This window comes from Bacteroidota bacterium, from assembly GCA_017303975.1.
Taxonomy (GTDB): Bacteria; Bacteroidota; Bacteroidia; order JAFLBG01; family JAFLBG01; genus JAFLBG01.
The window spans coordinates 1-54449 of record JAFLBG010000021.1 but is presented as its reverse complement, the minus strand read 5'-3'; the positions used below and the strand labels follow the sequence as shown (position 1 = coordinate 54449).

Sequence of the window (54449 nt, the reverse complement as noted above, 5' to 3'; positions counted from 1 at the left end):
ATTTGATGCGATATCAACATTGGCAGAGGAAAGTGAAAATCCGCAGCGTGATTTGCCCAAAGGAATGATTTACTCTTTACTAATTTGCACCGTTGTTTATATCATATTAGCACTGGTTCTAACCGGTATGGTGCCTTATGATATGCTTGGTGTGAGCGATCCATTGGCTGAAATATTTAAACTAAAAGGTGTTAAATGGATGTTGTTTATTGTCTCTATTGCTGCTGTGGTAGCCATGACAAGTGTTTTATTGGTTTTTCAAATGGGGCAGCCTCGTATTTGGATGACTATGAGCCGAGATGGATTAATGCCTAACCGCTTTTCATCTATTCATCCAAAATACAAAACGCCCGGCTTTGCAACAATTGTAACAGGATTTGTGGTTGGAGTTCCTATCTTTTTTACTGACGAAAATTTTGTACTCGATTTTACAAGTATTGGTACTTTATTTGCGTTTGTGCTAGTTTGCGGAGGAATTTTATTATTACCCAAAAGAGAAAAAGTAGCTGGAAAGTTTCATCTGCCATATATTAATGCAAAATATATTGTTCCTGCAATTTTTATTATTAGTACAGTACTTATGCTTAGCTATAATATGCAGTACATAAAATCATTGTTAGATGTAAAAGGAGAAAACTTTACATCTAACATTAGCATGATACTTTTCTTTGTACTTTTTATTGTAATGGCAATTTTGTCTTTTCTAAGAAATTTGTCGTTTATACCTGTTGCTGGACTTTTGTCTTGTTGCTATTTACTTACAGGAATGGCTGCTTCTAATTGGATTTGGTTTTTTATTTGGTTTGGAATTGGCCTTTTAGTTTACTTTTTATATGGTTATAAAAACAGTAAATTAAACAAACAATAATATGCGCATATTAATAAAAAATATTAAAACATTAGTTCAGGTTGAAGAAAAACCAAGAACAATGGTTATTGGGAAAGAGATGAAAACCTTACCCTGCATAAACGATGCGTGGTTAGCAATAGAAGATGGATTGATACTTGATTGTGGAAGTATGAATGACTTTCCAGGAATTACTGATTGGAACAATTTACATTTAATTGATGCCACAGATAAGCTTGTATTTCCAAGTTGGTGTGATTCTCATACACATATTGTTTACGCGGGCAGCAGAGAAGGTGAATTTGTAGATAGAATAAACGGACTTACCTACGAAGAAATTGCCCAAAGAGGAGGAGGTATTTTAAATTCTGCCACAAAGCTTAGAAATACATCGGAAGAGGAATTGTTAGTATCTGCCAAATCAAGAATTTCGGAAATAACATCTATGGGAACCGGAGCTGTTGAAATTAAAAGTGGCTACGGGCTTACCGTAAAAGATGAGCTTAAAATGCTCCGAGTAATTAAAAAACTAAAAGAATCATCTGAGTTAACAATTAAAGCTACATTTCTTGGGGCACACGCTGTTCCTATTGAATTTAAAAGCAATAAACGTAAATACATTGATTTGCTATTAAACGAAATGATTCCTGCTGTTGCACAAGAAAAGTTAGCCGATTTTTGCGATGTGTTTTGTGAAAATGGATATTTCTCGAAAGAGGAAACTATCGAAATTTTGGAATGTGCCGGGAAACATGGAATAAACGGAAAAGTTCATGCCGAGCAATTAAGCCACAGTGGGGGGATAGAAGCAGGTGTGCAATGCAATGCAATAAGTGTAGATCATTTAGAGTTTACAAACGAAAAGGATATAGAACTCTTGAAATTGTCAAAAACAATGCCAACGGTGCTTCCGGGAGCAGCTTTCTTTTTAGGATTACCATTGCCTCCAGCACGTAAAATGATTGATGCCGGTTTACCTATTGCAGTTGCTACCGACTACAATCCCGGAAGTAGCCCAAGTGGAAATATGAATTTTATGCTGTCTTTATTATGTATTCAATATAAACTTACTCCGGAAGAAGCAATTAATGCCGCAACTATAAATTCTGCTTATGCAATGAATGTAGAAAGAGAGTTAGGTAGTATTGCGATAGGAAAAAAGGCAAATATTTTTATTACAAAAGAAATTCCATCTTATTCTTTTATTCCATACTCGTTTGCCTCTAACCAAATTGAAACAATAATTTTAAATGGAAAAATTATAAACTAATTATATGGATACAATTATAGTTCTGTTTTCTTTAATCATTCTAGCCTCAGTAATACTAATTGGAGTATATTTTATACTTAAACAGTTTTTTGACCAAGAAGAAAAGAAACGCAATTTCGAAATAAAAAAAACTACTGCAGAGCAACTTGTTCCTCTCAAATTGCAAGCTTACGAACGAATGATTTTATTGTTGGAAAGAATTTCTCCAAACAGTTTGGTTATGCGTGTAAACAAATCTGGCGTGAGTGTTCGTTTTTTTCAGGGAGAATTAATTAAAAATATAAGAGGTGAATTTGAGCATAATCTGTCTCAACAAATTTATATTTCACCTGCGGCATGGGAAATGGTTAAAAGCGCTAAAGAAGAAATTATAAAACTGGTAAATCTAGCATCTACACAAGTAAAAGAAACTTCGGACCCACAAGAATTAGCACAGAAGATAATTGAACTATCAGCTCAATTAAAAAAGCTTCCAACCGCAGTTGCAATTGATTTTATAAAAAAAGAAGTATCTCAAAGCCTTTAATTTATGAGCGATATTAAAAATAGACAAGATAAATTTATAACAGATTCCGGAATTGAAATTAACCAAACATACCCACATAAAAATAGTGTAGTAGAAGCTCCGGGCGAATTTCCATATACTAGAGGCATTTCAGACTCTATGTATCGTAGTAAATTATGGACAATGCGACAGTATGCGGGTTTTTCAACTGCGGAAGAGTCTAATAAGCGATATAAATATTTATTAAAAAACGGCACAACTGGATTGTCTGTTGCGTTCGATCTTCCAACTCAAATTGGGTATGATTCTAACCATGCTCTTTCGGATGGAGAAGTTGGTAAATCTGGTGTTGCAATAGATTCACTTGCAGACATGGAAGTATTGTTTGATGGAATTAACTTGGAGGAGGTAAGCACATCCATGACTATAAATTCAACTGCATCGATATTATTAAGTTTTTACATAGCAGTTGCAAAAAAACAAGGAGCTGACATTAAAAAAATATCTGGTACTATACAAAATGATATTTTGAAAGAATATGCTGCACGAGGAACATATATTTATCCTCCTCAACCTTCCATGCGAATTATTACAGATATTTTTGAATATTGCAGTAAAGAAGTTCCACGTTGGAATACCATTTCAATTTCCGGTTATCATATAAGAGAAGCCGGTTCTACAGCTGTTCAGGAATTAGCATTTACCTTGGCAAATGGAAAAGCTTATGTAAAAGCTGCCTTGGAAAAAGGATTAGATATAAATGTTTTTGGAAAGAGATTGTCATTCTTTTTTAATGCACACAATAATTTCTTTGAAGAAACTGCAAAGTTTCGTGCGGCAAGAAGAATGTGGGCAAAAATAATGAAGGAGTTGGGTGCAACCGATCCTAAAGCTCAAATGCTTAGGTTTCATACCCAAACAGGAGGTTCTACATTAACAGCTCAACAACCTCATAATAATATTTCAAGAGTTACAATTCAAGCATTAGCTGCTGTAATGGGAGGAACTCAATCTTTACACACCAATGGATATGATGAAGCGTTGGCACTGCCAACAGAAGAAGCTGCAAGAATAGCTCTACGTACACAACAAATAATTGCCTTTGAAAGTGGTGTTGCCGATACAGTAGATCCTTTGGCAGGAAGTTATTTTGTAGAAAATCTTACAGACGATATTGAAAAAAGAGCATTTGAATACATGAAAAAAATTGATGCAATGGGTGGTGCTGTAAGTGCTATTGAACAAGGATATATTCAAAATGAAATTGCAAAATCGGCTTTTGAGTACCAACAAAAAATTGAATCGAAAGAAAAAATAATAGTTGGCGTGAATAAGTTTGATGTTGTAGAGAGCAATAAATTCGACCTGTTTAAAGTAGATGATTCTATTCAGAAAATACAGATAGAGAAAATTGAGAAGCTAAAACAAAAACGAGATAATAATGCTGTTAATACATCTTTACTGCAACTTGCCGGAGCGGCTAAAGATGGTTCAAACCTAATGCCATTTATCTTAACAGCAGCAGAAAACTACTGCACCCTTGGCGAAATAGCGGATACGCTTAGATCTGTATTTGGCGAGCATAAATAAGCTATCTTTTTTTGTGAATATTTGTTAAAATGTTTTTTGCTTGTTTAAACAAGTATTAACTTGTCTACATGCAAAAATATTTAGTTTTATTCGCTCAGCTACTTTTATTAAACCAACTTTTTTCTCAACCTAAATTTCAAGGGAAAGCTGCTTTGAGCGCCAAAGTATATGGCAAAATAATCGATTCTCAAACAAATCAACCTCTTGAGTTTGTAACAGTAGTTTTAAAAACAAACAAAGACAGTCTGCTAACGGGTTCTCTTTCTAAATCAAATGGCGATTTTATGTTAGATGGAATTACTTACATGGGGCCATGCAAATTATATGTTTCGTTTATTGGCTATAAAACCTTAATAAAGCCTATTTCCATTAATCCGCAGCTTGTAGAGCAAGATATTGGCAATTTAAAATTTGAACCCAATATTGAACTTTTAAAAGAAACCGAAGTAGTTTCTGAGAAAAGCACTGTTCAAATGAACATTGACAGACGAGTGTATAATGTAGATAAAGATTTATCTACCAAAGGCGGGAATGGCTTGGATGTTATGAAAAATGTTCCCGGGCTTGCCGTAGATGCAGATAATAATGTAACACTCAGAAATAGCAATGTGCAAATTTTTATTGATGGAAGACCAACTACCTTACAAATGAATCAATTGGCGGCTGACCAAATTGAGCAAGTAGAGGTTATTTCCAACCCATCTGTTAAGTTTGATGCTTCTTCTTCCGGTGGAATTGTAAATATTGTTATGAAAAAAAATGTAAAGCCAGGCTACAATGGTCTTGTAACACTTGGTGTCGGCACTAATGATAGATACAACGCCAATGTAAGCTTGAATTTCAAAAAAGACAAAATAAATTTAAGCGCGGGTTACAATTTTAATAAGGGCAGCAATCCTACCAAAGGATATGTTTATAGAACATCGTATAAAAATGAAACTCCTTTTTCTTATTATGATCAAGATGCTGATAATTTTAATACGGCTCAAATGCAGAATGTTCGTTTGGGTTTAGATTATTCAATGTCAAATAGAAGTTCGATTTCGTTTACAGGCTTTTTTATGCAAATGATACATTCTAGTGATGATGTGCAGGTTTTTAAATTTTCCGATTCAGATAAAGTTGTTACACTTTATGGCGACAGACTTTTTAAAATGGAGGGAAAGTCGAACACTTTTTCCGGACAAATATTTTTTAAACATAAATTTCCTAAACCCGGAAAGGAGCTTACTTCTGATTTAACATACAACAAAACGTTGGGAGTTCAGTTTAATGAAAACACAACAAGTAATTATATTTCAGGAAATTTATTGCTTCCAGAGAATCCTGTAATTGATAATTTAACTACGGACGACAATACGAATGTTGCCACCTATCAATTAGATTTTGTAAATCCCATTTCCGATTCTCTTAAAATTGAAATGGGATTTAGAAGTAATTATAAACTTAGTAGTTACGTAAACACTGCAAAAAAATATAATTACACAGATGATGCATATTATGTTGACACATTTCTAACCAATGTTTTCGATATTACAGAGATTATAAATGCCGGCTACTTCAATTATATCAGAAAACTAAAAAAGGGTTTTGGATTTCAAGCTGGATTGCGCTTTGAACAAACATATTTTGTTGGAAATATACCTAATAAGGAACAATCTTTTTCGTATAGCTATCCGTCTAAATTAGAAAATTTGCAAAACGCTTTTTTTCCGGCAATCTATTTTTCTAAGAAAATGAGTAACAACCAAGAGTTTCAACTAAATTTTTCTAGAAAAATAAGTAGAGGTAATTTTTTTCAAATGAATCCCAATGTTCATTTTATTGACAAGCAGAACATTCGAATTGGAAATCCTAACCTAAAACCCGAATTTATAAATATGGGGGAGGTTAATTACAACAAAATTTTTTCTACTGGCAACGTATTGGTTTCATTGTACTCTAAGTACGTTACTGACCCACACACACTTTATTTTTATCAATCACCTACCGATTCTAGTTTATTCATAAATACCTTTATAAACGCTGACAATAGATTTGTTTATGGAATTGAAAAAACAATAAAATGGAGCCCTTCTAAGAAAATGGATATTACCTTTAATGTGAATACATTTAATACTAATCTTACGGCTGGTAATCTTACTAACTCTGGTTTTACTTTTAGTGCAAAATCCATTATTGCTTACCGACTTCCATTCAACATATCTGCGCAGTTAAATGGAGATTACGAGCATCCAAGAATATTACCTCAAGGAAAAACGAAATACAGATATGGTATTGATTTTTCAGTTAATAAAATTATAAGTAAAGCTTGGAATGTAAGTTTTTTAGTTAGCGATATTTTTAATAGTAGACGATTTGGTATGGATTACGAAACACCGGAATTTACGCAGGTTACACAACGTAGAAGAGAAGCACGTTTTTTTCGCATAAGTGCTACCTATAATTTTGGCAAACAAGATTTAATGCAAAATCGAAATACTAAAAAGCGAGAACCTGGAATGAATTCCGGTGGTGGCGATGAGATGTGATTTTGCATCATACTGCTCTTAGTATGACCCAGCAATCGATTAACAAATATTAACTACAATTTCCAATTCTGCACACTACATTTTTGTAAATTACCCTAAAATATTTGTTTGATAACCCTAACTGAAATACACAAATCATATAAAATTGCGCAAACTTCAATGCATGTGCTTAAGGGCATAAATATGCATGTGGCGGAAGGCGAATTTGTATCGATTATGGGTTCTTCCGGATCCGGAAAATCTACTTTACTTAATATTCTTGGATTGCTTGATAATCATGATAGAGGAGAATATCTATTAAACAATACCAAAATTTCTAATTTGTCACAAACAAGAGCAGCCCAGTTGCGCAATCAATTTTTAGGGTTTGTTTTTCAATCGTTTAATTTGCTGGCGTTTAAAAATGCGCTTGAAAATGTAGCTCTACCATTGTATTATCAAGGAGTTTCTCGCAAACAGAGAAATATACTGGCAATGGAATTACTTGAAAAAGTTGGATTAAAAGAATGGGCGAATCACTTGCCTAGTGAATTATCCGGAGGACAAAAGCAGCGAGTTGCAATTGCAAGAGCAATTATTACAAATCCAAAAGTTATCCTCGCAGATGAACCAACCGGAGCTCTAGATTCATCAACATCACTAGAAGTAATGACTATTTTTAAAGAATTAAACAAACAAGGACATACAATTATAATTGTTACTCACGAAGACGACATTTCTAAAATGACCGACAGAGTAATTAGATTAAAAGACGGATTAATTATACCTACGTAATTTAAAAATAACTCGCTACTTAATAATTTTTGCACGTGTTTGATAAAGAAAAATGGTTAGAAATATACAGCACAATTAGCAAGAATAAGTTGCGCACCTTTCTTACTGCATTTAGTGTGGCATGGGGAATTTTTATTCTTATAATTCTGTTGGGCTCCGGTAAAGCTTTGCGCAATGGAGCTGAGTCGCAATTTAAAAGAGATGCCTCCAATAGTATTTGGATTAATGGAGGGCAAACAAGTATTCCCCACAAAGGTTTGAAGCCAGGTAGAGACATTAAACTAACCAACGAAGATTTCGATTTATTAAAATCAAAAGTCAAAAGTATTGATAAAATAACCGATACCTACGATTGGAGAGGCTCCCGTGTTTTATCGTACAAAAATCAACATGGGAATTTTTTGGCTCGTTCTTGCCAACCCGATCACATTTACCTAGAGAATGCAACTCTTGTTGAAGGTCGTTTCATAAATCAATTGGATATAAAACAATGTAGAAAAGTTTGTGCAATGGGACTTCCAGTGAAAAAATTTTTATTTAAAGACGAAAATCCAATTGGAAAGGATATTGATGTGGATGGAATTAAATATACAGTTGTGGGCTTGTTTAACGACCCCGGAAGAGGAGATAACGACAGAATATACATTCCGGTATCTACTGCACAAAAAGCGTATAACGGAAAAAATGATATTAGTGTAATATGGCTAACCACAGGAGATGCATCTATCGAAGAAAGTGAGCAAATAAGGCTTGATATAGTTAGTTTATTGGCACAAAAACATAATTTTTCGGCAGAAGACCCTAAAGCAATTGGTGCATATAACAATGTTGTGGAGTACTTGCGAATTATGAATATGCTTGACGGTATAAAAATATTTATTTGGATAATTGGTATTGGCACAATCATATCCGGTATTGTAGGAGTAAGTAATATTATGATGATAGTGGTAAAAGAAAGGACCAAAGAAATTGGAATTAGAAAAGCGATTGGCGCAACTCCAATTTCTATTGTTACACAAATAATTCAAGAGTCGGTTGTAGTTACTGGCATTGCAGGCTATGTTGGCTTGTTATTTGGAATACTACTAATAGAACTGTTTAACAAACTTGAATTAAATAGTGATTTTTTTAAAGACCCGGAAGTTGACTTAAGTATTGCACTAACTGCAACACTTGTGTTAGTATTTTGTGGCGCAATAGCAGGTTTTATACCTGCAATGCGTGCTGCAAAAATACAACCGGTAGAAGCACTTAAAGCTTAGTAAATAAAATGCTTGACAAAGATAACTGGCAAGAAATTTTTGCCACCATTCGTAAAAATAAACTCAGAACATTCCTTACCGCATTTGGAGTGTTCTGGGGGATATTTATGCTTGTTATTATGTTAGGTTCCGGGAATGGGTTGCAAAATGGAATTTTAAAAGAGTTTGAAGGTACAGCAACCAATAGTTTTTTTATGTGGACTCAAAAAACATCGAAAAATTATAAAGGAATGAAAGAGGGGAGAAGCTACAGTTTTAATTTGCAAGACATGCAAGCTCTTAAACAACTTCCGGAACTTGATGTTGTAACTGCCGAAAATCAACTTGGTGGATATGGATCAAACAATAATGTTGTTAGAGGTACTAAAACAGGTAATTTTACTGTGTTTGGCGAATTTCCGGAAAAGAAAAGCATTGAATTTGTAAAAGTAGTTAGTGGAAGGTATATCAACCACAACGATATTACAAATTGCCGTAAAGTTTGTGTTATTGGAAATAAAGTAAAGCAAGTACTATTTTCTAAAACAGAAGATGCCTTAGGAAAATATATTCAAGTAAATGGCATTTATTTTATGGTAATTGGCATTACACAATCTACAGCCTCAGGTGGGCAAGCAATAGAACAAGAACAAAAAGTGTTTATTCCATTTACTACATTTCAACGTGCGTTTAATTATGGCAATAAAGTAATGTGGTTTGCCATAAAAAGTAAAGACGGAATTCCCGCATCGATAGCCGAACAAAAAGCAATTGAAAAAATAAAAGAACGACACAAAATTTCTCCGGACGATTTAACCGCTGTCGGGCATTGGAACATGGAAGAAGAGTATAATAAACTTAGTGGATTATTTTCTGGAATTAGAATGTTGGTTTGGTTTGTAGGAACAGGAACTTTAATTGCAGGAGTAATTGGAGTAAGTAATATTATGCTGATAATTGTAAAAGAACGAACTAAGGAAATTGGCATTAAACGTGCCATTGGAGCTACTCCATTTGCTATTTCTTCACAATTAATTATTGAATCTGTATTTTTGACTTCTATTGCAGGGTATTTAGGTTTACTAGCCGGAATTGGTTTGTTGGAATTAATATCGTCCATTTTACCAAAAGAGGATGGAAGTATGTTTCAAAATCCGGAAGTAAATATTGGTGTTGCAATTTCTGCATTATTTATTTTAATACTATCGGGTGCATTAGCAGGAATAATACCGGCAAAGAAAGCTGTTAGCATTAATCCCGTAGACGCGTTAAGAGCTGAATAATTACTTAAAAAAAGAACAAAAATGATTAAGAAAATTGTAAAGTTTGCATTAGTTTTTTTACTGATTGGGACATTCATTTGGACTTTTTATTTTTTATATAAAAAGTCGGAAAAGCCCCCGGTGGTATATAATACAATATCTCCTGCAATAGCTACTATTATTAAAAAGACCGTGGCAACAGGTTCTATATTGCCCCGCAAAGAAATTTTAATAAAACCTCAGGTTTCGGGTATAATTGAAAAAATTTACGTGCAAGCAGGCGAACTCATAAAGCAAGGAGATGTGATTGCGAAGATTAAAATTATTCCCAATATGATTAATCTAAATAATGCCGAAAATAGGCTTAATCAAGCTAAAATCAACTTGGATAATGTGGTGGTTGAGTACGATAGAAATAAAAAATTGATGACACAACAAGTAATATCCAATGCAGATTTTTTACAAGTTGAATTGCGCTATAATACAGCAAAAGAAGAACTGGTTGCTGCAGAGAATAACTTACAATTAATAAAAGAAGGTGTAACTAAAAACTCTGGACAAGCAACCAATACGCTTATTAAATCTACTATATCCGGCATGCTATTGGATGTACCTGTAAAAGAAGGCAATTCAGTTATTGAAAGCAATACGTTTAACGAAGGCACAACAATCGCATCTATAGCTGATATGGGCGAAATGATTTTTGAAGGGAAAGTAGATGAATCGGAAGTTGGCAAACTACAAACTGGTATGGATTTGGTTTTAACTGTTGGTGCTATTGAAACAGAAAAATTTGATGCAAAACTAGAGTATATTTCGCCTAAAGGTGTGTTAGATAATGGAGCCATTCAATTTCAAATTAAAGCTGCTGTTAAAACTAAAACAAGTCAGTTTTTAAGAGCCGGATACAGCGCCAATGCAGATATTATTTTGGCGAAAAAAGAAAATGTACTCTCGGTACCGGAAAGCGTATTGCTATTTGAAAATGACAAAACATACATCGAGGTAGAAGAATCTAAAGACAAATACAGCAAAAAGGAAATCAAAACGGGATTGTCTGATGGTATAAATATTGAGGTGGTAGAAGGAGTAACTGCTACAGCCAAAATTAAATCAGGACAACAGCTTTAATTTTTTCTCAATTCTAGTTTTGACAAAATATACTGTTCTATTTCTTGCTGATTTTGTGGTTCGAACCATTTTATTTCAGCGTCTTTCCGGAACCATGTTAGTTGGCGTTTCGCAAAATTTCTAGAGTGTTGTTTAATAAGTTCAACCGCATTTTCCAGCGTTGTTAGTCCGTCTAAGTAATCAAAAAGTTCTTTATAACCAACGGTTTGCAAGGAATTTAAGTGCTTATAAGACAGTACACTTTTTACTTCGTCCAACAATCCTTCTTGCATCATGATATCCACACGACTGTTTATATTCTCATAGAGAGTTTTTCTATCCGTATTTAAGCCAATTTTAATTATAGCAAATGGCCTATCAATACTATTTCTATTATGAAAAGAGGAAAATGCAATTCCGGTAGATTTGCATACTTCTAGTGCTCTAATAACTCGTTGCGGATTGGCTTTATCTACTTTTCGGTAATAGATTGGGTCGAGTGTTTTAAGTTCTTCAAGCAAATGGTCTAAACCATTTTCTTTTAGTTGATTGTTTAGCTCTTCACGTATCAATAAATTTCCGGAGGGCATTTCATCCAAACCATTACAAATAGCATTCACAAAAAGTCCGGAACCTCCTACCAAGAAGAGAATATCGTGTTGCAAAAATAGTTTAGCAATCAAATCAATACATTGCTTCTCGTAGTCACCAACAGTATAATTGGTATTAATTGATAAATTATTTATAAAATGATGTGTTACCTCAGCAAGTTCTTCTTTACTTGGCTTTGCAGTACCAATCGAAATTTCTGAATAAAACTGTCTGGAATCTGCCGAAATAATTCCAGAATTAAACTTTTTTGCCAACTGTATAGAAAGCTTAGTTTTTCCAACAGCTGTTGGTCCAACCAATACAATTAGTGTTTTTTTACTCGCCACGTTATCTAATTTACTAAAAAAAGAGTGTTTATCTAAGATACTAACTATATAGATACATCTGCTAATGCGTTATTGTCAGCTAGTTTCGTAAAAGGTTACAAAAAAACGTGAGTTTATTTTTATAAAATCTACAAAAAAGCATATCTATTTCTAGATATACCCGTACAACCACCCAAACTCTGAAACATATGACAAATAATCTTTTTAGTAAAAAAGCCCTTTTAACTTTTGTTGGTTGTTCAATGGCATCTTTTTATTCTTTTGCAACCAATGGATTAGTAAAAAAAGAGGTTGCTGCAAACAAAGAAGTAGAGAGTACAAAAATAGTAGGAGAGTGGGTAATTGATAATACCAAATCGGTTGGTATTGACGGAGAAAAAATAAAAGATAAACATAGTTATGTGTTTTGTGAAGACAATACTTATTTCTATAGTTGTGATGGAGGTGTGTTAACAGGTGATTTTAAAATAAATGGAAACAGTATAGAAATGACATTGCCTTCAAAAACAGCCAAAGGAGAGCCTGCTAAATTTATAAAAATATACTCCAACGTTACCAATGATAAAATAGAATGGTACTATTTTACTTCAGGTAAAAAAGTAACAGAAACCTATAACAAAAAAGCTTCTAAGGTTTCTTCGAGCTTAAGTGTGAGATAAAAAACTATTTCTTGTCAAGAAAAGACGAATACATCCAAACAAGCTTCTCTTGCGCTCTAATATAATCACTCATTAGAGCGTTTGTGCCTTCATCATCCGCATCAGCAGACAATTTTAATAAACTACGCTGCAGCGTGATTGTTATTTTGAATGAGTTTAATATGTCTTTTACTGCTTTAATTCCATCGTTTACCTCGTTACTTTCCACAATTTTCGAAACTTTTTTATATCCTGAATAATTATGGAAAGGCGTATAACCCAACGTAAGAATACGTTCTGCTATTTCATCAATTTTAAGAAGTAAATCATTATAGAGCTCTTCAAATTTCAAGTGTAGTTCGAAAAATTTTTCGCCTTTGATATTCCAATGATAGCCTCTTGTATTTTGGTAAAATATAGAATAATTTGCCAAAAGCTCATTTAATGAGGAAGCCAACTTAGCTGATTTTCCGGTATCAAGTCCGATTGAATTAATTTTGCTCATAGTTTAGGTTTAGAAGTTAGTTGTTGAGGTAATTGTTATTTTTTACTAAAAATAGTTTAAATAGTAATAAAATAGGTATTTTTAGCACTGTTTATTTAAAAAATATGAGAGATTTATTTTATACAATATTGGTGGCTTGGATTGTTTGGAAAATATACGAAAGCTTTACTATGGGTAAAAATTCAGGGCGTCCTAAAGGTCCGTTTTTCAATACAAACTCTGGTAAACCGCAAGGTACATCTAGTTCCAAAGCAAGCGATGATGAATATGTAGATTACGAAGAAATAAAATAGTCAACAGTCGTTCAATTCTAAAGAAATTAACCTTCAATCAAATTCAAATCGAAGTAACATGCAAAACAACTTTCTAAAAAAGTTATTGCCTCATTTTATTGCGGTAGTATTTTTCTTACTTATTACAATTATTTATTTCAAGCCTATTTTTTTCAAAGGTAAATCGATTAAACAAGGTGATATTGTAAGTGTAATTGGCATGTCCAAAGAGCTGAAAGATTACAGAGAAGCAAATCACAAAGAAACTTTTTGGACAAACGCTATGTTTGGTGGTATGCCTACATACCAGATTACGCCTCAGTATCAATATAATTTTATAAAATATGTAGCTAGGGCATTTGGGGCATTTCTTCCGCAACCGGCATGGTTTTTCTTTATCTACTTACTTGGGTTTTATATTTTAATGTGTGTGCTTAAAATTGATACATGGCTTGGTGTATTGGGATCAGTAGCGTTTGCTTTTTCTTCCTATTTCTTGGTTATTCTCGAAGCCGGACATATTACCAAAGCGCATGCTATCGGCTATATGCCGCCTCTTGTTGCCAGTATCATTCTTTTGTTTAGAAAACAATATTGGATAGGAGGTTTTCTATTTGCTCTGTTTTTCGCACTTGAAATATCGTGTAATCACGTCCAAATTACTTACTATTTCGGAATATTCTTGATCCTGTTTTTTGTTGGTTATTTTATAGCAGAAGTTATTCCTCAAAAACTATACAAACATTTTGCAATTGTTGTTTCTATTTGTGTTGGTGGTGTACTCATTGCGTTAGGTAATAATGCTACCAATATGATTGCAACGTATTCCTACGCAAAACATTCTACCAGAGGTCAATCGGAGCTTACGTTTAACAACCAAAACAAATCTACCGGACTAAGCAAAGACTATATAACACAATGGAGTTATGGTATTGGCGAAATATTTACCTTTTTAGTTCCCGATTTTAAAGGCGGTGCAAGCGGTTATATAGGGCAAGATTCAAAAGATTTAAAAGGCGTTTCAAGCCAGTTTAAGGAATATGTAGCGCAATCTGATAGGTATTGGGGAGAACAACCTTTTACATCAGGCCCCGTTTATGTGGGCGCAGTAGTATTGGTACTATTTGTTCTTGGTATTTTTATTATTGACGGTTACTTTAAATGGGTATTGGTTGCGGGTACGCTGCTATCGATTTTGCTTGGTTGGGGAAAAAATTTCTTTCTTACCGAACTATTTATTGATTATTTCCCTGCTTACAATAAGTTTAGAAGTGTTACCATGATATTGGTAATTGCAGAGTTTTGTATTCCTCTATTAGCGGTTTTAGCACTGGATAAGCTTTTAGTAGAGCTAAAAAACAATGGTAAATTATTAGTATTCAAAAAAACGATTCCTTACAATAGGCTTTTCATATACGTATTTGGAGGTTTTTCGCTGCTGTGTGTGTTGTTTTACATGGCTCCCGAATCATTCAATGATTTTTTAAAACAAAGCGAAAAGCAAGAAATGTACATGCAGATTGCCAAGAGCAACTCTAAAGAAGTAGCTGACGAATTTTTGCAAAACATAGCACTTGCACGCATAAACATTTTCAAGGCAGATGTACTGCGTAGTCTAGGGTTGCTGATTATTGCCGGATTGGTAATATTCTTTTCTGTACGATTTAAAGTAGAACGAAAATATATTATTGCAACAATTCTATTTATTGTTTTTGTTGATTTGTGGAATGTAAATAAAAGATATTTAAACGATAAAAGCTTTGTGACAAAGACAGAAATGACCAATCCGTTTAAACTTACAAAAGCATCGGCAGAAATTCTTAAAGATACTGAGCTTGATTACAGAGTGCTAAACATTGCAGTAAGTACATTTAACGATGCCAGTACTTCTTATTATCACAAATCAATTGGAGGATATCATGCTGCAAAACTAAAAAAATACCAAGAGCTGATAGACTACCACATTGATAGAAATATTGAAAACATAAAAAATACACTACAAACAAATCCAACGGATTCGAGCATAAATAAAACTTTTTCGGAACAAGGCGTTTTAAATATGTTAAATATGAAATATTTGATATTTAATCCGGATGCTGAACCGCTTGTAAATCCCTACAGATTAGGTGCTGCATGGTTTGTAGATACTTACAAAATTGTTGCAAGCGCAGATTCTGAAATTTTTGCAATGACAGATTTCAATCCTAAGAAAGAAGCCATTGTTACGAAAGATTTTGAATCTCAATTACCCAAAGGTGTTATCAGTAGCTCGAATGCTTCAATTAAATTAGAATCGTATCAACCGAATAATTTAGTGTATTCTTCTACTAATACAAGCGATGGTGTTGCTATTTTTTCTGAGATATATTATCCTAGTGGTTGGAATGCCTTCATTGATGGCAAACCCGTTGAACACTTTAAAGCTAATTATGTTTTAAGAGGCCTATTTGTTCCAAAAGGAGCACATAAAATAGAGTTCAAATTTGAGTCGAAAGAAGTACAATTAGGAGAAACTGTTGCACTAACATCTTTCATACTTTTAATTGGATTTGGGGCTATTGCCGGTATAAAAGTGTTTAAAGCACAAGAAAATAACAGTTAGAGTTTGTCTTCAGAATATCTTTTAAAGGTAATTAGATAGTAGAAGCTTTTAAAAAAGCGCACTATCTGATTTTATAAGCGTAACCCCAATTTAGCATTAGTAAAGCTTCCGTACTTATTCATAACACTAAAAGCCTTACGAATCCTTAGTTGTAGCTAGTTGTATTTTCCAATTGCTTATTTATGGTTTATGCTATTAATTACTACGCTAACTAGTGCAATTTTGCAGTTTATTAATTGAACTACGAAAGAAAAACTTATCCTCTTTTATCAAAATAGGTTTTTATTTTGTAAGCAATTAACTGATTAGTGGCTTTACTTCCGCCACTGTAGGTACTCATATTCTTCTCAATAGTTTTTAGTTGATTATAAATCGTGGCAATTGTAATATTATCGTATCTAGATTGATTGTCCATAACCATAAGTAAATAATCAGTATATTCTACCTGCAAATTCTGAGCAAAGGTATTTGTATTACTAGCACTGAAAATACCGGAAGTTAAATCAGTAAAAACCTCTCCTAACTTATAGGTGTTCCCGTACAATTCACTGTCAGTAATTCTTTTTAACACTTTTGGACTAAAAAAATGTACCAAAGTATTTAACTGAACATTTAATACAATTTGATGCAACTTCGGATCTTCTGTAGTTCCAAAAAAGTCGAAGCTTCTGCGTTGTGTTTGCAGGTAGTTGTATAAATACTGGTGCGATTTAAATGTATTCCCATTAAAAATGCCATTTACCAATGCTTTCATTGCTCTTTTTTGATCTGCATATGATACCGGTGTATAAGGTTGTTTTGCACCAGTTTGACCAACAAAAGCTCTATCTATATAAACTCCGCCAACGTATCTAGATATAACTGCAGAAGAAGTTGAATATTCATTCATTACTAAACCATACGCATTTTTCAACTCTTGGTAAGATTTATCTGTTTGAGAATACTTAGCTTTTAGCTTTGGAATAAGGGAATTGCACAAGTCCATTCGTGAAGATGCATACGTAATTGCATCGCTACTCATATCTCCAACATTGATGCGAGGATCTATCCCCGAGCCGGAACTGCGCATATCATCTGCATCATTTCCAAATGCCAATTCAGGTTGGGTAGAACGAGAGGCTATATCATTCAATCGTTTTTTCTCCGCTTCTTCATCATCTAAACCAACAGAGTAGGCGTATTCTATTGCCCATTTATCATAGGGCCCAGGTTTAGTAGTGTAATAGTTACCTTGTTTCGTTCTATCTGGCGAAATATTTACGGCAGGATAATCCATTACCGACCCCGTCAATCCTATTGTTTCGGTAATTTCTTTTTTATTAATATTCTCAATCGAATTTAATTGGCTTGACATCATGTTATGATTCAATCCTAGCGTGTGCCCCATTTCGTGCAGCACTAAATAATAAATTGATTCTTTTATCAATTCCTTTTCATGTTCGGCAGTAGCGCCAGTAGCAGCTAAAACCTGCTGTCCAAACAAATTAGACTCGTGCATATAATCATTTAACATGCAAAAATTTTCATTGTGTGTATTGTTAAGCAATTCATCCATCATACCAATAGGAGCATCGTTAAATAGTTTATCTAACCGTACTCTATTGGTTATAAAAATGTACTCCAACATAATATCAGCACCAATAATTTGTCCGGTACGTGGATTGTCAAAACATGGACCATAACCGCCAAATGGGGGTTGTGGAGAAGATGTCCAACGCAATACATTGTATCTGATATCTCCAGCATCCCAATCTGCGGTATCTGGCTGAATACGTATTTCTATTGCATTTTTAAAGCCGGCTTTCTCAAATGCCTCGTTCCATCTTAATCCTGCCGTTTTTATGGTTTCTCTATATTCTATCGGAGTTGTGTTTTCTATCCACCATACAATAGGTTCTACCGGTTCTGAAATTAAAGCATCTTTATCTTTTTTCTCTAAATGCCATCTGCTAATTACATCGCGGTAGTTGGTAGCATTTCGGGTCGTCATGTCATTAACTCGTTCTGTAAAGTATCCAATTCTAGGGTCGTCTAACCTTGGTTTAAAGTTAGAGGATGGTACTTCAATTAAACTGTGCTGAACTTTAATTGAAACATATCGGTCGTCTGCAATATCAAGTCCACCACGAACAGTAGGAGAGGAATTGTCATATACATATTCAACAACTATATCTGTATTTGCCGGATACGACTTTATAGAAACATATTTTGATTTTTCTTTACTTAATGAACCTAAAGAGAAAAACCCTGTAGGTGCAGTATATTTTACCTGACGGAAGGCTTCGCTCAAAAACAAATCGTCTGATTTTATTAAATATTCACCTTTTTCTTTATCCTCGGCTACTATTGTTTGAGCAGCCAATGTAGCATTGCTTATATTGGCATTAGCAGCCTTACTAATTGGGTTTTTAGGGTCGAAGTAGTAGTTTGTATTTTGAATTTCAAATTCAATTTTATTGAAATATTTTTTGGGCTTAAATATTTTACTTTCAGAAAACGCTCCTCTAAAATGCCCTGCAGCCAATACACCATCTGTAGTGTGGCTAAAAAAGATATATTCTTTATCCAATTGATTTTTTTTAACCAACAAAAACGTATTTCCTGCAGCCGAATCTTGATACAGGGTAAACAAGCCTTCTATCTTTCTGCATTTTTTTATTGTTTCTGCAATAGTTTTTGTAGCAGTAGACGAAGTGCTTGCAGTACTTGTAACTACAGCTTTAGCATCCTTTGCCGGTTGTTTTTTCTTTTTTGAAAATAGTTGAGCGTAATTAGTGGTGTTTACTGCAACAGCAAAAATTAGAAGTAAAAAATGTTTTAACATGATGTTGTTTTTTCAAATGTACTTTAATGTAAAATAAAGAGTAGGTTATTTATCCTTAAAAAGTGTTAAAAAGTAGTCCCATAGGGCTTCTTTGGGTGGTTGGGCAACTATAATAAGCGGTTCGTTTTTTACGGGATGTATAAACTCCACTTTTCTTGCATGCAAATGAATAGAAGCATCTTTATTGGTTCTATCAAAGCCATATTTTATATCACCTTTTATAGGGCAGCCCATGTGTGCAAGCTGCACGCGTATTTGGTGATGTCGGCCTGTAGCAGGCTTTATCTCCAATAAATAATAATGCTCTGAGTTTGCTAGTGTCTTATAACTAAGTTCGGAGCGCAGTGCACCATTCACCTCTTTGTCAAAAGCTTTCGATTTGTTTTTTTTCTCGTCTTTAATAAGGTAATTAACTAATATGCCTTCCGATTGTTTGGGCTTATTTTTTACTACAGCCCAATACGTTTTTTGTATTTGTTTGTTTTTAAAAAGTTCGTTCATGCGACTAAGCGCTCTGCTTGTTTTGGTAAATAATACAATGCCACTTACGGGACGGTCTATTCTGTGGGTAGTTCCTAAATAAACATCTCCGGGTTTATTGTATTTTTCTTTAATGTATTTTTTTACAAAATCACTTAAGGGAGTATCGCCTGTTTTATCGCCTTGCACAATATCCGAAGGGCGCTTATTTACAGCAATAATATGATTGTCTTCGTAAAGTACTTCCGGTAGTTGATTTGCTGACATTGGGTGCGTATAAAGCTTTTGTAAATATAAGAAATATACGTGTTGAATGTTTTTGATAATCTAGCTTTGACTTGCTTTATATTTGTGGGCTTTTTTAGGGTTTTAGCTACAAAAAATGCCTTTTTGGCAGCTTTATTGTTCGTGTCAGTTCATAAAAAGGGTTGCAATCTGTCAAAATAGACTCGTATTTTCGTTGGCACAATCATTGACTAAAGAGTTTGTAATTAACAAATTGTAAATAATAAAAAATAAATAATATGGCAAAAATTATTGGTATCGACTTAGGAACAACAAACTCTTGCGTAGCCGTTATGGAAGGTAACGAGCCTGTTGTAATTCCGAACAGTGAGGGAAGAAGAACGACTCCTTCTATTGTAGCATTTATAGATAACGGAGAGCGCAAAGTAGGAGATCCTGCAAAACGCCAATCTATAACTAATCCTACTAAAACAGTTTATTCAATAAAACGTTTTATGGGTCAAAACTTTGCTGAAGTTGAAAAAGAACTTAAGCGTGTTCCGTATAAAGTAGTAAAAGGCGATAACAATACGCCTCGTGTAGAAATTGAAGATAGAAAATATACACCTCAAGAAATCTCTGCAATCATTCTTCAGAAAATGAAAAAAACTGCGGAAGATTATTTGGGACACGAAGTAACAGAAGCTGTTATTACAGTTCCTGCCTATTTCAATGATGCACAGCGTCAAGCAACAAAAGAAGCCGGAGAAATTGCCGGTTTAAAAGTTCGTAGAATTATAAACGAACCTACTGCTGCTGCATTGGCTTATGGATTAGATAAGAAAAACAAAGACATTAAAATAGTTGTTTTTGACTGTGGTGGTGGAACACATGATGTATCTGTGCTAGAATTAGGCGATGGAGTGTTTGAAGTAAAATCTACAGACGGAGATACACATTTAGGTGGTGATGATTTTGATCAAAAAATAATTGATTGGTTAGTGGCAGAATTCAAACAAGAAAATGGAGCATCATTTGATTTAACAAAAGATCCAATGGCATTGCAACGTTTAAAAGAAGCTGCTGAAAAAGCTAAAATTGAATTATCAAGCTCTGCGTCAACAGAAATTAACTTGCCTTACATTATGCCGGTTGATGGTATTCCAAAACACTTAGTGAAGACATTAACCAAAGCTAAATTTGAGCAATTGGTAGATGATTTGATTAAACGTACTATTAAACCTTGTGAGTCGGCATTAAAAAATGCAGGCTTAACAATAAATGATATTGACGAAGTTATTCTTGTAGGTGGTTCTACTCGTATCCCTGCGGTACAAGAAGCAGTACAAAAATTCTTTGGTAAAGCTCCTTCTAAAGGTGTTAATCCGGATGAAGTTGTTGCTGTAGGTGCTGCTATTCAAGGTGGTGTATTAACAGGCGAAGTGAAAGATGTATTGTTATTGGATGTTACTCCTCTTTCATTAGGTATCGAAACAATGGGTGGTGTGATGACACGATTAATAGAATCGAATACAACAATTCCTTCTAAAAAATCGGAAGTGTTCTCAACTGCAAGCGATAATCAACCTTCTGTAGAGATTCATATTTTACAAGGCGAGCGTCCAATGGCAAAAGACAATAGAACAATTGGTCGTTTCCATTTAGATAGCATTCCGCCTGCACCAAGAGGAACACCGAAAATTGAAGTAACTTTTGATATTGATGCGAATGGTATATTGCATGTAACTGCAAAAGACCAAGCTACCGGAAAATCTCAAAACATTAGAATTGAGGCTAGTTCAGGATTAAGCAAAGAGGAGATTGAAAAAATGAGAAAAGAAGCCGAAGCAAATGCAGATGCAGATAAAAAAGTAAAAGAAGAAACAGAAAAGGTAAACATGGCAGATTCGTTGATATTCCAAACTGAAAAACAGTTGAAAGAATATGGCGATAAGTTACCTGCTGATAAAAAAGGTGCAATCGAAACAGCTTACAATCAGCTTAAAACAGCGCATGCTGCAAGGGATTTGGCTGCTATTGATTCTTCTATGGAAGCGTTAAATGCTGCATGGCAAGCTGCTTCTGAAGATATGTACAAAGCTTCTCAAGGCGGTGCTGCAGATCCTAATGCAAATGCAGGTGTTGGAGCAGATGCTTCCGGAAAAAAGGAAGGTTCTGAAGTAACTGATGTAGATTACGAAGAAATAAAATAAATTTATTTAAACAAAAAAAAGCGGGGTGGCTAATTAGCCACCCCGCTTTTTTTATGTTTCTTATTTTAGTTTTTCTTGTAATTTTTTCAGCTCATCTCTTAGTTTAGCCGCTTCAATAAAGTCAAATCCTTTGGCTGCAATTTCCATTTTCTTCTTTGTATCAGCAATTTTTTTCTGAAGCTGTTCGGTAGATAAGTATTCTATATCAGGTTCTGCCGCTAATCGCGCTGTTTCGGATAGTTTGTATGCTTCTTCATTTTGTAGTGCTTGTGTATTTTTCGAAGCTAAAATATTTGTGTTAATTGATTTCTTTAAAGCTGTAGGTTTTAAGTTGTGTTGAAAATTGTATTCAATTTGCTTTTTCCTTCTTCGTTCAGTCTCATCAATCGTTTGCTTCATCGAGTCGGTAATTTTATCGGCATACATTATTACTTTCCCATTTATATTTCTCGCAGCACGCCCTACTGTTTGCGTCAATGCCCTTGAAGATCGTAAAAAACCTTCTTTGTCTGCATCTAAAATAGCTACGAGCGATACTTCGGGTAAATCCAGTCCTTCGCGCAATAAATTAATTCCTATCAATACATCAAACAAGCCAGTTCGCAAATCACGCATTATTTCTACACGTTCCAAGGTGTCAATGTCGGAATGTATGTAGCGGCATCTTACATCCAGTCGTGTAAGGTATTTTGCTAATTCTTCCGCCATGCGTTTGGTTAGCGTGGTAACTAAAATACGTTCGTCTCTTTTTGCAACAGCATGTATTTCTCCCAACAAATCATCTATTTGATTTAAGCTTGGTCTAATTTCTATGATTGGGTCTAAAACGCCTGTAGGTCGTATCAACTGCTCTGCGATGATTCCTTCCGATTTTTCCAATTCATAATCTGCAGGTGTTGCACTTACGTATATTGTTTGGTTTATCAAGCCTTCAAACTCTTCAAATTGCAGTGGTCTGTTATCCATGGCAGCTGGAAGCCGAAAGCCGTATTCAACTAAATTCTGCTTGCGAGATCTGTCGCCTCCGTACATAGCACGAATTTGAGGAAGTGTAACATGACTTTCATCAATGACCAACAAATAATCTTTAGGAAAATAGTCGAGTAGGCAGTAGGGTCTAGAACCCGGAGAGCGTCCGTCAAAATAACGAGAGTAATTTTCTATTCCGGAGCAATAACCCAATTCACGCATCATTTCTAAATCGTAAGTTACTCTATCTTCTAGTCTTTTGGCCTCTAAATGCTTTCCTACACTTTTAAAGTATTCAACTTGTTTTACCAAATCATCTTGAATATGTACAATTGAATTTTTAAGTGATTCTTGTGATGTAACAAAAATATTTGCAGGATAAATATTGATACTTTCAAAACTTTCTATTTTATGAGTTGTTTTGGGGTCAATAGATTCAATGCTTTCAATCTCATCACCAAAGAAATATATTCGTAAAGCATAATCAGCATACGCTAAAAAAACATCTACGGTGTCACCTTTAACTCTAAAATTTCCTCTATCAAAATCGGCTTCTGTTCTCGAGTATAGAGCATTTACAAGTTGATGCAGAAATTTATTTCTGCTGATTACCTGGCCTTGCTTAACTTGAACAATATTGTCGTTAAACGAATCCGGATTTCCGATACCATAAATGCACGAAACAGAAGAAACCACAACAATGTCTCGTCTGCCGGATAATAGGGAAGAGGTGGTGCTTAATCTAAGTTTTTCTATTTCATCGTTTATCGCTAAGTCCTTTTCAATATAGGTATTTGTGGTAGGAATGTATGCTTCCGGTTGGTAGTAATCGTAATAGGATACAAAATATTCTACTGCATTATGCGGAAAAAAATGTTTGAATTCAGAATACAGCTGCGCTGCCAGTGTTTTATTATGACTCAATATGAGTGTTGGTCGTTCAATATTTTTAATAACATTGGCTACCGAAAAAGTTTTTCCTGAGCCGGTAACTCCCAATAATGTTTGGTATCTAATGTTATTCTTAACACCCTCCGAAAGCTGCTTAATAGCTTCCGGTTGATCTCCGGTTGGTTCAAAATCAGCAACAAGCTTAAATTCCATAATTTGTATATGCAGTTAAAAGATCGTAACCAATCGTTAGAGAATAATTTTGTTTGAAATTTGAAGTAAGCTTTGGTGCAGTAACACCCTCTTTAAAATCAATAGTTCCTTTAAATACTTTTGCTTCGTCCCACAGGTTAGAAGCAATAAAACTATTCAACGTAAATGCACCACCTTCTACCAACACCGAAGTAATATTTCGTTTGTATAATTCCTCCATTACTTGAGGGATAATGTTTTTTTCAAAATCTATAGTGCAATATTCCACTTTATTGTAGGAAGCTTGCTTATAGTTTGTAAAAACAAGTATTTGTGCTGTTTGTTCAAAAATACGGTGCGATAAAGGAGTTCTAAGATTCTTATCAATTAGTATTCTAATTGGGTTGTTGCCTTTGTAATTACGAACCGTAAGTTGTGGATTATCGATTATTGCAGTATTGGTGCCGATTAAGATTGCTTGCTCCTGACTACGCCATTGATGAACAAGGTTTCGAGAGTCTTCGCCAGTTATCCAACTTATTTCTTTGTTATTTATGGGTGCAACAAATCCATCGTTGCTTTCGGCCCATTTAAGTATTATGTAGGGACGTTTTTTTTCTTGAAATGTGAAAAAGCGTTTATTTAGATTTCTACATTCCTTATCTAATACTCCAATTTTAACATCAATTCCGTTTTGTATAAGTTTCGCTACTCCTTTACTATTTACAAGCGGATTACTATCTAAACAACCCACAACTACATACGGAATTTTGTGGGCAATTATCAAATCGACACAAGGAGGTGTTTTGCCCTGATGTGCGCAGGGTTCAAGATTTACATATAATGTACAGTGTTTTAAATGTTCTTTGTTTATCACCGAATTTATTGCATTTACTTCTGCATGCGCTTCCCCGTATTTCTCATGAAACCCTTCGCCAATAATTTTTCCATCTTTTACGAGCACGCATCCTACCAATGGATTGGGTGCCACACAACCTAGCCCTTTTGTTGCCAATTCCAGGCAATGTTTCATGTATGAATCGTGGGTGTTCATTTACTAATTATTCTAAATTTTACGTTCTAAATTCTTAATTTCCGTATATGTTAAATATAAAACAGTTACGTCAATTATTTGTAGAAAAACTTGAATCTGTTTACGATGCTAACGAGATAAATGAATTGTTTGCCATTACAGCTGAGCATGTACTTTCTATGTCAAAGAAAGATTTGCAGCTAAATTCAACACAATCTGTGAGTGATGAGAACGAAACTAGGTTTTTACAAATAAGTGATAGATTAGCCAATTCAGAGCCAATTCAATACATACTAGGCGAAGCCGATTTTTATGGAATGAAGTTTTATGTAAATTCAAGTGTGTTAATTCCACGACCCGAAACCGAAGAGTTGGTAGAGTTGTGTAAAAAAACAGTAAATACGAAAGATAGAACCATTATCGATATTGGCACCGGAAGCGGATGTATTGCAATTAGTTTAGCTAAAAACACACAAGGGAGAGTAGTGGCAGTGGATATATCTTCGGATGCCTTGGAGGTAGCTCAGAAGAATGCGGTGAAAAATAATCAGAAGATTGAATTTATTTGCGCAGACATTTTAGATAGGCAGCAATGGGGAAAACTACCAAGTATGGATATTATAGTAAGTAATCCTCCATATATTGCTGAATCCGAGATAAGTAAGATGCATTCTAACGTGTTGCAATACGAGCCCTCTATAGCACTATTTGTAAAGGATAGCGACCCTCTTTTGTTTTATGAAAATATTTTATTGCTCGGAAAAGAAAAACTTAAGGCAAATGGTTCTGTGTTTTTTGAGATTAATCCAATATATTCCAAAGAATTAGTAGAATTAGCAAGCAATTTAGGCTATATGAATGTGCAAATAGTTAAAGATTTAAGCGGCAAAAACCGTTTTTTAAAATGTGATATTTGCTAGAAATATTTTTGTAATGATAGCTTGTAGGCTTTTACTTTATATGTTTTGTTTTTGTGGATACACTTCCTATTCCCAGCATTTAGACTATGTTTTCTCTAAAATCATAGGTGGCAAAACCGAATTGAAAAATTTGCTAAAGCAAGAAATGATGTATCCTTCCGAGTCCTTAAAGAATAATATTGGAGGTGTTGTTACAATAAATTATGTTATTAACGAAGTAGGCGAAATAAAGTCGTACAGCATAAAAAAATCGATAAACAAAGAATTAGATGCCGAAGCCATTCGATTATTTAGATTACTTGAATGGACACCTGCAATTGATGGAAATACTCCGATAGCTACTTCTGACAACATAGATATTGAATTTGATGTAAAAAAATTTAAAAAATATGTGAGACAAAGAGGCTACAATACCATTTCATATCAAGAAAATATTTTACCTGATACTTCACTGAAAATTTATAATAAAGTCCACCAAATGCCATATCCTTTAGTAAAGGAGACAACTCTTTCTGATTTTTTTGCTAAGTATATTGATTATCCAAGCAGAGCGAGGATAGAAAATATTCAAGGAGATGTGATTATAAGCTTTATTGTAGAAAAGAGTGGATATATATCCAATGTGCAAACAATAAAGAGTTTGGGTTATGGATGCGATGAAGAAGCAATTCGTATAGCTAAATTAATTCGATGGAGTTGCGGAATCAATTATAATAAGGCGGTACGAGTACGAATGCAACTTCCAATTACCTTTAAATTAAGTAATGACTTTAAAGACAATAGTTATGGAGAGCAGAGGTGATGGAAGTTTACAAGTAAATAATCTCAAAATATTATATTTAGTAGCTTTCAGTCCGATAAGAACGAACCATTTATAGTAAAAAACAAAATAAGCTCCGTAGGAGCGAACTATTATATGCCAAATACCTATACCCAAATATATATTCAAATTGTATTTGCAGTAAATGGAAGAGCAAATCTGATTCCTAGAAATAATAGAGAGGAGTTGCACAAATATATTTCCGGAATAGTTCAAAAAAGAGGACAGAAAGTACTTTCTGTTTTTTGCATGCCGGATCATACGCACTTACTTATTGCAATAAAACCTTCTGTTTCTATTTCTGATTTAGTTCGTGATATAAAATCTGGTTCTTCCAATTTTATAAACGATAAAAAGTGGGTTATTGGTAAGTTCACTTGGCAAGAAGGATTTGGTGCATTTTCATATTCTAAAAGCCAAATAGATACAGTTATAAAATATATTTTAAATCAGGAAGAGCATCATAAGAAGAAAACATTTAAAGAAGAGTATATTTCTTTTCTTGGACATTTTGGAATTGAATACGATGAAAAATATCTATTTGAGTGGGTTAAATAGAACAGGTCGCTCCTAAGGAGCTAAGAAATGCAGGAGGATATAGTTTCTACAAACAGTCTGCTCCTACGGAGCAGGAATGCCTTTATTTTATAACGTTTTTTTAATAATTAAAATTGATGAATATAAAAGAGTGATAATCCAAATTATTTAAAACATTTTATAGATTAAAAACAATAACAAATCATTAATTTACTTTTGTTATTAGTCCCGTAGGGACGAACTGTTTGTAGTAAAAAACAAAACCAACAAAATAAGCTCCATAGGAGCGAACTATTATAGTATGAATATTAAAGAGAAAATAGAAGAATTATCAAAGCTTATAGAACAACACAATTACAATTATTATGTGTTGTCAAATCCTACTATAAGCGATTACGATTTTGATATGCTTTTAGAAGAGCTTATTAAGTTGGAAAAGAAGTATCCCGAATTTTTGGCTCCAAATTCACCATCACAGCGGGTAGGAGGTCAAATTACAAAAGAATTTAAAACCGTTACGCACAAATATCCTATGATGTCTTTGAGCAACAGCTACTCTAGAGAAGATATCGTTGATTTCGATTCGCGTATAAAAAAGCTGATTACTGGCAATGTAGAGTATATATGTGAATTGAAATACGATGGTGTTGCCATTGGATTAACTTATAAAAATGGAATATTAGTACAAGCCGTAACCCGCGGAGATGGAGTGAAGGGTGATGACATTACAGCCAATGTAAAAACAATTAGAAGTATTCCGCTTTCGCTTTCTGGTACAGATTATCCTGACGAATTTGAAATTAGAGGTGAGATTTTTTTGCCTCGCAAAGTATTTGATGAAATAAATAAAGAGCGCGAAGACATTGGCGAACAACCATTAGCAAACCCCAGAAATGCAGCTTCGGGCACACTTAAAATGCAAGATTCTTCGATGGTAGCCAAACGCAAACTAGATTGTTACTTATATTTTGTGTATGGAGAAAATTTGCCTTTTACCAATCATATAGATAGTATTTATAAGGCAAAAGAGTGGGGATTCAAAATTCCACCTACCATTAAAAAGTGCACCACTATTGATGAAGTATTTGATTTTATAAATTATTGGGATAAAGAGCGCTATAATCTTCCGTTTGATACGGATGGCGTGGTTTTAAAAGTGAACTCGCACGAACAGCAGCAACAGCTTGGCTTTACAGCCAAATCGCCTAGATGGGCAATTGCGTATAAGTTTAAGGCAGAACAGGTTTCTACTATTTTAGAATCAATTTCATATCAAGTAGGCAGAACGGGTGCTATAACTCCGGTTGCTAATCTAAAGCCTGTATTGTTGGCCGGAACAGTTGTTAAAAGAGCATCGTTGCACAATGCTGATATTATCAAAAAATTGGATGTAAGAATAGGTGATACCGTTTTTGTAGAAAAGGGTGGAGAGATTATTCCCAAAATTATTGGTGTTAATTCTGCACTGCGCAGTCCGAACGCTGTTGAAGTAAATTATATTTCTCAATGTCCGGAATGTGGCTCTTTACTTACAAGAAGTGAAGGAGAGGCTAATCATTACTGCCCAAACGAAAATGGTTGTCCTCCACAGATAAAAGGTAAGATGAGTCATTTTACTAGCCGTAAAGCAATGTCAATTGAAAGCTTGGGCGAGGAAACAATCGAACTGCTTTTTAATTCGGGGTTAATAAAAAACATTGCGGATATATATGATTTGAAAAAGGAGCAACTATTACCTTTGGAACGAATGGCAGAAAAATCGGTAATGAATCTATTGCAAGGAATAGAAGACTCTAAAAAAGTTCCGTTCGAAAGGGTTTTATTTGCCATCGGAATAAGACACGTAGGCGAAACAACAGCAAAAAAAATTGCATTTTATTTTAAAACCTGTTCGGCCATTGAAAATGCTTCGGTCGAAAATTTGCTAGAAGTGCCCGAAGTAGGTGATAAGATTGCGCAAAGCGTAGCAGACTATTTTAAGGACGAAAATAACAAAGAAGTCATCAAGCGTCTTCAGCAACATGGATTGCAATTTGAGCTAAGCGAGCAACAACTCAGCAATACATCCGACAAACTAAAGGGTCTTACATTCGTTATTTCCGGTGTATTTTCTAAATTCTCTAGAGATGACATAAAGGACTTGATAGAAAGAAACGGAGGAAAAAACACAGCATCTATTTCTGCAAAAACTAATTACCTTGTAGCTGGAGAAAACATGGGCCCTGCAAAACTCGAAAAAGCTGAAAAGCTTGGAATTAAAATTATTAACGAAAATGAATTTTTAACGCTAATTAATTCATAATTTTAACACCATCTTATTGTTTGATAGCTAGAAGTGTGTATAGAAAATAAGTGTAGGAACTTAGAATAACCTAATAAAAATAAATAGTGTTTTTAAAAAAAAGCAGAGAATATATTGGTAAATTTTTGTTGCAATCAGAAGCAAAGAAAAACAGCAGAAATAGAAGAGCGTTCAATTTAGAAGATGCTAAAACCATTGGCATTTTGTTCGATTCAAGCAATAAAGAAGATTTCGATCTGTTAAAAAAATATATAACCTATTTAAAAGAGATGAAAAAAAAGGTAAAAGCTATTGGCTACTACAGCAGTGGTTTTGTCCCTCAATTCACTTATTCAAAGCTAGAGTATGATTTTTTTACACCAAAAGAATTGAACTTGTATTGTAAGCCAACCGAGGCGTTTGTTAAAAATTTTATAGAAGAGGAATACGATATCTTAATCGATTTAAATATGAGAGCAGAGTTGCCGCTTCAATTTATTGGCGCAGCAAGTAAGGCACAGTTTAAAGTGGGCATACACAACGATTTTAACGAGAAAAATTACGATTTTTTAATAAAAGTAGATACAGATAAAAGTGTAAAATTTTTTCTTCGACAAATAGATACGTATTTATTTATGATTAACAATCGCACTAATCAACCATTGTAATGAAAGTAGATATTCTTTTTTTTGGTGCTCACCCAGATGATGTTGAATTATCTTGTGGTGGAACTATATTAAAACACAAAAAACAAGGAAAAAAAATTGGCATTGTTGATTTAACTCGTGGAGAGCTCGGAACCAGAGGAAGTATAAAAGATAGAGATCAAGAAGCCGAAACAGCAGCAAACATACTTGGAGTAGATGTAAGAGACAATTTAAGCTTGCCTGATGGGTTTTTCACCAACGAAAAAAAACACCAGCTAGAAGTAATAAAAGCGATACGAAAGTACCAACCTGATATTATCGTTACACCTGCTAGTAAGGACCGCCACCCCGATCATGGTAAAGCATGTGAGCTAATTACACAAGCTTCGTTTCTTTCTGGATTAAGGATGATAGAAACTGATTTAAATGGTAAAAAACAAGAGCCATGGCGAGCAAATTCCCTATACCATTACATTCAGTACTGGCATATTAATCCTGATTTTGTAATAGATATTACAGATTTTATTGAAACCAAAATGTTGGCTGTAAAGGCTTATAAATCGCAATTTTTTGATCCAAATTCCAAAGAACCGGAAACGTTAATTTCTAAACCTGAATTTTTGAACCATTTGTACAGTAGGGCAGAGGAGTATGGTAAGCATATTGGTGTAAAATATGCCGAAGGCTTCACCTTGCAGCGTATTCCGGGTGTTGAGTCTTTTTTTGATTTAAAATAAACGATTGCCCATTAAATACGCCATAATTTAAATATCTGTTTTGCTGGCAATATGGATCAATTAACCACATTAATACCCAATAATATTTCATATAATTTTTTTGGTAAAAAAAATCTTTTATATTTGTTTCAAAGCATTGAAAAATAGAGCTTAAGATTTCATGAAGTTTGATATCTACGATTTTTATGATAAAATGGAGCGTAATAATATTATGCTCTCATTCAAGGGAGATATCACTTCAGAACTTCTTACATCCATATTGCAAATAATGGAGTCTAAGCTTGATAATATGCAAGAGGAGCCTCGCATTAAAAAGAAGGTTTATAATGTGTTAGTAGAGTGTTTGCAAAACCTTTATCATCACATGGACGAACTTCAAGCTCCAGAAATAGTAAATAACGAACCTGCTCGTTCAGCTATTTTCATGGTTGGTAAGGTTGATAACGAATATACTATTATAACAGGCAATTATATAAAAAACCAAAATGTAGATGGCTTAAAAGCAAGAATTGATAAGGTAAATAGCCTTACCAAAGAAGAGCTAAAAGATTACTACAAAGAAGTATTAGACAATGGCCAAATGTCAGACAAAGGAGGGGGAGGTCTTGGAATGATAGATATAGCAAGAAAAACAGGACAAAAATTAAAATATACATTTTTACCGGTTGACGAAAATTATTCATTTTTCAGTTTGAACATTAAAATATCTCAATAAACGGAGGACCCAATTATGGAACAATTATCAATTGAAGGAACACCCAAAACACCAACCATTAGCTTCGATTCAGCAAATGGAAGATTATTAATCAAAGGAAGATCAATTCCTGAAAACTCAATTGAGTTTTACAAACCATTGGTTGATTGGTTAGAAAAATATGCCATGAAACCTAACACAGCTACAGCTGTTGATATTCAATTGGAATATTTTAATACAAGTTCATCTAAATGTATTTTGGATGTGTTTAAAAAATTAGAATCAATAAACAAGTCTGGCAGCCAAGTGGTAATTAACTGGCACTACGAATCTGATGATGAAGATATGTTAGAAGCCGGAGAAGATTACCAAGCTATTATTAATGTGCCATTTAAAATGGTTGAGATAGCAGAATAACACAATTTTACCTAATTTATTAAAAAACGAGGTGTAGTATATAACTACATCTCGTTTTTTTTTAATTTATTTTAAATTCAACTAATTGAATTTCAGGTTGTTAATAAAAGGTTTCGTTTTTTTAAAACTTTTAATAATTAAATGTAGTGGTTACCTATAACCTTTAACGATTGTAGTACGTTAAAGAACCAAAAACCAAATGCAACCATCAATACTAAATAAAACATCTTAGTTAAAATGGTTGGATTTTTAAAAGCAAAAAATAAATAGTTAACCCTTTAAAACCTACTAAAATGAAACAGCTAACAATTACCCAACAAATTACAAACAGAGAAAGTTACTCGTTTGATAAATACTTACAAGAAGTAGGTAAGATTGATATGCTAACTGCAGATGAGGAGGTAAAGTTAGCACAAGAAATTAAAAATGGTAGCATGGAAGCCTTGGATAGGTTAGTAAAATGCAATTTGCGATTTGTTATATCAGTTGCAAAGCAATACCAAAATCAAGGAGTTCCATTGACTGATTTAATAAATGAAGGAAACGTAGGTTTAATCAAAGCAGCAGAGAAATTTGATGCTACAAAAGGGTTTAAATTTATATCTTATGCCGTATGGTGGATTAGACAAACAATACTAAAATCTATTGAAGAACACGCGAAAATAGTGCGTTTACCATCTAATAAGGTAACCGTTTTGAACAAAGTAAAAAAGGCCTTGGCCAAGTTGGAGCAGGAATATGAAAGAGAGCCATCAAGCGATGAGCTTGGTCAAGTGCTAGGGATGCATGCAGATGAAGTAACAGAATTTATCAGTTACAATACCAAAGCAGTATCTATTGATAAACCAATAGACGATGATGAAGATAGAACACTAGTAAATGTGTTGGAAAGTACAGATGGAGAAGGAGCGGACAATAACTTAATGGATGAGTCTTTAAAGCAGGAATTGCAAAGAATGTTGTGTAGATTATCAAAACGTGAAGAAAGAATAATATGTATGTATTATGGCCTAGATGGTAGTAAATACCAGTCTTTGGAGGAAATAGGGAATCATTTAGAATTGAGTAAAGAGCGTGTAAGACAAATAAAAGATAAAGCATTGCGCAAAATGAGAATGTCTGCAAGAAAGACAGCTCTTAAAAGTTACTTGTAAGCTAAGTAGGGTTTGTTGTTTAATTGGGTTAAACAAAGGGTAGGTTTGGGTTTCCTACCCTTTGTTTTTTTAGTTTATTGTATTATCTTTGCAAACGAATAAGTAAAAATTACGGAAATGAAAAAAGGTATACACCCAGAAAATTACAGATTAGTGGTATTTAAAGATATGTCTATTGACTATGCTTTTTTAACAAAATCTACAGCAGAAACAAAAGATACAATTAAGTGGGAAGATGGTAATGAATACCCTCTTGTAAAACTAGATATATCTTATATGTCTCATCCATTCTATACAGGTAAAATGAAATTAGTTGATACTGCAGGTAGAGTAGATAAATTTAGAACTAAGTATAAAAAGAAAGATTAATTTTTTTAGCTAATACTCTTTTAATAAATAAGCCCCATACAAAATTGTATGGGGCTTATTTATTAACTATATAATACAAAAATATTATTCAACATACAATACCAATCCCTTTAAATATTCCCCTTCAGGATGATAAATATTTACAGGATGATCTGCAGGCTGACTTAAATGATGTAGTACTCGTATGTTTCGCCCAGTTTCAATAGCAGCAGATGCTACAGTACCATAAAAAATCTTACGGTCTATAACTTGTGAGCAGGAAAATGTAAATAGAATTCCTCCTGACTTTATTTTAGAAATAGCTTCAACATTCAATCTTTTGTAGCCATTTATAGCATTGTGTTTTGCATTTTGATGTTTTGCAAATGCCGGAGGATCGAGTATTATAACATCGTACAGATTTGATTTATCTTTTAAATAGTCAAATGTATCTTGTACAAAAGCTGTATGTTTTTCGGAAAAGTTGTTTTCTTTGGTCGAGTTTAGTAAAATGTTTTTTTCTGTCAACTCTATTGCTTTCTTTGAGCTATCAACAGAATGAACCTCTTTTGCTCCACCTTGTAAGGCAAAAACAGAAAATCCGCCTGTATAGCAAAATGTATTTAATACCGTCTTATTTTGCGAGTAGCTTTGGAGTAATTTTCGATTTTCTCTTTGATCTACAAAGAATCCTGTTTTTTGACCACCCACCCAATCTACATGAAATTTGCAGTTGTTTTCAATTACGATGTTGTTATCAGGAATATTCCCAACTATATAATCGTTTTTGATTGTGTTGGAATAGTTAGCAGGTAATGTTTCTTTACTTTTATCAAATACTGCTTTTAGCTTTCCTTCAAATAATTCAATAAGCAATGGAGCTATTGTATTTTTAAGCAAATGCATACCAATAGAGTGTGCCTGAAAAATAGCTACTTCATTGTAAATATCAATGATTAATCCAGGAAAACCATCGCCTTCTCCATGTATTAATCGATATGCATTTGTAGATTTGTTATTGGCTAAACCAACTATGCTTCGAAGTTGAAAGGCGCTAACTAATTTTTGTTTCCAAAAAAGAGAATTTATCTCTACATTTTCAAACGAGAAAAGACGAACACTTATAGATCCATTGTGGTAGTGCCCACTTCCAATGTATTTATTACTTACAGAAAAAACATCAACTATTTCCCCATCTTGTATAGCATCATCTTTACTTTTTATAGCTCCCGAAAAAACCCAAGGATGCTTACGCAGCAAAGATTGTTCTTTACCGTTTTGAAGAATTACTTTTTTATTCATATCAACTCATTTTTCAATGAGTCAAAGGTAGTTTATTTAGAGACAATCAGGCGGTTTATTTTTCCTTTAAGGTCATTATCTTCTATGCGATACAAATAAATGCCGTTTGCAAAATGACTAGTGTTAATTTTAATCCTACCGCTTGTTGAAGAAATATTTACTCGTTGAATTTCTTTTCCAAGCATGGAGTAAAAGACAAGGTTTGAGTTTTTACCAACTAATTTATTGTTTACAGAAATAACGAGTTCATCGCTAGTAGCAGGATTAGGATATAATCTTATTGCATTTGAAAGCGATTCTTCTGAAATGGAGTTAAATGCTCCTACTGTAAAATTTAGAACAGCAGATGTATCGAGCATAAAACTAGACACACAACCAACTTGACCTGTTTGTCTTAATACAACTTGATAGGTATAACTTCCTGGGGCTTGCATACCAATATTTACAGTATCTGTAGTATTACAAATAACCGGGAGCCCTAATCCAAGTGGGTCTATATAGATACAATCCGTAATATCAAAATGGTTATTTGTTTTTATAAAAGAATTCGTCCATCCGGTACAAGGGGCTGATGACTTTGTAATGTATAGTACAAATTTTACATCATCATTATTCGTTGGGTTTGCCGGTATCATGGCAATACTATCCAAATCTGTTTGTGAAAACAAGAATTGTAAACTAAAACAAAAGAAAAGTAGTGTGTAAAGTTTTTTCATTGTATTAATTATTTAAATTTTAACGTATTAATATACAAAATATAATATCTTTTGTCCAGTCTTTATCTGTATTTTCTGCGGGAAGATGGTGCTCTTTTAATAGACTACTTCTTAAATCGGCTGGCAACAATTAAATCCTTAGTACCGTGCGTATAAGAATAAAATCCTTGTCCTGATTTAACACCTAAATTACCTGCTGTAACCATATTTACTAATAATGGGCATGGGCTATATTTAGGATTGCCAAAGCCGTCTTGTAATACTTGTAAAATCGACAAGCAAACATCTAATCCAATAAAATCGGCTAATTGCAAAGGCCCCATTGGGTGTGCCATTCCTAATTTCATAACGGTGTCAATTTCATTAACGCCTGCAACGCCTTCGTAAAGGCTGTATATGGCTTCGTTAATCATGGGCATTAAAATTCTGTTTGCAATAAATCCCGGGTAATCATTTACTTCAACAGGTGTTTTATTTAAACTTTTTGACAGATTCATTATTTGTTCGGTTACTTCATTTGAAGTAGAGTAGCCTCGAATAACTTCCACTAGTTTCATAATGGGAACGGGATTCATAAAGTGCATTCCAATTACTTTGTCGGCACGTTTGGTTACCGAAGCAATTTTTGTAATGGAAATAGATGAGGTATTTGTAGCAAGTATTGTATGTGCAGGGCACAAGCTGTCCAACTCTTTGAAAATAGAAAGTTTTAACGAACTGTTTTCTGTCGCAGCTTCAACAACTAAATCTGTATTTTGTATAGCATCCTTTAGTTGGGTAAATGTTTTAATATTCCCCAAAGTACTTTTTTTAGTTTCTTCTGTTGCCAAACCCTTTGCTATCATTCTGTCTATATTTTTTGCTATAGTTGCTAACGCTTTATTTAAAGCATCTTGAGATACATCTACTAAAGAAACATTATTACCAAATTGGGCAAATGTTTGCGCTATACCATTTCCCATAGTTCCACTTCCTATTACAATTATATTCTTCATAAATACATATTTTTAGATTATTACTATTTTATTAAATACGAATTCCCATTAATGTTACATCATCTACTTGTTCGTTTAAACCCTTCCATTTTTCAAAAATAAGATCAAGTTCACTTCCTTGGCTACTCATCGCAATATTATTCATATTAATCAATGTTTCTGCAAGATGTTTGTACTTAAATTTTTTTCCTTTTTCTCCTCCAAATTGATCTGCATATCCATCTGAAAATAAGTAAATACAATCCTTGTCTTGAAGTGGCAACGTGTGATTCGTAAATTTTTTAGTTTCAACAAAATTACTGATTGGTTGCTTGTTTGGAGTAAGTTCTATTATTTTCTTATCTCGAATTATCCATAAAGGATTGTTGGCACCAGCCCATTCTAAAATTCTTGTTTGCTTATTTAGAGCGCACAAAGAAATATCCATACCATCGCTTATTGTTGTAGCGCTTTTTTCAAAATAAATTTTTATGAGTTCCGTAAGTTTATCTAGTATTTCGGCAGGATTTTTAATTCCAAATTCAATTACGCTGCTCGACAACAAATTAGTTCCAATCATACTAACTAATGCGCCCGGAATACCATGTCCGGTGCAATCGGCAACAGCAAAATAAACGACATCAGCTGTATCAGCCAACCAATAAAAATCGCCACTTACAATAGATTTAGGTTTGTATAGTACAAAACTATCTGCAAATACCTTTCTTATGTCTTCAACTTTAGGAAGTGTAGCTATTTGTAGTTTTTGAGAGTAGTTGATAGAAGAAATAAGTTCGTTATTTATTTCTTCTATTTCCCTTTTTTGTAATTCTACTATTTTCTTATTTTTCTCTGCACGTGTTATTTGAAATTCAATAATACTATTCTTTCTGCGCGTGTTAATCAGAGAAACTACAATCACTAAAATTAAAACAAAAACAACCGAAGTTAGTATAGTGAAGTATTTAGTTTTTAATTGTTCGCTCTCTAGCTTGGCCTTGTTTTCTTTTTCAAGACGTTCCCTTTCAATAATAGCTTTTTGTTGTTCTTTGTCAAACTCGTACTCCATTGATTTTCGCATCATTTCTTGCGTTTTTTCGGAGTAAGATAAGCTGTCTTTTAATACAGAAGCTTTCTTGTAAGATGCTAAAGAAGCTTTGTGGTTATTAAGCTTTTCATATGCTACACTCAGTATCTCATATCCATTTTTTACATTTTCAGTATACGATTTTAATTCAGCAATTTCTATGCCTTCATTTATTAATTTTATCCCATCTGCCACTTTCCCATTTTTGATAAAAACATCTCCTAGATTAATATGTGTGGTAGAAATTAATTTTTTATCGCCAATAGATTCGGCAATTTCCATAGCCTTTGAGTAATAATAAAAAGCAGAATCTTCATTCGAAATATCTTTATAAACATTTCCAATATTGTTGTACGTTAAACCAATGCCTTTCTCGTCATTTATTTGAATCTTAATTGAGAGTGCCTCTTTTCTGTATTTCAATGATTCTAAGTACTCTTTCTTGTAATATAAGATTGATGCAATATGATTATAACAATCAGAAATACTTCTTTTGTTATCTATCTCATTGGCACTTTTCAAAGCTTTTTCAAAATAGTTTAGAGCTAACTCATAGTTTTTTTGCTTAGTTTGAATTAGTCCGATATTAAGCAAAAGACTAACAATAAGTTCACTCTCTTTTGTTTCTTCTGCTATGGATAGTGCTTGTAAATAACAGTCTAACGCTTTTGGAAAGCTGCCAACTGTATTATTTATAATTCCAATTCCCATCAGAGTTTTTGCTTGACCTACTTTGTCATTTACCCGTTTACTTATATCTAGTGCTTTATAATAGGCGTCTAACGATTTAAAAAATTGGTTTTGTTTTTCGTAAACAATTCCCATGTTTGTTAGTGCTATCGATTGTGCATTGTAATCTTTGTTTTTTTCAGCGATCGCAAACGATTTGTTATAATACTCCAACGCAATAGGGTACTGACTTTGTCTTTCGTAAATAATCCCAATTGAATTTAGTGTTTTAGTGGTGCCTCCAGAAGTAAATAAAATTTGAAATAATTTTAAAGCTTTGTTATATTCAGTTAATGAAGATGTATAGTTGTTTTGTTTAAAGCTAATTTTGCCAATTAGATAAAAAGCCTCTGCTTCAAGGCTATCTAAACCCAACTTAATAGCTCTTCTAAGTCCTTCGTTGGCAAAACTAGATGCTCCTTTTAGATTTCCATTTTTAAATAAAAAATTTGCGCTATCTAATAGTATGCTTATTTGGCATGTGTCGGAGGTGCATTTTTTTTCAAAAGAAGCTTTTGCGGCAGTATTAAGTGAAAACGCTACCAAGAGTAGTACTAAAAATAGTAGGGATTTATTTTTAATAGTTGCATTCATTTAATACACTACAAGTTTTTATTCATGCGTTTGTAATATACAATAAAAACCGCTAAAAGTATAAGCGATAATGATAACCCTGCTATACCAATTTCATCTTTAAAAATTAACTCAACGCATACTTTTAATAGTGTATTAGCTAAAAAAAGTTCGACTCCCCAACGTTTCATGTGCCAAATACCTACAAATGCAATAAATGTTAAAGCTGTTACTAATCCATATAAAGCAGGTATCCAACTTCCCATTCGTTTTATGGCAGGCGAGAATATAGACGGAAACATAAAAACTACCCATATATAGCCAATTATGCATGCAATAGAAATTAGTAATGGTCGTTTGGTAGTATGCATACTAAATTTGTTTGTTTTTATTTCTAGGATGGTACTTTAGAATCATATCCTTAAGATACGTTCTGTCAATATGCGTATAAATTTCGGTTGTTGTAATGGATTGATGTCCGAGCATTTCTTGTACTGCTCGTAAATCGGCACCATGGTTTATTAAATGGGTTGCAAAAGAGTGTCGAAAGGTATGTGGTCCAATATCCTTTTTTATTCCTGTTTGCAAAGCTAATCGCTTTATTATTGTAAATACCATTACTCTGGTTAAGGAGGTGCCTCGGTTATTTATAAAAACAAAGTTTTCAAATTTTTGTGCTACTTTTTGATGCACCCTGTTTTCTTCTAAGTAAATTTTTATGTGTTTAATAGCGGAGCTGCCAATAGGCACAATTCTTTCTTTATCGCCTTTGCCAATTACTCGAATGAACTCATCTTCTAAATGAAGATTAGAAATTTTTAGATTTACCAGTTCGGATACTCGCAACCCGCAACTGTAAAGAGTTTCCAGTATAGCTTTATTTCGATGTCCTTCTTTTGTGGATAAATCAATTGCATCAATCATTTTATTGATTTCATCTTCGCTCAACACATCAGGCAAGCGTCTAATAGTTTTAGGGCTTTCCATTAATTCGGTAGGGTCGGAAGTAAGTTCGCCCTCTAACAGCAAATACTTGTAAAATGCTTTAATTCCGGAAAGTGCTCTAGCTTGAGTAGTAGCTGCTTTTTTAAGTTCGTAAAAACTACCTAGATATTCCTGAAGATCTTGATAGAGTATAGTATTGGGCTGCTTGGTACATTCCGGTTTTGTGAAAAAAATTTGTAGTTTTCGAATGTCGTTTTCGTAAGCTTCAATAGTGTTATCTGAAAGTGATAATTCCAGTTTTAAGTAAGATACAAAACCATTTATAGCAGAGTTCCAATCCATTTAGTAAATTTGATTTACTTTAAAATGAAGTTATAAATTAAATTTCATTTTTAATTGTAAATAGAACATATGAACTTTATAATCATTAACGGTCCTAACCTTAATTTAGTTGGTGTTCGAGAGCCATCCATATACGGAGATAAATCTTTCGAGTTTTTTTTAGACGAGTTAAAACAAAAATATTCTGCCCATACAATTGATTATTTTCAAAGTAACATAGAAGGAGAGCTTGTTTCAAAACTTCAAGAAGTTGGCTTTACTTACGATGGAATTATCTTGAATGCGGGAGCATACACACATACTTCAATTGCATTGCGAGATGCTATAGCGTCTATAAAAACAAGTGTTGTGGAGGTTCATATGTCTAATACAGCATCTAGAGAATCGTTTAGGCATAATTCCTTTATTACGCCTGTTTGTAAAGGTTTGATTTTGGGTTTTGGACTTAATTCGTATTCCTTGGCAATAGAGAGTTTCTTAGTAAAATAAGTCCTGCTTTAATTCGGAAAATTTACGTACACCTCTAAAAAAGTATGCTTTAATCAAACTTTCTCTGTAAATAGCAGATGTGGAGTATGTTTTAATCTGTTTTTTAAGTTCGTTTCTCTTTCTTAATACACTTGAAAAATTAGCATAAAAACTCATGTGCGCTCTAAATACAGCCCAAAAGTGGTCGAATTCCAAAGAACCTAAAAATTTTATGGCTGCAATACCATCTAAAATAAACCGAAGAAAAAGTTTTATTCTAAAATATTCCGAGGAATGATTTTTGCACAATAGGTATAAATTGTTTCTAAAATTTAAATAAGTTTTATGGTGGTTAATTTTAGATAGAGTTCCACCTCCTAAATGATATACAGTGGAGTAGGGGCAATACATAATTTTCCAACCTAAATTTTTTATTCGCCAACATAAATCTATCTCTTCCATGTGCGCAAAAAAATCTTCATCTAAACCACCTACTTTTTTATAAATATCGGCACGAATAAATAAGCAGGCTCCTGTAGCCCACATAATCTCTTTTACATCATTGTATTGTCCCTCATCTTTTTCAAACGAATTAAATATTCGTCCCCTACAAAAAGGATAACCGTACTTATCTATAAATCCACCTGCTGCTCCGGCATATTCAAAATAATCTTTGTTGTTGTAAGATTTAATTTTAGGCTGGCAAGCAGCTATTTGATTGTCACTTTCCATTAAAGCAATTACGCTTTCTATCCAATTGGCAGTAACTTCTACATCTGAGTTAAGCAAAACATAATAATCCGCATCAATTTTACGTAAAGCATCGTTATAGCCTTTTGCAAATCCACCATTTACGGCATTCGAAATAATTTCAATTTGGGGGAAATTGGTTTTAAGAAAGGATATAGAATCATCTGTAGAGGCATTATCTGCAACATAAATAGTTGCATAACTGCAATTATTGGTAATTACAGAGGGCAGGAATTTTTCTAGCAATGCCTTGCCATTCCAATTTAATATAACTATCGCAACTTTCAATATACGTTTGTTGAGTTGCTAAAGTTAAACAAAAAATTATCTAGGATTTTTAAAAAGAACATCGGAATTGCCACCATAGTTATTGCTGCCATTCTGCGTATCTAAATTAAATGGCATATTATTTCGTTTTTTTAGTAGTACTTGCCAATTCTCGTTTCGCACCTCACCTCTAGTATCCGAGTGAATCAATTGGTAGTTGTTTGAGGCTAAATCAGGATTATAAAAAACAAATTTCTTATTTGTTTGGCCATTAATTCGGTAGTATTGCCATATTTCATAAGGATAAGTGTCCGATTCGCTATTCACAACCGAGCGTTGATTAGGTTCGCCATATTGTAAATATACCCTTCCTCTGTCTGTGTCATAACCTCTTCGTGTTTGGGTACCAAATTCATGGTTTACCTTTAAAACTTGTTTGTGGTAGGCAAACCATTCTTTTTCTGGTTCAGTGTGATTTCTTGTATCCCAAAAATTAAAGAAATATTGCTTTAGAATAGAAATATCGTACCCATCCAATTTTTTTTCTGCAATTGATTTCTCCGCACCTGTAGCAATAGGTTTAAGTGATTTAATGTAAGCAATTAACGTGTCTTTGCTATTGAGGTTTTCGAAATAAGAGCCTTTGGTAATCAATGTACTGGCAGCAATATCTTCTATTTTAGGAACAACATTAGGATTATGTCTTTGAAAAAACTGCTTTTTGGCAAGTATAATTTCGTTGTTTTTGTTTTTTACCTCTACTACAAGATTATAGTTACCAGATGGAAGTTTATCTATTTTAAATTCGGCTAATACTGGATTTACAACATTTGCAACTTGCTTACTAAATGAGGAGTAATCGGGAAGTATTCTCTGAGCTTCATACGATTCGATATAATAATAAACTAAAAATTTTTCATCTACCCCAAGTGCTTTTTGCGTATTGTATAATTCTGTGTAAAATTTAATAGTACTCATGTTGTCCGGAAAATAGTCGGAAACATATGGTATCATGTCTAGTCCGTTCTTAGTAAGTTCTCCTTGCTGTTCACTTTTTTTATATGATTCTAAAAATTGAATGCCTGATATAGAGACGGAATCCAAAGGAAAATAGATTTTAACAGGTATTTTATTTACATATACTTTTGAGTTGGGCTTATTATAATCTTTTCTTGAAATTTCTAATTCGTAAGCTCCAGGCTCCAATAAAAATCGCTGTTGGTCTAATATGATAGGTTTATTAGTGGTGTCATCCAGCTCACTACTGTTTAAAATATATTTTTTGGAGGCTTTAATCTGTTCATTTTGCAAAAACAGAATGCCAACTTCCATTTTGCCTTGAAATTTATTGTTGGTATTCTTTTTAAATAATAAACTTTTTCCAACAACAGACATATAGGTTTCTATGTATGGCCCTTTCGTTGGTGAGTTAAATGTGGCATAATTAAAGTAAACCTCCGGCTGGCCAATTAGTTTTAGCGATGCACAAAGTAATAAAAACATTATTTTTTTCATTTGAAGGTATCTATTGCTTGTTGTAGTTAAAAATAGCCATTATTCTTTAATTGCTTTTAAGAACTTCATAAACGGTTGATTATGGGAATGAATAGCCCTTTCTTTTACTTGATAAGTAGGGTTTGTTTGATATATTTGTAGTGCGTGTGTGGAATACTAACATATTTTAAACCATCTGGTTTAACTAAAGAGGATATTAATACTTCTTTAGTATCTCTTAAATCTATTAAGCACCGTGGTCCGGATGGAGAGGGGGTTGTTTTAATCAACTCTAAAACAGGTACATTTCAAATTTTGAAAACAGACGAAACACCTGCTGAGATAAATAGCAATACAACTTTAGATTCATATGTAGATAAATCAGCAGATTTGCTTTTTGGGCACAGGCGATTAAGTATTATTGATTTATCCGCCAATGGTCATCAACCCATGTTTGATTCGGAGTCGGGTAATTGGATTATTTTTAATGGAGAAGTGTATAATTATGTGGAGATTAAGCAAGAGTTAGAGGGCTTGGGTTATTCATTCAGAACAAAAACAGATACCGAAGTTGTTTTAAAAGCATATCACAAGTGGGGCAAAGATTGTTTATCGCGGTTTAATGGAATGTTTTCTATCGTTATTTATGATAAAAATACGCGTCAACTATTTATTGCGAATGATAGATTTTCTGTAAAACCATTGTATTATTATTCAACAACACAAGAACACATAATTTCTTCGGAAATAAAGCAAATAGTGCATTACCAAAATGTTGACTTAACATTATCTGGTTCTGTGATAAATAAATTTACAGATCTAGGCATATTGGATTACGATTACAAAACATTTTATACAAATATTTTTAGGTTTAAATGGGCTCACTACACCTTTGTTTCGTTAACAGAGCAACAGGTTATTTCAGCGGAAACACAAAAGTGTTACTACACTATTCAACCCAATCATTCAAATTACGGGAAGTCAGATGCTGAAATTTTCGAACAATTTAAATGGCTGCTTACGGATGCTATTCGACTACGTTTACGGTCTGATGTGCCGGTTGGATTTGCACTCTCCGGAGGTTTAGATTCTACAGCTGTTACTGCAATAGCAAAAAAGACATTGCTGCCTAATAACGAAAAATTTCATGCTTTTTCGGTAGTATTTCCTGGTTCATCGGAAGATGAATCTAGTTTTATTAAAATAGCAGCTGACGATTTAAAAATAAAGTACCACTCCGTAAATCCCTTAGAATTTTTTACGATAGATGATTTTATTTTACAAACACATTTTCAAGATAGCCCAATACAAACCTTTTCGTTTTATGCACAATATAGGTTGTATAAATTAGTACACGAACAAGGGATTAAAGTATTAATAAACGGCCAAGGAGCAGATGAGTATTTAGGAGGCTATCATCATCATTTTTATGCCTACTTAAAATTTTTAGTAAAGAAAGGTAAAGTTGGGAGCTATTTAAATGAAGCAAACTCCTATTCTGTAATGAAAGAAAAACCTGCTTCTTTTTATCATAAACTCGTTTATAATAGCATTAAATATGATATAAAGTTGGCCAGTAAGTCAAATAATAAGTTAAATAGAGTAGAGTTGGCAGAGAAAGCCGACAAAACATTAAATCATAAATTAATTAGAGATTTAACAGAGCATACTATTCCTGTGTATGTTAAATGTGATGACAGAGATGCAATGGCGTTTAGCGTAGAATCCAGGCATCCATTTTTAGATTACAGGTTGGTTGATTATTGTTTTACAATTCCGGATTCGATTAAAATTCGAGATGGCTGGCAAAAATGTATTTTGCGCGAATCGGTAAAAGAGTTGCCTTTGGAGATAAAGTACAGAAAAGACAAAAAAGGATTTCCTACTCCACAAAGTAAATTGATGCAAATGTTTCCGGATGAAATAGCTGATTTTAGTAAAATAAGTAATCAGCATGGTTATTTTTCATCGGATAAGTTTAGAGAATTTTCTTTAGGAGTTTGGTTGAATATGAATAAAAAATAGCATGCAGGTTTGTACTAAATGTATAATGGATAGTAACAACGACCCAAACTTGGTTTTAAACGAGTTGGGTGTTTGTAATCATTGTATTTCTTACGATGAAGCGTATAAGCTTTTACCGAATGACGACTTAAAATTGCGGTCTTTACATAGAATTGTGAAAGAGATTAAAGATTCTAACACAAATGAAAAATATGATGCTGTATTAGGGGTAAGTGGTGGGGTAGATAGTACCTATTTAGCATTCATTGCAAAGAAGCTTGGTTTGCGCTTATTGTTAGTTCATTGCGACAATGGTTGGAACTCGGAACTTTCTGTCAAAAATATTGAAGGTATTATTAAAAATACGGGATTTGATTTACATACCCATGTATTGGATTGGGAAGAATTTAGAGACATTCAATTGTCTTTCTTTAAAGCAGGTGTTGTTGATATCGAGCTTCCATATGATTATGCGTTAATTGTGTTGATGTATCAAATTGCAGAAAAGTACAAAATTAAGAATGTTTTAAGTGGGCATAATTTGGTAACGGAAGGTACCTATTTGCCGAAAAGTTGGGTGCACTCAAAAGTTGATATTATAAATATTAAAGCTATTCATAAACAGTTTGGGCGAGTACCCATGAAAACTTTTCCACACATGTCTGTACTAAAGTGGATATACGCTACACGAAATAGATCGAAATCATATAGACTGTTAGATTATGTAGATTACAACAAAGCAGAAGCTAAAGCTACTATTATAAAGGAATTTGGTTGGCGAGATTATGGAGGCAAGCATTACGAATCTATTTTTACGCGATTTTACCAAGGATATATTTTACCAGAAAAATTCAAAATTGATAAAAGGCAATACCATTTATCTACCTTAATTTGTTCAGGACAAATTACCCGAGAGGAAGCTCTAGCAGAATTTGCAAAACCCAAGTATGATGAAGCCCAGCTTAAAATGGATAAAGAATATGTGATTAAAAAACTAGGCTTTACAGAGCAATCCTTCGATGAATACATGAAAGCTCCTATTCACAAGCATTCCGACTACCCAAACATTCAACAATTTTGGGATCGCTATTTTAAAGTAATTAAAGTTTTCAAGCCATTTATTAAACCCATTAAGACTTTGCTGGGCAAATAATTTCTTTTTTTGTGTTACTTTTTTACCCCAATTGCATTATATTGTAGTATAACATTACTTCATGAAAAGATTCTATTTTTTCTTTTTTATACTTTTTAGCATTTCCGGTTTCTCTCAAGATCTTAAAATTTCCGGTACGGTGCTAGATACAGTAGAAAAAACACCTCTCCAAAATGCAGTTGCAATGACCATCAGGATTAAAGATTCTACGTTAGTTGCATTTGCCAGAACATCCAACGAAGGTGTTTTTTTAATGAATAAATTACCAATAGATACGTATCAAGTAATTATTTCGCACCCTAAATTTTCGGAACAATCGTATTTTATTGTAGGAAGCGAAAAAAACAAGGAATTTGATTTTGGTAAAATAATATTGTCTCCTAAAAACATGCAATTGAATGAAGTAGTAATATTTGCATTTAAAGATCCTGTGTATTATCGTGGCGATACGCTTGTATATACTGCAGATTCATTTAAAGTAAAGCCAAATGCTACCGTGGAAGATTTGCTCAAAAAGTTGCCGGGTATCTCGGTAGACAAAGAAGGCAAAATTAAAGCACAAGGAAAAGATGTAGATCAAGTGTTGGTAGATGGCGATGAGTTTTTTGGTGCCGACCCTACAATTGCAACCAAAAATTTAAATGCCACAGCTGTAGAATCGGTGCAGGTGTACGAAAAGAAAAATGAAAATCAAACAGGAGAAGATGATAAAGAAACGTTGAAAATACTTGATTTGAAGCTAAAGGAGGAAGCCAAGAAAGGTTATTTTGGAAAAGCATCAGCCGCATCCGATTTTTCTAAATTTTACGAAGGAGAGTTTTTGGCTAATAAATTTAAAAAGAAGCAAAAAATTTCGGTTTATAGTATGACAAACAATACACCCCGCTCCGGATTTGATTGGAACGATGCATACAAGTACGGCTTAAACGAAGAGATGGGGAGGTACGATGAAGAAGAAGGCATGTATTATGGCAGCCAAAACAGCACATCCGGAATTCCAAGAACCATAAAATCCGGCATTTACTATAACGATAAGTTTAATGACAAAACAACCATAAATTCTAATTACGCCTATAACAACGCTCAACTTACCGAAAACAATGAAACTAAAACACAAACGTTTTTAACAGATACTAATTTTACTACCCAAAATACAAGTGCTAACCAACGATTATCTCAATCGCACAGAATAAATTTTTCTATTAGTCAAAAGTTGGACTCGTTTACACGGATAGAAATTACGCCTAAAGCTACCTACGGTTCCAGTAAAAGCGAAAGTTACGAAACCAATCAATTTATTTCGGTAGAAAATATTCTTGGTCGTACAACAGCAATTAGTAATTCAAATAAAGGAGAAAATTATGATATAAATACAAGCATAGGTATTGCTAGAAAATTCAGGAAAGAAGACCGAAAAATAAATTTCGATTACACGTTTGGGTACTCTCAAGCAAAGTCCGAAGCGTTGCTAAAAACAATAGAAACAGTCTATTCAGGAACTACTTTGCCTACCGGAAATTTCGACCAAGTAAAAAACAGTGTAGCTCTTTCCAGATTGCACGAAGCTACTCTTGAGTACATTGAACCACTAACAAAAAAAGTAAAATTAGAGTTTACGTATGATTTTGGCTTCAATTTAAATACACAAGATAAAAAGACATTTGATGAGTTCAACGGAGAATATACGCTTCTAAACACGCAGTTTTCGAATGATTTTGAAAATGTGCGCTACACAAATAGATTTGGAACTAAGTTTGTGTATGATGTTAAGAAACAACGATTAGTTTTAGGTACACGCCTAAGAAATATTTCTGTGGCAAACGAAAATTTTATTACATCTCAAATCATACATCAATCGGTAAATAACGTTTTACCTTTTGTGCGTTACCGATACAAAATTAATGACAACACTTCTTTCGGATTTGAGTATACTACAAAGTCAAGAGTACCTACAATTAATCAGCTTCAACCAATTCCGGATAATAGCAATCCTAATAGAATTGTGTTAGGAAATCCGAATCTTTTACCCACGTTCGAACAGAAGTTCAGTGTAAGCTATCATACATTTAAAATGCTTACTGGAAGGTATTATTATGCTAGTTTAGATTTTAATACACTAAATAATAGTATTAATAATGCTACTTCATTCGACTCTTTAGGAAGAACAGTTACTACTCCTATAAACATTGATGGTAATTATTCAATTAATTTTTATGGGGGAGGACAATTTCCATTTTTTTCAAAAGTGTTATCAATTAATCCAGAGTTATATGGCTACTATTCAAAGCAAATTAATTACTTGAATAATGTTTTAAATACTACACTAACACAGAACTATAATACAAACATTGATATCGCATTAAATTTTGAGAAAGTTACGTTTGATGTTGGCGCTAATTATTCCTACAATATACCACAATCAGACGTGAGTACATTAAGCAACAAACCTTATTCAACTTATTCTTACGAAGGAGCTTTTTCTATTGATTTTCCTAAAAAAATAAAACTTTCATCAGATGCATCTTATACGTTCAATACACAACGTGCACAAGGTTTTAATGTAAATGTGTTATTGTTAAATGCATCTATCGGAAAAACATTTTTCAAGAATGAGAATTTTATTGTTTCGGTTAATGTGTATGACATATTAAATCAGAACATAAATGTATCCAGATATGTTTCGGGCAATGTTATTACAGATAGTAAAACAAACATTATTGCTCGTTATTTTTTAGTGAAGGCTATTTATAAGTTTAACAGTAGTAAAACAAAGGAGGAAGAGGATGAGTTTTAACATAAAAATGCTGCTATTGATTTTTGCTATAAGCTCTAGTAGCCTGTTTGCTCAATTGAGCAAAGGGAAAATTGTTTACGAACGAAAAACCAATTTATTAAAAAAGTACAAAGATGAAGAATGGAAAGAATGGTTAAAAGAGCAAGAACGAAAAATTAAAATTGATGTTTTTGAATTGTATTTTAACGATACTGCATCAGCCTTCAAACCTCAAGAATCGGAGCTTAGAGAGAAAATGGATTGGGCTACAGATAAAAACATAGTATATCAAAATTTTAAAAACAATACACGATTAACTATTAAAGATATTTGGGGCGAAAAAGCCTACATGAAAGATACTATTGCCAAACGTGTTTGGAAGATTACCGATGGTAAACGTAAAATTGCCGGGTACGAGTGTCGAAAAGCACTTTGGAAAGCCAATGATAGTACTACAATTTATGCATGGTACACCGACAATATTATTACTTCTACCGGTCCGGAAAGTTTTAATGGATTGCCAGGAGCAATATTAGGACTCGCAACAGAAGATGGTGGTGTTATTTACTTTGCAAAGTCAGTTGAAATAACAGCTCCTACTGAAGTAAACATTAATCCTCCTAAAACCAAAAGTAAAATTTATACTCCAAAAGAGTTACGAACCAAAATGGAAAAAGATTTAGGGAAAAACAAGTGGGGCAAAGAACTAATTAAGGCAACGTTTGATATTTGGTAGGAACTTTTTTCTAGATAAATTATTTTCTTTTACATAATTTTTTCAATTTCTATTCGTTTAAATATTGTTATATGTTGCTCTATTTATTACTCTGCTTATTGGTTGGTTCCAATAATACCTTAACTGATAAAGAAATTAGCTTGGCTACATCAATTAATGAGTATCGTATTTCTAAAGGATTGCAACCGTTAAAAATTTCAAAATCGCTTACTTCGGTAGCTAGAATACATGCAGCAGATTTGCAATTAAATGGTAGTAAAATAAAGAAAAACTGTAACCTACACAGTTGGTCGAAAAGTAGTAAATGGAAACAGGTTGACTATTACGAAGACCATCGAAATGCGCAAGGAATGTGGGATAAGCCTGCTGAGCTTACAAATTACAAATCGAATGGATATGAAATTGCGTATTTTAATTCAGATAGCACTTTTACTATAAAACACGTTTTAGATACCTGGAAAAACAGCCCTGGTCACAACTCTGTGCTAATAAATAGTGGACCATGGAAGAACTTTTCGTTTGATTGTATGGGTATTGTATGTAGTGCAAATTATGCATTGGTGTGGTTTGGAACAGAAATCGATTTGGATGGTTATATAGAAATTAAGAATTAAGAATGAGAGAGCTATCCACTTTAAATTATAAAAAATGCGTATATCAAATAGACTTACTGCTTCAAAAACATATTTAGCAACTAGTTTGTGCTTAGCTATTTTACTAAATACAGCTTGTTCTCAAACAAAACCGACTAATGAACCAACAACTATGCAAACTGATTTGAAAATAGAAAAAATTGTAAAGACAGACGAGGAGTGGAAAAAAATATTAACACCAGAGCAATTTCAAGTAACTCGTAAAGGTGGAACAGAATGCTCTTTTACCGGCACTTATTGGAACAATCATGAAACGGGAATATATTACTGTGTTTGTTGCAATTTAGGTTTGTTTGCATCCGATTCTAAGTTTGAATCGGGTACCGGATGGCCAAGTTTTTTTCAGCCAATTAGTAAAAACTATATAATTGAAAACCGAGATACATCTTACGGAATGGTAAGAACTGAAGTGTTATGCGCCCGCTGTGATGCACATTTAGGACACGTTTTTGATGATGGTCCAAAGCCAACTAATCTTCGGTTTTGTATAAACTCCGCTGCACTTCGTTTCGAGAAGAATAAGTAAAGACTACGGTTTGGGCTTTAAGTAATTCGTAATCATCGTTTCTGCCTGCTCTGCATTTATTTTTTTTGCGATGATTTCTTTTTTATCATTTAGTATGTATATCTGCGGAGTACTTGTTATATCATAGGTAGCTTTAAAGTTGGTTTGATGGTATGGATCCCAAACATTTATCCAATTTAACTTATGCTCTCGAATAAATTTTTTCCATTTTTCGGCATCGTATTCTGTACTAACAGAGTAAACTTCAACACCTTTATCCTTTACTTTATTATAAAATTCGGCTAGCTTAGGAACCTCCTTTTGACAGTGTCCACAATCATAATCCCAAAAAATTAATACGGTGTATTTAGCTTTTACATCCGATAGATTTATCAATTTCATGTTAGTATCTGCCAAAATAAGATTTGGGGTTCTTTTACCTATTAATAATGGTTTTAATGTAATGGCTCTTGTTACCATTTTTGCTCTAGAAGTAGAGTCAACCCAATAAGCTAATCCAGGTTGGTAAACCTTTTCTACCATGTGCACAAAAACTGCGTCCATTCCCATTATTTTGGAAATTTCGTAGGTATATGTAATGTAGTGGGCAGTATATTTGAATAACTCTTTGGAGTTTTTGGTTTTCTCTAATAAAAAATCAGCTTCTTTATTTATTGAATCCGGATGCTGAAGCACCATAGTTTCAAAATATTGCTTTAGTTTGCCATGATAAACAGGACTTCTAACAAGTCTGTCGTCCGTAAAATCTATATTGTCGAAAAAGTGGGCTTTGTAATAACGATATGCAAAAGTAGAATCTTTTCTTCCGTTAGACAAAATAGGTGTTTCCGGAATTTTAGGATCTGTCATTGCTTTTAACAATTTACCGGCAAAAGTATTTGGATTTTTTTCGTTAAAATTCTTTTTGTAATCAGAAACCTGTTTGTCAATTTCATTTATTTGGGCTTGAAGTGCTGTTGCAGAATCTTTATTGGCTTTGTGCTTATCTAATTCCTTTTTTAGAGGTTCAACTTCTTTTTGCTTTTGATTAATAAAATTCAAGTAATCATAAAATAGCATGTTTTCATTCGAGCCCTTTATTACCATCTTTCCCACTAAATCTGCCGTATCTGTTTCTATTGTAAAATTTTGAGTTTCGTCCATTATAAACTCAAAATATTTCTTATTAGGAACAACAACTAAATAGATTCCACCATCGTATTTGCCATCCTTTTTAGTAATACTCATTTTGCCCGATGCATCTACTTTTAAGGTATCTTGTATGTATTGCTTGTCGCCAAAATGATTGGCTAATAAACAAAAAGTGTCTTTTACTCCTTTTATTTTAATCTTAATATTGGTACCTGGTGCAGCAGCAAAGCTTAATTGAGTTAGAGCAACAAGTATAAATAGAGATATTGTCTTTTTGTATGAGTAAAACATAGTTGAAAATTTTATAGTTAAAAGTAACATTTTTAGGCTGTACAATCAATATAGCCGAATCATGCTAATTGAGCATTAACAAAATTTAACAATGAATTTTATTACTCGTTTTTAGGAAGATTAGTATTGTTTAGGTTCTCAAATACAATAGTAACTACCCACTGCACAATTCCAAATAAAAATGCCCATCCAAATCCATCTATTTCAAATCCATCCACAATTCTGTCGGCAATTAGTATTACAAATGCATTTATAAAAAGTAAAAATATGCCAAACGAAAAAATTGTAACTGGTATAGTTAAAAGTATCATAAATGGCTTAACAACCGAGTTTAAGAAAGCCAAAACCGCAGCAACAATTATTGCAGTAAGAATAGTGTCAACATGAACTCCGGGTAATAGCAAGGATGTTACAAATATGGCTAATGTAGAAATTGTAAGTTGAAAAATAAATCGCATAAAATACTTTTTAAACAGATATTTGCGTTAGTATCATATAATTAAGGTCGATAAAAACACCTTATTGCCTAAAGTTAATTACTTTTGAAATAGCATTGCAAGTAATGACTAAAAAACTATTAATATCCATATTTGTTTTCACTACTATTTTTCTTTCTAAGCCTTTAGCTGCTCAATTTGGCAAGGCGGAGTTTGATAATAGTCGCGGACGCTTTGGTGTTGGAGGAGGAGGAGCATTGGCGTTCAAAACTTTGGGAGGGATAAATGGACGTGCATATTTGCAATTTTCTCCGTATTGGAAAATTGTTTTTAGCGGTACTAATCTATTTAAGTTTGATAGTACCAGTCAGAAAACCGTTAACGAATTGTATTTGGATTTAAGTGTGTTGCACGCTTTAATGGAATATGGAGAAACGGATGTGTTATATATATTTGAAGGTTTCTCAGCTAGTCAATGGAACAGACCTAAAAATCCGAAAGGCGATTTTAGGCGTTACGATTATATAAACAATTCCAAAAACGATACCTTAATTTTTTTGGGAGGATTGCATGTTGGCATTGGATTTGAAAAAGCTATTGGTCCAATTGCCTTTTTTACGGAGCTTAAAATTACTTTCGGAGCTCCCAATTGGATGATGGCAACTATTGGGTTGAAAACTAATTTTGGTAGAATATTTAAAGACCCTAATAAACGATACGACCTTAATACAGTAGATGAGTTTGCTGAATAAAAAGGATTTACTTAATTTGACAATAACAATACGATTATGATATATAAAAGAATAAATATTGCATTTTTTGTTGCTGCTACTGTATTTTTAATTTCTTGTACCGGCAATAAAAAGGTAGATGAGAGTACCGCTTTAGTTTCTGATTCATTGCTCTCTGTTGGGAATGATTCCACAAAAAATTTATCTCAAAAATCGATGGATGAAATTATAACATCTATTCCTTCTCCCGTTGAAATAACATCTTTGATTAAACAATCAGGTAGTGATTACAATAATTTATTACTTAACCCATCAAGTAACGCTAGCTTATACAACACAAATGGCAAAAAAGCGTTGGCTATTGGGTTATATGGTGCCGATTTAGGATATATTAATATTTACGAAAAAACCTACTCGGCTTTAGACTATCTAAATGTAGTGAGAGATTTAGCAGATGAAATAAAAGTAGGGCAGTTTTTCGATTTTAACACATTAAAAAGATTGGCTCAAAGCAAAAAAAATACTGATTCATTATTACTTATTTCAACGAATTGCTTTAACAATATGGATTCCTATTTGCGCGAACAAAAACGGTCAAACATGAGTGTTTTAATGGCTTGTGGCGCATGGCTGGAAGGTACATATTTAATTACTCAAGTAGCTGGAGAGAGGGTGGATGAAAACTTAAATCAAAGAATTGGAGAGCAGAAAGCTATACTGTATGACTTATTAATTGTGCTTGATGCCTGTAAAGAAGACCCTGCCTGCATAAGTGTGAAGAATGATTTTGAGAAAATTAAAAAAGAATTTACAGGAGTAGCAATTAGCTATGAGTTTAAAGAACCTGAAACAAAAGAAGTAAATGGAGAGTTAGTTGTAGTAGATAACAGCAAAACAAAC

At 33.4% G+C, this 54449-nt stretch carries 48 protein-coding genes; 32 read left to right on the top strand and 16 right to left on the bottom strand.

Annotated features, from left to right (window positions below; translation table 11 throughout):
• The 9 genes from J0M08_08640 to J0M08_08600 form a co-directional block, all read left to right on the top strand.
• Positions 1–868, top strand: an 868-nt coding sequence (locus tag J0M08_08640) for an amino acid permease (protein ID MBN8703119.1), incomplete at its 5' end; no start/stop codon positions are given.
• Position 869: 1 nt separating this feature from the next.
• On the top strand, positions 870–2117 hold the full coding sequence (locus tag J0M08_08635) for an imidazolonepropionase (GenBank protein ID MBN8703118.1): 1248 nt from the start codon (positions 870–872) through the stop codon (positions 2115–2117).
• A gap of 4 nt (positions 2118–2121) precedes the next feature.
• On the top strand, positions 2122–2643 hold the full coding sequence (locus J0M08_08630; GenBank protein MBN8703117.1) for a hypothetical protein: 522 nt from the start codon (positions 2122–2124) through the stop codon (positions 2641–2643).
• Positions 2644–2646: 3 nt separating this feature from the next.
• On the top strand, positions 2647–4212 hold the full coding sequence (locus J0M08_08625) for a methylmalonyl-CoA mutase (GenBank protein MBN8703116.1): 1566 nt from the start codon (positions 2647–2649) through the stop codon (positions 4210–4212).
• Positions 4213–4280: 68 nt separating this feature from the next.
• Positions 4281–6743 (top strand): TonB-dependent receptor, encoded by a 2463-nt coding sequence (locus tag J0M08_08620; GenBank protein MBN8703115.1) that lies wholly within the window; start codon positions 4281–4283, stop codon positions 6741–6743.
• Positions 6744–6851: 108 nt separating this feature from the next.
• Complete coding sequence (locus J0M08_08615; GenBank protein ID MBN8703114.1) at positions 6852–7517, top strand: ABC transporter ATP-binding protein; 666 nt, start codon at positions 6852–6854, stop codon at positions 7515–7517.
• A 35-nt stretch (positions 7518–7552) separates the two neighbouring features.
• Positions 7553–8779 carry an ABC transporter permease gene (locus tag J0M08_08610; protein MBN8703113.1) on the top strand — a complete coding sequence of 409 codons (1227 nt, stop codon included), beginning with the start codon at positions 7553–7555 and terminating at the stop codon, positions 8777–8779.
• An 8-nt stretch (positions 8780–8787) separates the two neighbouring features.
• On the top strand, positions 8788–10041 hold the full coding sequence (locus J0M08_08605; protein ID MBN8703112.1) for an ABC transporter permease: 1254 nt from the start codon (positions 8788–8790) through the stop codon (positions 10039–10041).
• Positions 10042–10065: 24 nt separating this feature from the next.
• Entirely contained in the window at positions 10066–11151 is a 1086-nt protein-coding gene (locus tag J0M08_08600) for an efflux RND transporter periplasmic adaptor subunit (protein ID MBN8703111.1), read from the top strand.
• Here J0M08_08600 and miaA read toward each other — a convergent pair.
• Positions 11148–12068: a tRNA (adenosine(37)-N6)-dimethylallyltransferase MiaA gene (gene miaA, locus J0M08_08595; protein MBN8703110.1), complete on the bottom strand. Its 921-nt coding sequence runs from the start codon at positions 12066–12068 to the stop codon at positions 11148–11150. The genes J0M08_08600 and miaA overlap by 4 nt on opposite strands.
• Before the next feature lie 188 nt (positions 12069–12256).
• Between miaA and J0M08_08590 the strand changes: the two genes are divergently transcribed.
• The gene (locus J0M08_08590; protein ID MBN8703109.1) at positions 12257–12727 is read left to right on the top strand and encodes a hypothetical protein; all 471 of its coding nucleotides are present in this window, start codon (positions 12257–12259) and stop codon (positions 12725–12727) included.
• 4 nt (positions 12728–12731) lie between these two features.
• Here J0M08_08590 and J0M08_08585 read toward each other — a convergent pair whose 3' ends face one another.
• Positions 12732–13211 carry a DNA starvation/stationary phase protection protein gene (locus J0M08_08585; protein MBN8703108.1) on the bottom strand — a complete coding sequence of 160 codons (480 nt, stop codon included), beginning with the start codon at positions 13209–13211 and terminating at the stop codon, positions 12732–12734.
• Between the two features lie 104 nt (positions 13212–13315).
• On the opposite strand from J0M08_08585, the gene J0M08_08580 reads away from it, so the two are divergent.
• Together J0M08_08580 and J0M08_08575 are read left to right on the top strand one after the other, a co-directional pair.
• A complete protein-coding gene (locus J0M08_08580) occupies positions 13316–13504 on the top strand; it encodes a hypothetical protein (GenBank protein ID MBN8703107.1) in 189 nt (62 codons plus the stop codon).
• Between the two features lie 58 nt (positions 13505–13562).
• Positions 13563–16085, top strand: coding sequence for a YfhO family protein (locus J0M08_08575; GenBank protein MBN8703106.1), 2523 nt, complete (start codon positions 13563–13565; stop codon positions 16083–16085).
• 256 nt (positions 16086–16341) lie between these two features.
• Here J0M08_08575 and J0M08_08570 read toward each other — a convergent pair whose 3' ends face one another.
• Together J0M08_08570 and J0M08_08565 are read right to left on the bottom strand one after the other, a co-directional pair.
• Positions 16342–18909 (bottom strand): zinc-dependent metalloprotease, encoded by a 2568-nt coding sequence (locus J0M08_08570; GenBank protein MBN8703105.1) that lies wholly within the window; start codon positions 18907–18909, stop codon positions 16342–16344.
• A gap of 45 nt (positions 18910–18954) precedes the next feature.
• Entirely contained in the window at positions 18955–19656 is a 702-nt protein-coding gene (locus J0M08_08565) for an RluA family pseudouridine synthase (GenBank protein MBN8703104.1), read from the bottom strand.
• 257 nt (positions 19657–19913) lie between these two features.
• Here J0M08_08565 and dnaK point away from each other — a divergent pair, with 257 nt between their 5' ends.
• Complete coding sequence (gene dnaK, locus J0M08_08560; protein ID MBN8703103.1) at positions 19914–21827, top strand: molecular chaperone DnaK; 1914 nt, start codon at positions 19914–19916, stop codon at positions 21825–21827.
• Positions 21828–21887: 60 nt separating this feature from the next.
• Here dnaK and uvrB read toward each other — a convergent pair whose 3' ends face one another.
• Both uvrB and ribD read right to left on the bottom strand, forming a co-directional pair.
• Positions 21888–23900 (bottom strand): excinuclease ABC subunit UvrB, encoded by a 2013-nt coding sequence (uvrB, locus tag J0M08_08555; GenBank protein ID MBN8703102.1) that lies wholly within the window; start codon positions 23898–23900, stop codon positions 21888–21890.
• Positions 23890–24933 carry a bifunctional diaminohydroxyphosphoribosylaminopyrimidine deaminase/5-amino-6-(5-phosphoribosylamino)uracil reductase RibD gene (gene ribD, locus J0M08_08550; protein ID MBN8703101.1) on the bottom strand — a complete coding sequence of 348 codons (1044 nt, stop codon included), beginning with the start codon at positions 24931–24933 and terminating at the stop codon, positions 23890–23892. Before ribD ends, uvrB begins: the two co-directional genes overlap by 11 nt.
• A gap of 47 nt (positions 24934–24980) precedes the next feature.
• Between ribD and prmC the strand changes: the two genes are divergently transcribed.
• The 10 genes from prmC (at position 24981) to J0M08_08500 (ending at position 33488) form a co-directional block, all read left to right on the top strand.
• Positions 24981–25832: a peptide chain release factor N(5)-glutamine methyltransferase gene (gene prmC, locus J0M08_08545; protein ID MBN8703100.1), complete on the top strand. Its 852-nt coding sequence runs from the start codon at positions 24981–24983 to the stop codon at positions 25830–25832.
• A gap of 121 nt (positions 25833–25953) precedes the next feature.
• Positions 25954–26634 carry a TonB family protein gene (locus J0M08_08540; GenBank protein ID MBN8703099.1) on the top strand — a complete coding sequence of 227 codons (681 nt, stop codon included), beginning with the start codon at positions 25954–25956 and terminating at the stop codon, positions 26632–26634.
• A gap of 114 nt (positions 26635–26748) precedes the next feature.
• Positions 26749–27210: an IS200/IS605 family transposase gene (gene tnpA, locus J0M08_08535; GenBank protein MBN8703098.1), complete on the top strand. Its 462-nt coding sequence runs from the start codon at positions 26749–26751 to the stop codon at positions 27208–27210.
• A gap of 280 nt (positions 27211–27490) precedes the next feature.
• Positions 27491–29491: an NAD-dependent DNA ligase LigA gene (ligA, locus tag J0M08_08530; protein ID MBN8703097.1), complete on the top strand. Its 2001-nt coding sequence runs from the start codon at positions 27491–27493 to the stop codon at positions 29489–29491.
• Positions 29492–29577: 86 nt separating this feature from the next.
• A complete protein-coding gene (locus tag J0M08_08525) occupies positions 29578–30138 on the top strand; it encodes a hypothetical protein (GenBank protein MBN8703096.1) in 561 nt (186 codons plus the stop codon).
• A complete protein-coding gene (gene bshB1 / locus J0M08_08520) occupies positions 30138–30854 on the top strand; it encodes a bacillithiol biosynthesis deacetylase BshB1 (protein MBN8703095.1) in 717 nt (238 codons plus the stop codon). The genes J0M08_08525 and bshB1 overlap by 1 nt, the downstream gene beginning before the upstream one ends.
• Before the next feature lie 160 nt (positions 30855–31014).
• Complete coding sequence (locus J0M08_08515; GenBank protein ID MBN8703094.1) at positions 31015–31569, top strand: SiaB family protein kinase; 555 nt, start codon at positions 31015–31017, stop codon at positions 31567–31569.
• Positions 31570–31584: 15 nt separating this feature from the next.
• On the top strand, positions 31585–31965 hold the full coding sequence (locus tag J0M08_08510) for a DUF1987 domain-containing protein (protein ID MBN8703093.1): 381 nt from the start codon (positions 31585–31587) through the stop codon (positions 31963–31965).
• A 293-nt stretch (positions 31966–32258) separates the two neighbouring features.
• Positions 32259–33119, top strand: coding sequence for an RNA polymerase sigma factor RpoD/SigA (locus J0M08_08505; protein ID MBN8703092.1), 861 nt, complete (start codon positions 32259–32261; stop codon positions 33117–33119).
• A 117-nt stretch (positions 33120–33236) separates the two neighbouring features.
• Positions 33237–33488: a type B 50S ribosomal protein L31 gene (locus J0M08_08500; protein MBN8703091.1), complete on the top strand. Its 252-nt coding sequence runs from the start codon at positions 33237–33239 to the stop codon at positions 33486–33488.
• Between the two features lie 84 nt (positions 33489–33572).
• On the opposite strand, the gene J0M08_08495 is transcribed toward J0M08_08500, so the two are convergent.
• The 6 genes from J0M08_08495 to xerD form a co-directional block, all read right to left on the bottom strand.
• A complete protein-coding gene (locus J0M08_08495) occupies positions 33573–34769 on the bottom strand; it encodes a class I SAM-dependent rRNA methyltransferase (GenBank protein ID MBN8703090.1) in 1197 nt (398 codons plus the stop codon).
• 32 nt (positions 34770–34801) lie between these two features.
• Entirely contained in the window at positions 34802–35485 is a 684-nt protein-coding gene (locus tag J0M08_08490) for a T9SS type A sorting domain-containing protein (protein ID MBN8703089.1), read from the bottom strand.
• A gap of 104 nt (positions 35486–35589) precedes the next feature.
• Positions 35590–36480 (bottom strand): 3-hydroxybutyryl-CoA dehydrogenase, encoded by an 891-nt coding sequence (locus J0M08_08485; protein ID MBN8703088.1) that lies wholly within the window; start codon positions 36478–36480, stop codon positions 35590–35592.
• A 31-nt stretch (positions 36481–36511) separates the two neighbouring features.
• Entirely contained in the window at positions 36512–38869 is a 2358-nt protein-coding gene (locus J0M08_08480; GenBank protein MBN8703087.1) for a tetratricopeptide repeat protein, read from the bottom strand.
• Positions 38870–38877: 8 nt separating this feature from the next.
• Positions 38878–39219 carry a hypothetical protein gene (locus tag J0M08_08475; GenBank protein MBN8703086.1) on the bottom strand — a complete coding sequence of 114 codons (342 nt, stop codon included), beginning with the start codon at positions 39217–39219 and terminating at the stop codon, positions 38878–38880.
• Position 39220: 1 nt separating this feature from the next.
• Positions 39221–40135: a site-specific tyrosine recombinase XerD gene (gene xerD, locus J0M08_08470; GenBank protein MBN8703085.1), complete on the bottom strand. Its 915-nt coding sequence runs from the start codon at positions 40133–40135 to the stop codon at positions 39221–39223.
• Positions 40136–40204: 69 nt separating this feature from the next.
• Here xerD and J0M08_08465 point away from each other — a divergent pair, with 69 nt between their 5' ends.
• Complete coding sequence (locus tag J0M08_08465) at positions 40205–40624, top strand: 3-dehydroquinate dehydratase (protein ID MBN8703084.1); 420 nt, start codon at positions 40205–40207, stop codon at positions 40622–40624.
• On the opposite strand, the gene J0M08_08460 is transcribed toward J0M08_08465, so the two are convergent.
• Together J0M08_08460 and J0M08_08455 are read right to left on the bottom strand one after the other, a co-directional pair.
• Positions 40613–41641, bottom strand: a complete 1029-nt coding sequence (locus J0M08_08460) for a glycosyltransferase family 2 protein (GenBank protein MBN8703083.1) — start codon at positions 41639–41641, stop codon at positions 40613–40615. The genes J0M08_08465 and J0M08_08460 overlap by 12 nt on opposite strands.
• Before the next feature lie 36 nt (positions 41642–41677).
• Positions 41678–43135, bottom strand: coding sequence for a GWxTD domain-containing protein (locus J0M08_08455; protein ID MBN8703082.1), 1458 nt, complete (start codon positions 43133–43135; stop codon positions 41678–41680).
• Between the two features lie 144 nt (positions 43136–43279).
• Between J0M08_08455 and asnB the strand changes: the two genes are divergently transcribed.
• The 6 genes from asnB to msrB all read left to right on the top strand — a co-directional run bounded on the left by asnB (position 43280) and on the right by msrB (position 50959).
• The gene (gene asnB / locus J0M08_08450; GenBank protein MBN8703081.1) at positions 43280–45139 is read left to right on the top strand and encodes an asparagine synthase (glutamine-hydrolyzing); all 1860 of its coding nucleotides are present in this window, start codon (positions 43280–43282) and stop codon (positions 45137–45139) included.
• A gap of 25 nt (positions 45140–45164) precedes the next feature.
• A complete protein-coding gene (locus tag J0M08_08445) occupies positions 45165–46271 on the top strand; it encodes an N-acetyl sugar amidotransferase (GenBank protein ID MBN8703080.1) in 1107 nt (368 codons plus the stop codon).
• Between the two features lie 61 nt (positions 46272–46332).
• Entirely contained in the window at positions 46333–49065 is a 2733-nt protein-coding gene (locus J0M08_08440; protein MBN8703079.1) for an outer membrane beta-barrel protein, read from the top strand.
• On the top strand, positions 49055–49780 hold the full coding sequence (locus J0M08_08435) for a GLPGLI family protein (protein ID MBN8703078.1): 726 nt from the start codon (positions 49055–49057) through the stop codon (positions 49778–49780). The genes J0M08_08440 and J0M08_08435 overlap by 11 nt, the downstream gene beginning before the upstream one ends.
• 71 nt (positions 49781–49851) lie before the next feature.
• Complete coding sequence (locus J0M08_08430; GenBank protein MBN8703077.1) at positions 49852–50394, top strand: CAP domain-containing protein; 543 nt, start codon at positions 49852–49854, stop codon at positions 50392–50394.
• A gap of 151 nt (positions 50395–50545) precedes the next feature.
• Complete coding sequence (msrB, locus tag J0M08_08425) at positions 50546–50959, top strand: peptide-methionine (R)-S-oxide reductase MsrB (protein ID MBN8703076.1); 414 nt, start codon at positions 50546–50548, stop codon at positions 50957–50959.
• 3 nt (positions 50960–50962) lie between these two features.
• On the opposite strand, the gene J0M08_08420 is transcribed toward msrB, so the two are convergent.
• The gene (locus J0M08_08420; GenBank protein ID MBN8703075.1) at positions 50963–52381 is read right to left on the bottom strand and encodes a redoxin domain-containing protein; all 1419 of its coding nucleotides are present in this window, start codon (positions 52379–52381) and stop codon (positions 50963–50965) included.
• A gap of 101 nt (positions 52382–52482) precedes the next feature.
• Positions 52483–52839 (bottom strand): phage holin family protein, encoded by a 357-nt coding sequence (locus J0M08_08415; protein MBN8703074.1) that lies wholly within the window; start codon positions 52837–52839, stop codon positions 52483–52485.
• Between the two features lie 104 nt (positions 52840–52943).
• On the opposite strand from J0M08_08415, the gene J0M08_08410 reads away from it, so the two are divergent.
• Both J0M08_08410 and J0M08_08405 read left to right on the top strand, forming a co-directional pair.
• Positions 52944–53570, top strand: a complete 627-nt coding sequence (locus J0M08_08410) for a hypothetical protein (GenBank protein MBN8703073.1) — start codon at positions 52944–52946, stop codon at positions 53568–53570.
• Between the two features lie 36 nt (positions 53571–53606).
• On the top strand, positions 53607–54449 hold an 843-nt coding region (locus J0M08_08405; protein ID MBN8703072.1), incomplete at its 3' end, for a hypothetical protein.

Excerpts from the sequence above, each read along its gene's own strand:
- msrB (MBN8703076.1), top strand. The coding sequence starts at position 50,546 with ATGCAAACTGATTTGAAAATAGAAAAAATTGTAAAGACAGACGAGGAG.
- J0M08_08505 (MBN8703092.1), top strand. The coding sequence starts at position 32,259 with ATGAAACAGCTAACAATTACCCAACAAATTACAAACAGAGAAAGTTAC.
- dnaK (MBN8703103.1), top strand. The coding sequence starts at position 19,914 with ATGGCAAAAATTATTGGTATCGACTTAGGAACAACAAACTCTTGCGTA.
- J0M08_08630 (MBN8703117.1), top strand. The coding sequence starts at position 2,122 with ATGGATACAATTATAGTTCTGTTTTCTTTAATCATTCTAGCCTCAGTA.
- J0M08_08415 (MBN8703074.1), bottom strand. The coding sequence starts at position 52,839 with ATGCGATTTATTTTTCAACTTACAATTTCTACATTAGCCATATTTGTA.
- J0M08_08565 (MBN8703104.1), bottom strand. The coding sequence starts at position 19,656 with ATGTCAGCAAATCAACTACCGGAAGTACTTTACGAAGACAATCATATT.
- J0M08_08625 (MBN8703116.1), top strand. The coding sequence starts at position 2,647 with ATGAGCGATATTAAAAATAGACAAGATAAATTTATAACAGATTCCGGA.
- J0M08_08435 (MBN8703078.1), top strand. The coding sequence starts at position 49,055 with ATGAGTTTTAACATAAAAATGCTGCTATTGATTTTTGCTATAAGCTCT.
- ligA (MBN8703097.1), top strand. The coding sequence starts at position 27,491 with ATGAATATTAAAGAGAAAATAGAAGAATTATCAAAGCTTATAGAACAA.
- uvrB (MBN8703102.1), bottom strand. The coding sequence starts at position 23,900 with ATGGAATTTAAGCTTGTTGCTGATTTTGAACCAACCGGAGATCAACCG.
- J0M08_08590 (MBN8703109.1), top strand. The coding sequence starts at position 12,257 with ATGACAAATAATCTTTTTAGTAAAAAAGCCCTTTTAACTTTTGTTGGT.
- J0M08_08515 (MBN8703094.1), top strand. The coding sequence starts at position 31,015 with ATGAAGTTTGATATCTACGATTTTTATGATAAAATGGAGCGTAATAAT.
- J0M08_08455 (MBN8703082.1), bottom strand. The coding sequence starts at position 43,135 with ATGAAAAAAATAATGTTTTTATTACTTTGTGCATCGCTAAAACTAATT.
- bshB1 (MBN8703095.1), top strand. The coding sequence starts at position 30,138 with ATGAAAGTAGATATTCTTTTTTTTGGTGCTCACCCAGATGATGTTGAA.
- J0M08_08585 (MBN8703108.1), bottom strand. The coding sequence starts at position 13,211 with ATGAGCAAAATTAATTCAATCGGACTTGATACCGGAAAATCAGCTAAG.
- J0M08_08605 (MBN8703112.1), top strand. The coding sequence starts at position 8,788 with ATGCTTGACAAAGATAACTGGCAAGAAATTTTTGCCACCATTCGTAAA.
- J0M08_08445 (MBN8703080.1), top strand. The coding sequence starts at position 45,165 with ATGGATAGTAACAACGACCCAAACTTGGTTTTAAACGAGTTGGGTGTT.
- J0M08_08485 (MBN8703088.1), bottom strand. The coding sequence starts at position 36,480 with ATGAAGAATATAATTGTAATAGGAAGTGGAACTATGGGAAATGGTATA.
- J0M08_08570 (MBN8703105.1), bottom strand. The coding sequence starts at position 18,909 with ATGTTAAAACATTTTTTACTTCTAATTTTTGCTGTTGCAGTAAACACC.
- J0M08_08420 (MBN8703075.1), bottom strand. The coding sequence starts at position 52,381 with ATGTTTTACTCATACAAAAAGACAATATCTCTATTTATACTTGTTGCT.
- J0M08_08440 (MBN8703079.1), top strand. The coding sequence starts at position 46,333 with ATGAAAAGATTCTATTTTTTCTTTTTTATACTTTTTAGCATTTCCGGT.
- J0M08_08635 (MBN8703118.1), top strand. The coding sequence starts at position 870 with ATGCGCATATTAATAAAAAATATTAAAACATTAGTTCAGGTTGAAGAA.
- J0M08_08480 (MBN8703087.1), bottom strand. The coding sequence starts at position 38,869 with ATGAATGCAACTATTAAAAATAAATCCCTACTATTTTTAGTACTACTC.
- J0M08_08490 (MBN8703089.1), bottom strand. The coding sequence starts at position 35,485 with ATGAAAAAACTTTACACACTACTTTTCTTTTGTTTTAGTTTACAATTC.
- J0M08_08620 (MBN8703115.1), top strand. The coding sequence starts at position 4,281 with ATGCAAAAATATTTAGTTTTATTCGCTCAGCTACTTTTATTAAACCAA.
- J0M08_08580 (MBN8703107.1), top strand. The coding sequence starts at position 13,316 with ATGAGAGATTTATTTTATACAATATTGGTGGCTTGGATTGTTTGGAAA.
- J0M08_08500 (MBN8703091.1), top strand. The coding sequence starts at position 33,237 with ATGAAAAAAGGTATACACCCAGAAAATTACAGATTAGTGGTATTTAAA.
- J0M08_08430 (MBN8703077.1), top strand. The coding sequence starts at position 49,852 with ATGTTGCTCTATTTATTACTCTGCTTATTGGTTGGTTCCAATAATACC.
- xerD (MBN8703085.1), bottom strand. The coding sequence starts at position 40,135 with ATGGATTGGAACTCTGCTATAAATGGTTTTGTATCTTACTTAAAACTG.
- J0M08_08510 (MBN8703093.1), top strand. The coding sequence starts at position 31,585 with ATGGAACAATTATCAATTGAAGGAACACCCAAAACACCAACCATTAGC.
- prmC (MBN8703100.1), top strand. The coding sequence starts at position 24,981 with ATGTTAAATATAAAACAGTTACGTCAATTATTTGTAGAAAAACTTGAA.
- J0M08_08465 (MBN8703084.1), top strand. The coding sequence starts at position 40,205 with ATGAACTTTATAATCATTAACGGTCCTAACCTTAATTTAGTTGGTGTT.
- J0M08_08495 (MBN8703090.1), bottom strand. The coding sequence starts at position 34,769 with ATGAATAAAAAAGTAATTCTTCAAAACGGTAAAGAACAATCTTTGCTG.
- tnpA (MBN8703098.1), top strand. The coding sequence starts at position 26,749 with ATGCCAAATACCTATACCCAAATATATATTCAAATTGTATTTGCAGTA.
- ribD (MBN8703101.1), bottom strand. The coding sequence starts at position 24,933 with ATGAACACCCACGATTCATACATGAAACATTGCCTGGAATTGGCAACA.
- J0M08_08575 (MBN8703106.1), top strand. The coding sequence starts at position 13,563 with ATGCAAAACAACTTTCTAAAAAAGTTATTGCCTCATTTTATTGCGGTA.
- J0M08_08410 (MBN8703073.1), top strand. The coding sequence starts at position 52,944 with ATGACTAAAAAACTATTAATATCCATATTTGTTTTCACTACTATTTTT.
- J0M08_08475 (MBN8703086.1), bottom strand. The coding sequence starts at position 39,219 with ATGCATACTACCAAACGACCATTACTAATTTCTATTGCATGCATAATT.